Raw genomic sequence first — 55,160 nt, 5'->3', positions numbered from 1 at the left:
GCCTTCATGGTCGTGCACGCGCAGATCGTCGGCGACCTTGCCGCACAGCCAGATGCCGAACAGCATGCTCACACCCAGCATCAGCCAGTAGCCCCAATCGGGGAGCATCTGCCACAACGGAATGAACGGCACGGCGACCATCGAACCCCAGGTGCCCGGCGCCTTGGGCAAGGTTCCGGAGCCGAAACCGAAGGCCAGGAAATGCCATGGATTACGCCACACCGAGGGGGGCACGAACTCCGCTGGAACCTGGTTGGGATGGTCTGTCACGGTGTCTCCGCAAAATGTTGGTAGCCCCGGATGGTCGGGGTGATGTCCTGGCCGTGATGATCGACCAGCGTGACGCCTTCGCCAATACTCGCTTGGCCGATGACGAAAAACACCTCGCCCTGCGCGCGCAGGCTGGCTTCTTCTTCAGGAGGCAGGGTGAACGCCAGTACATAGTCGTCACCGCCACTCAGGGCTGCCGACCAGGCACCTTCCAGTCCCAGCAGCGCCTGCAGGGCATTGGACACCGGTAGCCGCTCGCGTTCCACCAGCAGGGCGACTTTCGAGGCCCTGGCGATGTGGCCGCAGTCGGCCAACAAGCCATCGGAGATGTCCAGCGCTGCACTGGCCCGGCTACGCAATGCCTGGCCCAGTACGAACTGCGGCATCGGCGACCAGTAGTGCGCCAGCAACGGCCCGGCCACCTCTGGCTCGGCGCGACGCTGGCCGAGCACCAGTGGCAGGGCACCTGCGGCATTGCCCAGCTTGCCACCCACGCACAGCAGATCACCCGGTCGGGCGCCGCTGCGGGTCAGGGCCTGACCTCGGGGAATGCTGCCGAAGACCGTCAGGGTCAAACTCAGCGGGCCACGGGTCGTGTCGCCGCCGACCAGGCGCAGGGCGCAGCGTTCGGCCATGGCATCCAGGCCGCTGGCGAACTCTTCCAGCCATTGCGCCGAAACGCTGGGCAAGGTCAGGGCCAGGGTAAAGCCCAAGGGGCTGGCGCCCATGGCGGCCAGGTCGCTGGCCGCAACGGCCAGGGCGCGCTGGCCCAGCAGGAAAGGATCGGCACCGTCGGGAAAATGCACGCCCGCCACCAAGGTATCGGTGGAAACCGCCATCTGCTCACCCGGCGCCAGTGCCAGCAAGGCGCAGTCGTCGCCGATCCCCAAGGCGACACCCTCGCCGGCCCGCGCACAGGACGCCGCGGCGAAATAGTGTCGGATCAGCTCGAATTCGCCCATGGGCTGCATGTCCGCGATCAGCGCTTGTGCGCTGCTACTTCCGGGCCACGCAGGCTCGGCGCCAGCTTGTCGAGCACGCCATTGACGAACTTGTGGCCGTCGGTGGAACCGAACACCTTGGCCAGCTCGATGCCTTCGTTGATGACCACGCGGTACGGCACGTCGACACGCTTGAGCAGTTCCCAGGTGGACAGGCGCAGCACGGCCAACTCGACCGGATCGAGCTCCTCGATGGTGATGTCCAGGCAGGGCGCCAGCGCGCTGTCGATTTCATCGCGGCTGGCCGGCACACCGTGCAGGATTTCGCGGAAGTACGCGCCATCTATGTCGCTGAAGTCGTTGTCGACGCGAAACTGCGCTTCGATCTCGTTCAACGAGTGCTTGGCCATGTGCCACTGGTACAGGGCCTGGGTCGCCAACTGGCGGGCTTCACGGCGCTTGGCGCTGCGCGAAGGCTTGCCGGCGTCTGCAGGCTTGGGATCGCGCGGGTTGAAGCGATCGCTTTCGTCGTTGATCACTTGGCCTCCAACTGCGCCAGCAGGCTGACCATTTCCAGAGCCGAAAGCGCGGCTTCAGCGCCCTTGTTGCCGGCCTTGGTGCCGGAACGCTCGATGGCCTGTTCGATGGTGTCCACGGTCAGTACGCCGAAGGCGACCGGCACGCCGAACTCCATCGACACTTGGGACAGGCCCTTGGTGCATTCACCGGCGACGTATTCGAAGTGCGGCGTACCGCCCCGAATGACCGCACCCAGGGCGATGATCGCGGCGTATTCACTTTGCTGGGCGACCTTCTGTGCGACCAGCGGAATCTCGAACGCACCGGGGGCGCGAATGATGGTGATGTCGCTTTCGCTGACGCCATGGCGAACCAGGGCATCGATGGCACCGCTCACCAGGCTTTCGACGACAAAGCTGTTGAAGCGGCCGACCACCAGGGCGTAGCGACCTTTGGGGGCGATGAAGGTACCTTCGATGGTCTTCAGGGTCATTCGGGTTTGTCTCATCTTAAAGAGCCAGGCCGCCTGTGGGCGGCCTTTGCGGATAATGGATCACGAATATCGACGCTGCGGTTCGAGCACACCGCCATCTGGGCGGCACTGCGGCGAACCTTGCAGCCAGTCTTTATTCGGAGGGCACGTATTCTACAACTTCCAGATCGAATCCGGATATCGCATTGAACTTCATCGGCGAACTGAGCAGGCGCATCTTGCGCACGCCCAAGTCCCGCAGGATCTGTGAACCGGCGCCAACGATGCTGTAGGTGGTCGGTGTTTTTGCCGTGGCCTGCCCGGCGCTTTCGCGCAGGTGTGCCAGCAACACATCACCGTCCTGCTGATGACCGAGCAGCAGGACCACGCCGCTGCCGGCCTCGGCCACCGCGCTCATCGCGGCCCGCAGGCTCCAGCGGCCAGGCTGCTTGACCATCAGCAGGTCGCGCAACGGGTCCATGTTGTGCACCCGCACCAGGGTCGGCTGGTCCGCCAGCACGGTGCCCAGGGTCAGCGCCATGTGCACGTCGCCTTCCACCGAATCGCGGTAGGTCACCAGGTTGAACTGGCCCAGCTCACTGTCCAGCGGCTGCTCGGCAATCCGCTGAACGGTACGTTCATGGATCATCCGGTAATGGATCAGATCGGCGATGGTGCCGATCTTGATGTCATGCTCGGCGGCGAACACTTCCAGCTCGGCGCGACGCGACATGGTGCCATCGTCGTTCATCACCTCGCAGATCACCCCGGCCGGCTCGAAGCCGGCCATGCGCGCCAGGTCGCAGGCCGCTTCGGTATGACCGGCGCGGGCCAGGGTGCCGCCCGCCTGCGCCATCAGCGGAAAGATGTGCCCGGGGCTGACGATGTCTTCGGCGCGGGCCTCGCGAGCGGCCGCAGCCTGAACCGTGCGTGCGCGGTCGGCGGCAGAGATGCCCGTGGTGACGCCGGTAGCTGCTTCGATGGACACGGTGAACTTGGTACCAAAGCCCGACCCATTGCGCGGTGCCATCAGCGGCAGCTTGAGCGTCTCGCAGCGCTCGCGGGTCATCGGCATGCAGATCAGACCGCGCGCATGGCGGGCCATGAAGTTGATGTGCTCGGCCTTGCAGCATTCGGCGGCCATGATCAGGTCGCCTTCGTTTTCGCGGTCTTCGTCATCCATAAGGATGACCATCTTGCCCTGGCGGATGTCTTCCACCAGTTCCTCGATCGTGTTGAGCGCCACGCGGCACCCCCTTGTGTTCAGAACAGCAGACTGTTCAGGATTTCAGGTAGCCGTTGGCGGCCAGAAAGCTTTCGCTGATCCCGCCATGACTCGACTCGCTGGCCTTGTCGCCCAGCAGCAGTCGCTCCAGGTAGCGCGCCAGCAGATCGACCTCGAGGTTGACCAGGCGACCGGGACGGTAGTCGTCCATGATGGTTTCGCTCAGCGTGTGCGGAATGATCGTCAACTCGAACTCGGCGCCGTCCACGGCGTTCACGGTCAGGCTGGTGCCGTCGACGGTGATCGAACCCTTGTGGGCGATGTACTTGGCCAGTTCCTTGGGCGCGCGGATACGGAATTCCACGGCTCGGGCATTTTCCTGGCGCGAAACCACTTCGCCGACACCGTCGACATGGCCGCTGACCAGGTGCCCACCCAGACGCGTGGTGGGGGTCAGGGCCTTTTCCAGGTTGACCCGGCTGCCGTTCTTGAGCTGGTGGAAGGCGGTGCAGTCCAGGGTTTCGCGGCTGACGTCGGCAACGAAACCATGGCCTGGCAGTTCGACGGCCGTGAGGCAGACGCCATTGATGGCGATGCTGTCGCCCAGCTTGACGTCACCCAGGTCGAGCTTGCCGGTGTCCACGTGGACGCGCACGTCACCGCCCTTGGGGGTCAACGCACGGATGCTGCCGATGGATTCGATGATACCGGTGAACATGAGTTCTCCTCCAGAACTGGGCTGGCGCCAGGCGCAAGCCGAAAATTATACGCGCTTTGTCGGCGCCGTAGCGGGCTGTGGCGCGAGGTTCGGGGCCGGGACGGCAATCACCCGCCAGTCGTCGCCCACCGCGGTCATTTCGATGATCTGCAAAGGCGCCGCCTCGCTCATGCGCTCAAGCGGCCAGTCGAGCAACGGTCGCGCCGTGGAGCCCATGAACTTGGCGGCGATGAACAGCTGGTATTCATCCACCAGGCCTTGCCGCGCGAAGGCACCGGCCAGGCTCGCCCCGGCTTCCACCAGCACTTCATTGATGCCTCGCCGTGCCAGCTCGATGGACAGCTTCGGCAGATCGACCTGCCCCTCGTCACCACGCAAGCTCAGCAACTCATGGCCGCCTTGGGCGTATTGCGGATGCGCTGCCGCGTCTGCGCAGGTCACCACCAGCGCGGGCCCTGCCTGGAAGAACGGTGCATCCAGCGGCACTCGCAGGCGGCCGTCGATCAGGATGCGCAGCGGGGTGCGGCGGGTCGCCAGTTCGACGGTCTCGGCATCCAGCCCCAGCTCGGCAGCGCGTACGGTCATGCGGGCGCCGTCGGCGATCACACTGTCGGCGCCGGTCAGCACGGCACTGGATTGCGCCCGCAGGCGCTGCACCGCCGAGCGCGCAGCGGGCCCGGTGATCCATTGACTCTCGCCGCTGGCCATGGCCGTGCGCCCGTCCAGGCTCATGGCCAGTTTCACCCGAATGTATGGCTGGCCGTGCTCCATGCGTTTGAGAAAACCGAGGTTCAGCGCACGCGCCTCGGTCGCGAGCAGCGGACAGGTAACGGCGATGCCCGCTTGCCGCAGACGTTCCAGGCCCTGCCCCGCCACCTGCGGATTGGGGTCTTGCATCGCCACCACCACCCGCGCCACCCCTGCTTCGACCAACGCCTCGGCGCACGGCGGTGTACGTCCATGGTGGCTGCACGGCTCCAGCGTTACATAGGCCGTAGCACCGCGGGCGCGATCACCGGCCTGACGCAGTGCATGAACTTCGGCATGAGGGCCTCCGGCCTGGACATGCCAGCCTTCGCCAACCGTTTCGCCGTCCCGCACGATCACGCACCCCACGCGCGGGTTGGGGTGCGTGGAATACACCCCCTTGCGTGCCAGTTCCAGGGCACGGGCCATGTGCCGGGCGTCGTTGGCTGCCAGATCGGACATGCAGGTCACTCCTTGGCCGGCTCACGGGCGAGGCGGTCGATTTCCTCACGGAATTCGTCCAGATCCTGGAAGCGCCGGTAGACCGAAGCGAAACGGATGTAGGCCACTTCATCGAGCTTCTGCAGCTCGGTCATGACCCACTCGCCCACGACCAGCGACTTGACCTCGCGCTCGCCCGTGGCGCGCAACTGATGCTTGATGTGCACCAACGCCGCCTCAAGACGCTCGACGCTGACCGGGCGTTTTTCCAGGGCCCGCTGCATGCCGGCGCGCAGCTTTTCCTCGTCGAAGGGCTGGCGGCTGCCGTCTTGCTTGATCAGCCGTGGCAGCACCAGTTCGGCGGTTTCGAAGGTGGTGAAACGCTCACCACAGGCCAGGCACTCACGGCGCCGGCGAACTTGCTCGCCCTCGGCGACCAGGCGTGAATCGATGACCTTGGTGTCGTTGGCACCGCAGAAGGGACAGTGCATGGTGGCAGGCAACAAAAAAAGGGAGGGCCATGGTAGCGCATCCCACTGGCAAGACAAGCCCGAGCCTTTGCGGTATACAGACGGATCTACTTTTGTTGGATCTCGAAATGCCGTCCAAGTCGCTCGTTCTGCTCGCTCTTTTCAGCCTGCTCGCCGCCTGCAGCAGTGATGCGCCCAAGCCTGCGGCCAGCGCCACACCGCCCGCAGCCGCGCCTGCGCCGGTCATCAAGGCCCCCGTCGAACTCGGCCCGTTGCCTGCCTACCAGCGTCAGCTCAGCGGCAACCTGCTCGGCGTGCCTGCCGGTGCCGAGGTTGAAATGGCCTTGCTGGTGATCGATTCGAAGGGCCGCCCGCAAAAGCTGCTGGCCAGCGCCAAGCAACGCGGCACCAATCAGCCACTGCCCTTCCAACTGCGCTTTGCCGCCGAGGCTTTCCCGGCAGGCTCGCGGGTCGAGTTGCGGGCCCGTGCCAGTCAGTCGGGGCAGTTGATCCTGCACCTGCCTGCGGTGCAGATCAGCCAACCGACCACCCAACTGCTGGGCAACCTGGAAATGATCAAAGCCCCCTGAAACGGCCTGACAGCGCCCGCCACCTGGCCATCCGAGCGGCGGTGGTGGGCCTGATTCGAATCCCTTATAGTCCACCGAACCGCTGATCCTCGAGATTCACATGAGTCAAGAAACCCCCTACATCTTCGACGTGACCACTGCCGATTTCGATCAGGCCGTCATCCAGAATTCCTACATCAAGCCCGTGCTGGTGGACTTCTGGGCCGAGTGGTGCGCCCCCTGCAAGGTGCTGATGCCCTTGCTGCAACAGATCGCCGAAAGCTATGCCGGCGAATTGGTTCTGGCCAAGGTCGACTGCGACGCCGAGCCCGACATCGTCGGCCGCTTCGGCATTCGCAGCCTGCCCACCGTAGTGTTGTTCAAGGATGGTCAACCCGTGGATGGCTTCGCAGGCGCCCAGCCCGAATCGGCCATCCGCGCGCTGCTCGAACCTCACGTACAGATGCCGCCACCGCCAGCAGCCGATCCGCTGGAACTGGCGCAGGCGCTGTTCAGCGAGAGCCGTTTCGGCGAAGCCGAGCAGACCTTGAAGGGGCTGCTGGCCGAAGACAATGCCAACCCTGGGGCGTTGATCCTGTTCGCCCGCTGCCTAGCCGAACGCGGCGAGCTGGACGAAGCGCAGCAGGTGCTCGACGCCGTCAGCGGCGACGAGCACAAGGCTGCGCTGGCCGGTGCCAAGGCGCAGCTGACGTTCCTGCGCCAGGCGAAGGCCCTGCCCGACGTGGCCGATCTCAAGGCCCGCCTGGCTCGCGACGCGGGCGACGACGAAGCGGCGTACCAGTTGTGCATCCAGCAGCTGTCGCGCCAGCACTACGAAGCCGCCCTCGATGGCTTGCTCCACCTGTTCATGCGCAATCGCAGCTACAGCGAAGGGCTGCCGCACAAGACCTTGCTGCAAGTGTTCGAATTGCTCGGCAACGATCACCCGCTGGTGACCACCTACCGCCGCAAGTTGTTCGCCGCCCTGTACTGATGGGTTGCGCAGGGCCTGCCAGGCGAGCGGTCCGTCCCGCTAGCCGACCCAGCAATAGACCGGCGCATCCGCGCCGGCTTCCACCTTTACCTGCGGGCAATGGCGCAAGCGCACCAGCATTCGCTTGCCGGCCGCCACGTCACCCACCAACCCCTGGACCTGATCCAGCAACGCCGGACCCTCGATACGCCCTGCCTGCTCCAGCAGCAACAGCACGCTGCGCCAGGCGCCGTCGTCCTGCGCCTTGCCCTTGCCCGGCGCGGGCGCCACTGCAGACGTCGGCGCAGCTTCGGCGGCTGTCGCGAATGGGCCGGTGAGGTGCGCCCAGTCCTGGGCGTCTATTTCTATGGCCAGGTCCACCGGCAGATTGCCAACGGTGCCTTTGATTCTGATCATGCGAATGCCCTTTCATAGCGAGGCCTCGTTGTAGCAGCGCCCCGCCAGTGAAGCAATCCCGCCTTCGACATCACGCCGTCCGCGCCCGCTGCCTGAAGCGAACATGAATCTTTCCCCAGGCATGGTCACAAAATGTAAATTTGTTATAACATTGCGTTTCCATACCGCTCACGAGATTCCCTTATGCGCCGTCTCATGCTTGCCCTGCCCTTTGCCCTTCTGCCCCTCGTCGTCCACGCCCACGAAGAGGGCCACGATCACGAGCATGAACACGAGCACGAGCACGAGCACGGCAGCCTCGGCGCCCATGAACATGGCGTGGCCCGCCTCGACGCTGCCCTGGATGGGCAGACGCTGGAACTGGAACTGCAAAGCCCGGCCATGAACCTGGTGGGTTTCGAACACGCCGCCAGCAGCGATGCCGACAAAGCCAAGGTCGCCGCAGCCCGCAAGACCCTGGAGCAACCCCTGGCGCTGTTCAGCCTGCCCGCCGCAGCGGGCTGCAAGGTCACCGACCAGGAACTGGAAAGCCCGCTGTTCGGCGACAAGCCGGATCACGAGCACGGCGCCACCGAAGCCAAGCAAGGCGATGAGCACCATCACGAGCACAGCGAGATTCACGCCCACTACCACTTCACCTGCGCGTCGCCGAAGGCCCTCGACCACCTGGACCTTGCGCGCCTGTTCAGTACCTTCCCCGCCACCCAGAAAATTCAGGTACAACTGATCGGCCCGTCCGGCCAACAGGGCACGGACCTCACTCCCACGCAAAGCAGCCTGAAATTCTGACCCATGAGCGATGCATTGATCGAGCTGGCCGAACTGGGCTTTGCCTGGCCCGGCCAAGCGATGTTGCTGGATATCCCTGCGTTCCGCCTGGAGCGTGGGGAAACCCTCTTTCTCAAAGGCCCCAGCGGCAGCGGCAAAACCACCCTGCTCGGCTTGCTCGGTGGCGTGCACACTCCGCAACGCGGCAGCGTCCACCTGCTCGGTCAGAACCTGAGCGAGCTCAGCTTCGCCGCCCGTGACCGGTTTCGCGTCGAGCACACCGGCTACATCTTCCAGCAATTCAACCTGCTGCCGTTCCTGTCGGTGCGCGAAAACGTGGAACTGCCCTGCCGCTTCTCCCGACGCCGCGCCGATCGCGCCGGGCAGCGCCATGGCAGTGTTGCCCAGGCGGCTACCCAACTGCTGGCTCACCTGGGACTGCGCGACCCGGACCTGCTCCAGCGTCGCGCCGACACCCTGTCCATCGGTCAGCAGCAAAGGGTCGCCGCCGCCCGCGCGCTGATCGGCCAGCCCGAACTGGTGATCGCCGACGAGCCGACTTCGGCCCTGGACAGCGATGCCCGCGAAGCCTTCATCCAACTGCTGTTCGCCGAATGCCGCGCAGCGGGCTCGAGCCTGCTGTTCGTCAGTCACGATCAAAGCCTGGCCCCCTTGTTCGACCGTCATCTATCCCTGGCCGAGCTCAATCGCGCAGCGCGCCCTGCCTCATCCGAGGTGTCTTGATGTACCTGCTTCGTCTTGCCCTGGCCAGCCTGGCCAATCGCCGCTTCACCGCATTTCTGACCGCCTTCGCCATTGCCCTGTCGGTATGCCTGCTGCTGGCTGTGGAACGTGTGCGCCACGAAGCCCGCGCCAGCTTCGCCAGCACCGTCAGCGGTACCGACCTGATCGTCGGCGCCCGCTCCGGCTCGGTGAATCTGCTGCTCTACTCGGTGTTTCGCATCGGCAACGCCACCAACAACATCCGCTGGGACAGCTTCGAGCATTACGCCAGCAACCCGCAGGTCAAATGGGCCATCCCCATCTCGCTGGGTGACTCCCACCGCGGCTACCGGGTCATGGGCACCAACCAGAGTTATTTCGAGCACTATCAATACGGCCGTCACCAGTCCCTGCAACTTGCCCAGGGCCGTGCCTTCCAGACCGACCCTTTCGAAGTCGTGCTCGGCGCGGAGGTGGCCGACGCCTTGCACTACAAACTCGGCGACAAACTGGTGCTGGCCCACGGCGTGGCGGCCATCAGCCTGGTCAAGCACGACGACAAGCCGTTCACCGTCGTCGGCATCCTGGCGCGCACCGGCACGCCGGTCGATCGCACGCTGCACATCAGCCTGGGTGGCATGGAAGCCATCCACATCGACTGGAAAAACGGCGTACCGGCCCGCGGCGCCGGACGAATCAGCGCCGACCAGGCGCGCAACATGGACCTGACGCCCAGCGCCATCACCGCTTTCATGGTCGGCCTCAATAGCAAGATCGCCACCTTCGCCTTACAGCGCGACATCAACGACTTTCGTGGCGAACCGCTGATGGCGATTCTTCCCGGCGTCGCCCTGCAAGAGCTGTGGAGTCTGATGGGCACGGCGGAACAAGCCCTGTTCGTCATTTCGGTGTTCGTCGTGCTCACCGGTCTGATCGGCATGCTCACGGCGATCGTCACCAGCCTCAACGAGCGCCGCCGCGAGATGGCCATTCTGCGCTCGGTCGGCGCCCGTCCCTGGCACATTGCCGGTTTGCTGATTCTTGAAGCCTTCGCCCTGGCGCTGGTGGGGATCCTGGCCGGCATGGCATTGTTGTACCTGAGCATTGCCTGCGCCCAAGGCTACGTGCAGTCCAACTACGGCCTGTACCTGCCCTTGAGCCTGCCCAGTGTCTATGAGTGGTCGTTGCTGGGCATCATCCTCGCAGCCGCCGTGGTCATGGGCGCGATACCGGCCTGGCGCGCCTACCGACAATCCCTGGCCGACGGCCTGTCGATCCACCTGTGAGGATTCAACCTATGTTGCGCGCGGTAATGGCCTTGTTACTGCTGACCAGCCTGTCGCTGTCCGCGGCCGAGCTCAAGGAAGTCAGCTGGGAGGCACTGATCCCGCCGGATGCGCCCAAGCTGGTACCGCAGATGACACCCATGCACGACCTAGCGCAGATGGGCACCGCGCTGGCCGAAGCCGGGCCCGCCGCCCATCAGCAGGCGCCGGACGCACCGGTGGTCCAAGCACTGGACGGTCAGCAGCTGCGCATCCCCGGCTACATCGTGCCGCTGGAGGTCAACGAGTCGGGACGGACCACCGAGTTTCTGCTGGTGCCTTACTTCGGCGCCTGCATCCATGTGCCGCCCCCGCCGTCGAACCAGATCGTGCATGTGACCAGCGCCGTCGGGGTGAAGGTCGAAGAGCTCTACCAGCCTTACTGGATCGAAGGGCCGATGCAGGTCAAGGCCAGCACCAGCGAGCTGGCGCAGGCCGGCTACCAGATGGCTGCTGCGAAGATCTACCCCTACGAGCTGCCGGACTGAGCCATTGGCCTTTTATTGAGCCAGATCAAAAAACCGAGCCGGTGCACTGACTACCATTGGGCGAATTTCCTTCGCATTGCCCAATGGAGCTCCCATGAACAAGTCCTTGCTCGGCGCCTCACTGATTGCCATGGCGCTGGCAACCCCCCTGGCCCAGGCACACCAGGCCGGCGATCTGATCATCCGTGCCGGCGCCGCCACCACTGCCCCCAATGAAGACAGCGGCCAACTCAAGCTGGACGGCGCCAAGGTCGCGGGCACCAAGGCCACCCTGGACAGCGACACCCAACTGGGCCTGGCCTTCGCCTACATGCTCACCGACCACGTCGGCATCGAGCTGCTGGCAGCCACGCCGTTCCAGCACACCGTGGGTGTACGCGGAGTCAGCGCTGCCACCGGCATCGCCGGGCTGGACGGGAAACTGGCGGACGTCAAGCAACTGCCTCCCACCCTGTCCCTGCAGTACTACCCACTGGCGCCGACATCGCGCTTCCAGCCGTACGCGGGCGTGGGCATCAACTACACCCTGTTCTACGACGAAGACCTGAGCGGTGCGCGCAAGCAACAGGGCTTCAACAACCTGAAGATTCAGGATTCGGTGGGCTTCGCCGGGCAACTGGGGTTCGACTACATGCTCAGCGAGCACATGATGGTCAACGCGTCGGTCTGGTACGTCGACATCGACACCAAGGCCAGCGTCGACGGTCCTACGGCGCTGGGCGTAGGCCGCACCAAGGTCGACCTGGAAGTCGACCCGTGGGTGTACATGGTCGGTGTAGGCTACAAGTTCTAGACGCGCTTGCCGTCGCCCGCCCTTCGCCCGTTGCGGGCGTGGGCTGGCACGTGAAAGTGAAAAGCCTACAACCCGAGCAGGCGCCGCAGCCCTTCTTCCAGTGGGGTCACCGGCCCCAGCTCGAAGCGTTCCAGCAGTCGGGTATTGTCGGCCCGCGAATGACGGATATCGCCCCCCCTCGCCGGCCCATGGCTCACCGCCGGCAAACCACCCAGCACCGCCCCCAGCCCCGCCAGCAACTGGTTCAATGAAGTCGCCTGATTCAGCCCGACGTTCACCGGCCCCGCCTGCACATTCGGCTGCTGCAACCCCTGCATCAGCAAGGTCACCAGATCGCCCACATAGAAGAAATCGCGGGTCTGCTCGCCATCGCCGAACAGGCTGATCGGTTGCCCACGCTGCGCCCGCTCGCTGAAAATACTGATGACGCCCGAGTACGGCGAGGAAGGATCCTGCCGCGGCCCGTAGATATTGAAGAAGCGAAACACCACCGGCTCCAGCCCATGCTCGCGACGGTAGAAGTCCAGGTAGTACTCACTGGCCAGCTTGTCCGAGGCATAGGGCGTCAGGGGTGCCTTGGTGGTGTCTTCGCCAACCGCTTCGCCCTCGCCATTGTTGCCATACACCGCGGCGCTGGAAGCGAACAGCACACGCTTGACTCCTGCCAGGCGCATGGCCTCGCACAGGTTCAAGGTGCCGATGAAGTTGCTCTGATGGGTTTTCACCGGATCGTCCACCGAGGCCTGCACCGAAGCGACCGCTGCCAGGTGCACCACCGCCTTGCAGCCGCGCACCACCTGGGTCATCAGCGCGGCGTCGGCGACATCGCCCTCGATCAGTTCCAGCCGGGGGTTTTCCATCGGCAGGTTGCTGCGCTTGCCCGTGGACAAGTCATCGAGCACCCGCACCGAGTGACCGGCGCCCAACAACGCATCGACCAGGTGGGAGCCAATGAAACCGGCGCCGCCGGTGATCAGAATGGGTGTATCAACCATGTCGGTAGTATCTGTCCAGAAGGCTCGGCAACCCCGAACGCCAGGCGCGCGGCTTGATGCCGAAAGTGTGCAAAATTTTCTTGCAGGCCAGTACCGCGTGTTGCGGTTCTTCCCCTGCATCAGGTCGCGCGGCGTGGGCCTGCGCGGTGGGCGCATCGATCGCCAGCGAATGCAGCGTCTTGGCTTCGCTGATGATCGCCTGGCCCAGGGCCAGGGCGGTGGTCGCCTCGTTGCCGGCGTAGTGGTAGGTGCCCCACAGCGGCGCTTCACAGTCCAGCTGCTTGAGCACCGAGAGGATCACCCGTGCAGCATCGTCTACGGGGGTCGGATTACCACGTCGGTCATCGGCCAGAGGCAAGGGTTGCGGCAACTCGGCACGCCGCAGGTAACGGCCCAGTACGCCGTCGGCGCTGTCGTCCAGCAGCCAGCCGAAACGCAATAGCACATGTCGCGGGCAAGCCGCACGCACGCTCTGCTCGATTCGCCACAGTGCCTGACCGCGCAGGCCCAGAGGCACCGGCTCGTCCTTTTCGCTATAGGCAGTGGCCCGCGAGCCATCGAACACACGATAGCTGGAAGGCTGCAGCAGCACAATCTGATGCTCCTGGCATCGCTCGGCCAGACGCTCCACCGCGAGCTCCTGCTGGTCCAGGCGCGCCTGACTCACGGCATCGGCCTGAAACCAGTCGAAGTAGTACGCCAGGTTGATCAGCGCATCGGGGCGGGTTTCATCGAGCAGGTCGGTGAGGCTGGCTGCATCCCAACCAGTGTCCGGTGGACGTGGAGCCAGGAAGCCGATGCCCTCTTCCGCTCCAAGGCGAATCAGCGCATGCCCCAGGGCATTCCCACCGCCCAACAGCATAAGGCGCATTCGCATAGAGTCAGCAGGTCCGTTCAAATTGACAGTTCAGATTAACCGCAGGCGCGTGGTCGACGATCAAACCTTCGCCCGCACTCGAATCGAACAGCCATTTTGCGTTTTTCTGACGCTGACGTCACGCGCTATCAAAAAGAGGGTTTCGTGGCAGCGCCGCAGCCTCAGCCCGGCACGGCCCGCGCAGGCAATCGCTGCCCCAGTAAACGACGCCCCCACTTCTGTCCGTTGACCTCGATCAGGTGGTAGGTGACGAAGGAAATTCCGATCACGGCCAGCAATACCAGGCCCACGAGCAGGTTGTTGAGCCACGGATAACCGCTATCCAGGTAACGGAAATCTCCGAACACCGGCGCCAGTGGCAACCCGGTCTTCTTCTCCAGCACCATGAACAGCAGGATCAACACACTCAAAATGATCACATGGGTCAGGTAGATCGAGTATGACAGCCGCCCCAGCAACTCGAACAGACGCGCCTTGAGCAGGCTGGAAACAATGCCGGCATCGAACGCATACAAGGTCACAGTCACGCAGAACAGCACGCTAGCCAGCACGGCCTTGTTCGGGCTGTCGCTGCTCAAGGTCCACACAATCAAAGCGCCCGCCAGCATTTCCAGCAGCGATGCCACGCCAAACCCCAGCTGCACCCGTTGGCGCAGCGCTTCGAACACCTTGTAGCACAAGGCACCAGCGAAGAAGCAGGTCAGCCCCTTGTAGGCCAGCGCGGTAAACGGCCCCGACCCGCTGTACAGCATCGCCACGGCGACGATGACGATCCCCGCCCACACCAGCACCCGCCGCGCCGACGTGCACAGCACCACCGCGGCGAAAATCAGATACATGTAGTACTCGATGCTGATGCTCCAGGAGGGGTAGTTGAACGACATGTTCTCGGTCAACGGCGTCCATGCCTGGATCAGCAACAGGTTTGGCAGGATCTGCGAAGGCGCATACATGCCGGTGAACGGCTCCTTGTTGAAGCTGACCCCCTGCTGCGCCGCGCCCCACTTCACGAACTCGAAGACGATGAACACTCCCAGCAGGCACACATGCAGTGGCGCCAGACGAAACGTACGCAGAATGAAGAACCGCCGCAGGTCCAGATCGCGCCGCGCACCATAGGCATGAGTGATCACGAACCCGCTGAGCACGAAGAAGAAGTCGACGAAAAGATCGGCACTGCGAAAGAACGCCAGCTCGGTCAGGCTGCCCACCACATGCAGGTGGTACAACACCACCGCCAATGCGCAGATGCCGCGAAGACTGTCGAGCGCATGAAAGCGATGACCTGATGCCATGGAATGATTCCGTTCGATGGGGTGTATCGGCTGCAGGCATTGCGCTGTGAGCAACAGCACGCGGGCAACAGGACGCGAAGTTTCGAAAAAGCTTAGTGAAGCGACGGGGCCGCGGCAAGAGAATACGCGATGCATATATTTATATTTTGCCGCTGCAAAAACAGCTGAAAAACTGACGCCAAATCAGGCTGCGAAGGCCGATTGCAAGCCGCGACCTCGCCTGCTTTTTGGCGAGCAACAAAAAGCCCCGCTGCCGGGTGGCAGCGGGGCTTTTTCGGTTCAGGCGGGCAGCTTAGAACGGAATATCATCATCAAAGCTGTCAAAGTCCGGAGCCGGTTGCTGCGCCGGCTGCTGCTGGGCAGGCGGAGCCGAACGCTGCTGCGGTGCCGACTGCTGCGGACGCGGGGCCTGCTGACGGGGAGCCGGTGCCGACTGCTGGTAGTTGTTGCCACCGCCACCCTGCTGGTCGTTGTTCTGCGGACGGCCGCCCAGCAGCTGCATGGTGCCCTGCATGTCGACGATGATCTCGGTGGTGTACCGCTTGATACCGTCCTTTTCCCACTCGCGGGTCTGCAGCTTGCCTTCGATGTACACCTGCGAGCCTTTGCGCAGGTACTCACCGGCGATCTCCGCGACCTTGCCGAACATCGACACACGGTGCCACTCGGTACGCTCGACCTTCTGGCCGCTCTGCTTGTCGGTCCACTGCTCGCTGGTGGCCAGGCTCAGGTTGGTGACCGCGTTGCCGTTGGGCAGGTAGCGAACTTCCGGATCCTGACCACAGGTGCCGACCAAAATGACTTTGTTAACCCCACGGGCCATATCGTTCTCCTAGGCTTCGCACGCTGTCGGCGCTGGGTTGACCAGGCGCTCGAGGGCGGTGCGATCCAAAATTTCTTTGTCCAATTTGATATAGATGGCAGCTTCTTCTGCTACCACCACCGCATCTGTTACACCGGGCACGGTTTTCAACCGCTCGGCCAATCCCGTCTCGCGCATCGCTTGGGGCGAAAGCGGCAAGCGCAGACTGGTCACGTAGGGTGGTTCGCGCATAGTAACAGCTATGGCCAGCCACAGGGCGCACAGCGCCGCGCATCCGATGAAGACCACACCCAGGCCACCGTGCTGGAACAGCCAGCCACCCAGGATGCCGCCCATGGCCGACCCCATGAACTGACTGGTGGAATACACCCCCATGGCCGTCCCCTTGCCACCGGCCGGCGAAACCTTGCTGATCAACGAAGGCAGCGACGCCTCGAGCAGGTTGAACGCGGTGAAGAACACCACCGTACCGATCACCAGCGCCTTGAGACCGTCGCCGAACGCCCAGAAGAACAGCTCCACCAGCATCAGGGTTGCCACCGCGCCCAGCAGAACACGCTTCATCTTGCGCTTCTTTTCGCCGTAGATGATGAACGGAATCATTGCGAAAAAAGATACGACCAGCGCCGTCAGGTAAACCCACCAATGCTGTTCCTTGGGCAACCCGGCGCGCTCCACCAGCGCCAGCGGCAAGGCGACGAAGCTGGCCATCAGGATCGAGTGGAGGACGAAGATGCCCAGGTCCAGGCGCAGCAGGTCGGGGTGCTTGAGCGTGGCCAGCATCTCGCCCCGGGCCACGCCGGACTCGCGATGCCGAGTGTGGGCCGTTGCCTTGGGCACGACGAAGGCTACCAGCACGATGCCGACCAGAGCCAGCACACCGGTCGCCAGGAACAGCCCATGCAGGCCGAAGGCGCGGGTCAGCAGCGGCCCGACCACCATCGCCACGGCGAAGGACACACCGATGCTCATGCCAATCATGGCCATCGCCTTGGTACGGTTCTGCTCGCGAGTCAGGTCCGAGAGCAGAGCCATGACCGCCGCCGATATCGCCCCGGCACCCTGCAGGATGCGTCCTGCGATTACGCCCCAGATGGAATCGGCCTGGGCCGCGACCACACTGCCGATGGCGAAGATCACCAGGCCGCCGTAGATCACCGGGCGACGGCCGATGCGGTCGGAAATGACCCCGAAAGGGATTTGCAGAAAGGCTTGGGTCAAGCCATAGGCGCCGATCGCCAGACCGATCAAGGCCGGGGTGGCACCTGCCAGGTCCATGCCATAGGTCGCCAGTACCGGCAAGACCATGAACATGCCCAGCATGCGGAAAGCGAACACCAGGGCCAACCCGCTGGCTGCGCGGGTTTCACCGCTGCTCATGCGTTCGCTGTGGGGATCGTGCATGGATAAACCTCGTGTGAACCGGTGACGATTCTACCAGTCCCACCCATTAACGGCACAGATGGCGACGCTATGACGCGCCTTCTTCATCTTTGCGCGCACGCACCGTGCGGTGCCATTGACAAGCCCCGTATACTCACCTGTTTACGCCCGCCGCGCGAGGCCGCCTTGGACAAGATTCTGGTACGTGGGGCTCGAACCCACAATTTGAAAAACATCGACCTGACCCTGCCCCGTGACAAATTGATCGTCATTACTGGGCTGTCGGGTTCAGGCAAATCCTCCCTGGCTTTCGACACCCTCTACGCCGAAGGCCAACGCCGCTACGTCGAATCGCTGTCGGCCTATGCCCGGCAGTTCCTGTCGATGATGGAAAAGCCCGACGTCGACACCATCGAAGGTCTGTCGCCGGCCATTTCCATCGAACAGAAGTCGACGTCGCACAACCCCCGCTCCACCGTCGGCACCATCACCGAGATCTACGACTACCTACGCCTGCTCTACGCCCGCGTAGGGACGCCGCGCTGCCCGGATCACGACATCCCGCTGGAAGCCCAGACCGTCAGCCAGATGGTCGACCTGGTCCTGGCCCAGCCCGAAGGCGCGCGGCTGATGCTGCTGGCCCCGGTCATCCGTGAGCGCAAAGGCGAACACCTGGCCATTTTCGAAGAGCTGCGCGCCCAGGGCTTCGTCCGCGCGCGCATCAACGGCAAGCTCTACGAGATGGACGAACTGCCCAAGCTCGACAAGCAGAAGAAGCACACCATCGAAGTCGTCGTGGACCGCTTCAAGGTCCGTTCCGACTTGCAGCAACGCCTGGCCGAATCCTTCGAGACGGCCCTGAAGCTGGCCGATGGCATCGCTCTGATCGCCTCGATGGATGACGACGCGTTCGAAGAGATCATCTTCTCCGCACGTTTCGCCTGCCCGATCTGCGGACATGCGATCAGCGAGCTGGAGCCCAAGCTGTTCTCCTTCAACAACCCGGCCGGTGCCTGCCCGACCTGCGATGGCCTGGGTGTGAAGCAGTTCTTCGACAACAAGCGCCTGGTAAACGGCGAGCTGACCCTGGCCGAGGGCGCGATCCGCGGCTGGGACAGGCGCAACGTCTATTACTTCCAGATGCTCGGCTCGCTCGCCAGCCACTACCAGTTCAGCCTGGACGTGCCGTTCAATGAACTGCCTGCCGACCAGCAGAAAGTCATCCTCACCGGCAGCGGCACCCATAATGTCGACTTCCGCTACCTGAATGACCGGGGCGATATCGTCAAGCGCTCGCACCCCTTCGAGGGCATCGTGCCCAACCTCGAGCGCCGCTACCGCGAAACCGAATCGGCCAGCGTGCGTGAGGAACTCGCCAAATTCCTCAGCACCCAGCCATGCCCAGACTGCCGCGGCACTCGCCTGCGCCGCGAGGCACGTCACGTATGGGTGGGCGAAAAAACCCTGCCTGCCGTCACGGGTCTGCCGATCGGCGATGCCACGGATTATTTCGGCAGCCTCAGTCTGACCGGTCGCAAGGGTGAAATCGCCGACAAGATCCTCAAGGAAATCCGCGAGCGCCTGCAGTTCCTCGTCAACGTAGGCCTGGACTACCTGACCCTGGACCGCAGCGCCGACACCCTGTCCGGCGGCGAGGCCCAGCGCATCCGCCTGGCCAGCCAGATCGGCGCGGGCCTGGTGGGCGTCATGTACATCCTCGACGAGCCATCCATTGGTCTGCACCAACGCGACAACGACCGCCTGCTGGGTACCCTCAAGCACCTGCGCGACATCGGTAATACCGTCATTGTCGTCGAGCATGACGAAGATGCCATTCGCCTCGCCGACTACGTGGTCGACATCGGCCCCGGCGCCGGCGTCCACGGTGGCCACATCGTCGCCCAGGGTACCGCACAGGAGGTCATGGACCATCCTGACTCACTGACGGGCAAGTACCTGTCCGGCCGCGTGAAGATCGCCGTACCTGCCAAGCGCACACCACGCAACAAGAAGCTTGCCCTGACCCTGAAGGGCGCCCGCGGCAACAACCTGCGCAACGTCGATCTGGAGATCCCGATCGGCCTGCTCACCTGCGTGACCGGCGTGTCAGGCTCGGGCAAGTCGACGCTGATCAACAACACTCTGTTCCCCCTCAGTGCAACTGCCCTGAACGGCGCAACCACGCTGGAAGCGTCTGCACACGACAGCATCAATGGCCTGCAGCACCTGGACAAGGTCGTGGACATCGATCAAAGCCCGATCGGACGTACGCCACGCTCCAACCCGGCCACCTACACCGGGCTGTTCACGCCGATCCGTGAACTGTTCGCCGGGGTTCCTGAGTCGCGTTCACGCGGCTATGGCCCGGGCCGATTCTCCTTCAACGTCAAGGGCGGACGCTGTGAAGCCTGTCAGGGCGACGGCTTGATCAAGGTCGAAATGCACTTCCTGCCTGACATCTACGTGCCGTGCGACGTCTGCAAGAGCAAGCGCTACAACCGCGAAACCCTGGAGATCAAGTACAAGGGCAAGAACATCCACGAAACACTCGAGATGACCATCGAGGAAGCTCGTGAATTCTTCGACGCGGTACCGGCGCTTGCCCGCAAATTGCAGACGCTGATGGACGTGGGCCTTTCCTACATCAAGCTGGGCCAGTCGGCGACTACGCTGTCTGGTGGCGAAGCGCAGCGGGTCAAGCTGTCGCGCGAACTGTCCAAGCGCGACACGGGCAAAACCCTCTACATCCTCGACGAACCCACAACAGGCCTGCATTTTGCCGACATCCAGCAATTGCTCGACGTGCTGCATCGTCTGCGCGATCACGGCAACACCGTGGTGGTGATCGAGCACAATCTGGACGTCATCAAGACGGCCGACTGGCTGGTCGACCTGGGTCCGGAAGGCGGATCCAAAGGTGGCCAGATCATCGCCGTCGGCACCCCGGAGCAGGTCGCCGAGATGAAGCAGTCCTATACCGGCCACTACCTCAAGCCCCTGCTGGAACGCGACAAAGCCTGAAAACAAAAAGCCCCGCGCAAGCGGGGCTTTTCTCAACACAATCCCTGTATCAGCAGCGCGACCCTGTAGAAGCGGCGCAAGCCGCGTCAGCGATCTCTACATTCCACCGGCCGAATCAAACCACAGCCTGCCATCGATCAGAACTGCGACTGCAGATAATTCTCCAGCCCAATCGACTTGATCAGCCCCTGCTGCTTTTCCAACCAATACGTATGGTCTTCCTCGGTATCCGCCAACTGCACGCGCAGAATGTCGCGGGTCACGTAGTCATTGTGCTGTTCGCACAACTCGATCCCCTTGCACAGCGCAGCGCGCACCTTGTATTCCAAACGCAGATCGGCGGCGATCATGCTCGGCACATCGGTCCCGACCTCGAGATCGTCCGGGCGCATGCGCGGCGTGCCTTCGAGCATCAGGATGCGGCGCATCAAGGCGTCGGCATGACCCGCCTCTTCTTCCATTTCGTGATTGATGCGCTCGAAGAGCTTGGCGAAGCCCCAGTCCTCGTACATCCGCGAGTGGATGAAATACTGGTCACGGGCAGCCAGCTCGCCAGTGAGCAAAGTATTGAGGTAATCGATTACGTCCGGGTGGCCTTGCATCGCCGTAGATCTCCTAGCAGAAAGGCATAGTTTGAACCAAGGTTGCGGATACGTCACGGCCTGCGGTGCAGAAATACGCTAAAAAGCAGAGAAAAAGTGACGAAATAAAGCGAAAAACCGCCCAAATGAGGGCGGTTCTTTTTATCACTTAGGTTCAGCCGAGCTGGATGCCCAAGGCTTTGGCGATGCCATTACCGTAGGCTTCATCGGCATGGTAGAAGTGCTGCAGCTGGCGCTCCACCACGTCCGCGCTCACACCCATCATCGCACCGGTGATGTTGTCGATCAGCAGCGCCTGCTGCTCGGCACTCATCAAACGGAACAGAGCACCAGCCTGGCTGTAGTAGTCCGCGTCCACGCGATGATCGAAGCGATCCGCATCGCCATGCAAGGCCAAGGCAGGTTCGCGGTACTGAGGCGCTTGCTTGGGCGCATCTGCATAGCTGTTCGGCTCGTAGTTGGGTGCTGCCCCGCCATTGCTGCCAAACGCCATGGAGCCGTCTCGCTGGTACGAATGAACCGGGCTGCGCGGCGCGTTCACCGGCAGTTGCTGGTGATTGGTTCCGACGCGATAGCGGTGAGCATCGGCGTAAGCGAACACACGACCCTGCAGCATGCGGTCAGGTGACAGCCCTACACCGGGCACCATGTTGCTCGGGCCAAAGGTCGCTTGCTCGACTTCGGCAAAGTAGTTCAGCGGATTACGGTTCAGTTCCAGCATGCCCACTTCGATCAACGGGAACTCCTTCTGCGACCAGGTCTTGGTCACGTCGAAGGGATTCTCGTGATGACGGTTCGCCTGGTCCTCGCTCATGATCTGCATGCATACGCGCCACTTGGGGTAATCCCCACGCTCGATCGCATCGAACAGATCGCGCTGAGCGTAATCCGGATCGGTGCCGGCAATACGAGCCGCGTCGGCAGGTGCCAGGTTCTTGATCCCCTGAGCCGTCTTGTAGTGCCACTTGACCCAGTGCCGCTCGCCCTTGGCGTTGATCAGGCTGTAAGTATGGCTACCAAAGCCGTGCATGTGACGATAGCCATCAGGAATACCCCGATCCGAGAACAGGATGGTGACCTGATGCAATGACTCAGGCGAATGCGACCAGAAGTCCCACATCATCTGCGCACTTTTCAGGTTGCTCTGAGGCAAGCGCTTCTGTGTGTGGATAAAGTCTGGAAACTTCATCGGATCGCGAATGAAGAACACAGGCGTGTTATTGCCTACGATGTCCCAGTTGCCTTCCTCGGTGTAGAACTTGAGCGCGAAACCACGCGGGTCGCGCTCGGTATCTGCCGAACCACGCTCGCCACCCACGGTGGAGAACCGCAAGAAGGTTTCGGTCTGCTTGCCTACCGCGCTGAACAGCTTGGCGCTGGAGTATTCAGTGATGTCCCGAGTGACGGTAAAGGTACCGTATGCGCCCGAACCTTTGGCATGCACGCGACGTTCTGGAATGTTCTCGCGGTTGAAGTGCGCGAGTTTTTCAATCAGATGGAAATCGTCCAGCAACAAGGGACCACGAGGTCCCGCCGAGCGGGAATTCTGGTTGTCGGCGACAGGTGCGCCGCTGGCAGTGGTGAGGATCTTGCTCTGGCTCATGGACGATGTTCCTTGGTCTGGCTTGCTGTGTAGGTGCCGACTTGAGCGGCTTGAAGCAAGTATCCGAGAATCCTATCCATAGCACTAATCGAGAAATTATCTTTAGCCGATAGATTTTGGCTAACGAGCAGGCATAAAAAAACCGGGCCAGGGCCCGGTTTTTCAGAACAGACTTTTCGTCTTATTCGGCAGCTTCAACCGAGCCACCGACAGGACGATCAACCAGCTCGACGTACGCCATAGGTGCGTTATCGCCAGCGCGGAAGCCGCACTTGAGGATACGCAGGTAGCCGCCCTGACGGGTTGCATAGCGCTTGCCCAGATCGTTGAACAGCTTACCAACCATTTCTTTCGAGCGAGTACGGTCGAAAGCGAGACGGCGGTTTGCAACGCTGTCCACCTTGGCCAGAGTGATCAGCGGCTCGGCAACGCGGCGCAGTTCCTTGGCTTTTGGCAGGGTAGTCTTGATCAGCTCGTGCTCGAACAGCGACACCGCCATGTTCTGAAACATGGCCTTGCGGTGCGAGCTGGTACGGCTCAGGTGACGTCCACTTTTACGATGACGCATGGTTCATTCCTTACCAAACACTACGTTCGGTGATTACGACGATCAGGCAGTCGCCTTGTCGTCCTTCTTAAGACTTGCAGGCGGCCAGTTGTCGAGGCGCATGCCGAGGGACAGACCGCGGGAGGCCAGAACGTCCTTGATTTCAGTCAAGGATTTCTTGCCCAGGTTCGGAGTCTTCAACAGTTCTACTTCGGTACGCTGAATCAGGTCGCCGATGTAGTAAATGTTTTCCGCCTTAAGGCAGTTAGCCGAACGTACAGTCAGTTCCAGATCGTCAACCGGGCGAAGCAGGATCGGATCGATCTCGTCTTCTTGCTCGATTACCACAGGCTCGCTGTCACCTTTGAGATCGACGAACGCAGCCAGCTGCTGTTGCAGGATGGTTGCAGCGCGACGGATAGCCTCTTCAGGATCCAGGGTACCGTTGGTTTCCAGATCAATAACCAGCTTGTCCAGGTTGGTGCGCTGCTCGACACGGGCGTTTTCCACCACGTATGCGATACGACGTACCGGGCTGAACGAAGAATCGAGCTGCAAGCGACCAATGCTGCGGCTTTCGTCTTCATCGCTTTGACGCGAGTCGGCCGGTTCATAACCACGACCACGAGCTACGACGAGCTTCATGTTCAGGGCGCCGTTAGACGCCAGGTTAGCGATTACGTGATCGGGATTAACGATCTCGACATCATGATCCAGCTGAATATCGGCAGCGGTAACCACCCCCGAACCCTTTTTCGACAAGGTCAGCGTAACTTCGTCACGACCGTGCAGCTTGATAGCCAGGCCTTTCAGGTTCAACAGGATTTCAATGACGTCTTCCTGTACACCTTCGATGGCGCTGTACTCGTGGAGTACACCGTCAATCTCGGCCTCGACTACTGCGCAGCCGGGCATTGAGGACAACAGGATGCGTCGCAGCGCGTTGCCCAGGGTATGGCCGAAACCACGCTCGAGAGGCTCGAGAGTGATTTTGGCGCGGGTTGGACTGACGACCTGCACATCAATGTGGCGGGGCGTCAGGAACTCATTTACCGAAATCTGCATGGATGCACCTATTTTCTAGCCCTTACTTGGAGTAGAGCTCGACAATCAGGCTTTCGTTGATGTCGGCGGACAGATCACTGCGAGCAGGAACGTTCTTGAAAACGCCCGACTTCTTCTCAGTGTCTACTTCTACCCATTCTACGCGGCCACGTTGGGCACACAGATCGAGAGCTTGGACAATGCGAAGCTGGTTTTTTGCTTTCTCGCGAATCGCGACCACGTCACCAGCACGAACCTGGTAGGACGGAACGTTAACGGTCTTGCCGTTGACGCTGACGGACTTGTGCGATACCAACTGACGGGATTCGGCACGAGTCGAGCCGAAGCCCATACGGTATACAACGTTGTCCAGACGGCATTCGAGCAGTTGCAGCAGGTTCTCACCGGTTGCGCCTTTCTTGCCGGCAGCTTCCTTGTAGTAACCGCTGAACTGACGCTCGAGAACGCCATAGATACGACGGACTTTCTGCTTTTCACGCAGCTGGGTGCCGTAGTCGGACTGGCGGCCACGGCGCTGACCGTGGATACCTGGGGCTGCTTCGATATTGCACTTCGATTCCAGGGCGCGAACGCCGCTTTTCAGGAACAGGTCAGTGCCTTCACGACGAGCCAGTTTGCATTTTGGACCAATGTAACGAGCCATTATCTATCGTCTCCTGAATTACACGCGGCGCTTCTTCGGCGGACGGCACCCGTTATGCGGGATTGGCGTCACGTCGGTGATGCTGGCGATCTTATAGCCACAGCCGTTCAATGCACGGACAGCGGACTCACGACCTGGACCTGGACCCTTGACGTTGACGTCGAGGTTCTTCAGGCCATATTCCAGCGCAGCTTGACCAGCACGCTCAGCAGCCACCTGGGCAGCGAACGGGGTGGACTTGCGAGAACCGCGGAAACCCGAACCGCCGGAAGTAGCCCAGGACAGGGCGTTACCTTGACGATCGGTAATGGTCACGATGGTGTTGTTGAAAGACGCGTGGATGTGGGCGATGCCATCAACCACTGTCTTTTTGACTTTCTTACGAGGACGAGCAGCAGGTTTTGCCATGACTAGATTCCTGTCGATTCGCTGGTGCGATTACTTGCGGATCGGCTTACGCGGACCTTTACGGGTACGCGCGTTGGTCTTGGTACGCTGACCGCGTACTGGCAGACCACGACGATGACGAAGACCGCGGTAGCAGCCCAGATCCATCAAGCGCTTGATTTTCATGTTGATTTCGCGGCGCAGATCACCTTCGGTGGTGAACTTCGCCACTTCGCCACGCAGCTGTTCAATCTGCTCGTCGCTCAGATCCTTGATCTTTGCGGCTGGGTTGACCCCAGTGTCTGCACAGATTTTCTGTGCAGTAGTGCGACCAACACCATAGATGTAGGTCAGCGAGATAACAGTGTGCTTGTTATCTGGAATGTTGACGCCTGCAATACGGGCCATTCAGTGGGACTCCAATTGACAGCTACCTACGCCCCGGAAGCCAAGAAATAGGGCGCGAGATAATATCGCTGTAATAACAAATAATCAACCCGGCAGCGCACTAGCTGCCGGGCTTGTAGCACATCACAGTCAGCCTTGGCGCTGTTTGTGACGCGGCTCTGCGCTGCAAATGACTCGAACGACGCCTTCGCGACGAATGATTTTGCAGTTACGGCACAGCTTTTTCACCGATGCACGAACTTTCATTGCCAACTCCTCGAACCTTAAGGGACTGTCAGCGCAGCAGACCGCTGCCACCGTAGCCTTTCAGGTTGGCTTTCTTCATCAGGGATTCGTACTGGTGCGAAACGAGGTGCGATTGTACTTGGGACATAAAGTCCATCACAACCACTACCACAATCAGCAACGAGGTCCCGCCAAGGTAGAACGGAACGTTTGCAGCCACCACCAGAAACTGTGGAAGCAAGCAGACGCACATCATGTACAGGGCACCGAACATGGTCAAACGAGTCAAAACGCCATCAATGTAGCGCGCCGACTGTTCGCCCGGACGAATACCCGGAATAAAGGCACCGGACTTCTTCAGGTTTTCCGCTACGTCTTTCGGATTGAACATCAACGCCGTATAGAAGAAGCAGAAGAAAATGATCCCTGCACTAAACAGCAGAATGTTCAACGGCTGACCAGGAGCGATCGACTGCGAGACGTCCTGCAACCAGCCCATACCTTCGGACTGACCGAACCAGGAGCCCAGCGAAGCCGGGAACAGCAAGATGCTGCTCGCGAAAATGGCAGGAATCACACCGGCCATGTTCACTTTCAGCGGCAAGTGGCTCGTCTGCGCAGCGAAGACCTTGCGGCCCTGCTGACGCTTGGCATAGTGAACGGCGATTCGCCGCTGACCACGCTCGATGAACACCACGAAACCGATAATCGCCACCGCCAGCAGACCGATTGCAACCAGCGCGAAGATGTTGATGTCGCCCTGACGTGCAGACTCGAAAGACTGCCCTATCGCTCTCGGAAGACCAGCAACGATACCCGCGAAGATCAACATCGAGATACCGTTACCCACACCACGCTCAGTAATCTGCTCACCCAGCCACATCATGAACATGGCGCCCGCCACGAACGTGGAGACCGCCACGAAGTAGAAGCTGAAGCTTGCAGTGAACGCCACACCCTGGTTGGCCAGGCCGATCGACATGCCGATCGCCTGCACCAAGGCCAGGATGACGGTGCCATAGCGGGTGTACTGGCTGATCTTGCGACGGCCAGCTTCACCTTCCTTCTTCAACTGCTCCAGCTGCGGGCTCACGGCGGTCATCAGCTGCATGATGATCGATGCCGAAATGTACGGCATGATCCCCAGTGCAAAGATGCTCATCCGTTCCAGCGCGCCACCGGAAAACATGTTGAACAAGCTAAGAATGGTCCCCTCATTCTGTCGAAACAGGTCTGCGAGTCGGTCCGGGTTGATACCTGGAACCGGGATGTGTGCGCCAATTCTGTAGACGATGATCGCCAGGAACAGAAAACGCAGACGAGCCCAGAGTTCAGACATACCGCCCTTGCCTAGCGCTGAGAGAGCACCTTGCTTAGCCATTTATTCCTCGAACTTGCCGCCAGCTGCTTCGATAGCCGCACGCGCACCTTTGGTGGCGGCGATACCCTGGATGGTTACAGCGCGAGTCACTTCGCCCGACAGCATGATTTTCACACGCTGAACGTTCTGGTTGATCACGTTGGCATCCTTCAGGGACTGCACGGAGACGATGTCGCCTTCCACTTTGGCCAGCTCGGACAGACGCACTTCTGCGCGGTCCATGGCTTTCAGGGAAACGAAACCGAACTTCGGCAGGCGACGATGCAGCGGCTGTTGACCGCCTTCAAAGCCTGGAGCGATGGTGCCACCGGAGCGGGAGGTCTGACCTTTGTGGCCGCGGCCACCGGTCTTGCCCAAACCACTACCGATACCACGACCCGGACGGTGCTTTTCGCGACGCGAACCGGGAGCTGGACTCAGATCATTGAGTTTCATCGATTAACCCTCTACGCGAAGCATGTAGTAGGCCTTGTTGATCATCCCGCGATTCTCGGGAGTATCCTGGACTTCTACAGTGTGACCGATGCGACGCAGACCCAGACCCTTAACGCACAGTTTGTGGTTAGGGATACGGCCGGTCATGCTTTTGATCAGCGTAACTTTTACGGTAGCCATGATCAGATGATCTCCTCAACGTTCAGACCGCGCTTGGCGGCGATGGACGACGGGGACTGCATGGCTTTCAGACCCTTGAACGTAGCGTGAACCACGTTGACGGGGTTGGTGGAGCCGTAGCACTTGGCCAGAACGTTCTGGACACCAGCGACTTCGAGAACGGCACGCATTGCGCCGCCAGCGATGATACCGGTACCTTCCGAAGCAGGCTGCATGTACACCTTCGAAGCGCCGTGGGCAGACTTCATGGCGTACTGCAAGGTGGTCCCGTTCAGGTCCACTTGAATCATGTTGCGACGAGCTGCTTCCATAGCTTTCTGGATGGCAGCAGGCACTTCACGAGACTTGCCACGGCCGAAGCCAACACGGCCCTTGCCATCACCTACCACGGTCAACGCGGTGAAGGTGAAGATACGGCCGCCTTTGACGGTCTTGGCAACGCGGTTAACTTGAACCAGCTTCTCGATGTAGCCTTCGTCGCGCTTTTGGTCGTTATTTGACATAACTTAGAACTCCAGCCCAGCTTCACGAGCGCCATCGGCCAGCGCTTTGACGCGACCGTGGTACTTGAAGCCAGAGCGGTCGAAAGCCACCTGCGAGACGCCAGCGGCCTTAGCACGCGAAGCGACCAGCTGGCCAACCTTAGTGGCCGCGTCAATGTTGCCAGTGGCACCATCACGCAATTCTTTGTCCAAAGTCGAGGCACTTGCCAGGACCTTGCTGCCGTCGGCCGAGATGACCTGGGCATAGATGTGCTGCGAAGAGCGGAACACGCAGAGACGCACGACTTCGAGTTCGTGCATTTTCAGGCGTGCTTTGCGAGCGCGACGCAGTCGAGTAACTTTTTTGTCGGTCATTTGCTATGCCCTACTTCTTCTTGGCTTCTTTACGGCGGACGACTTCGTCTGCGTAACGTACACCTTTGCCTTTGTAAGGCTCTGGCGGACGGAAATCGCGGATTTCAGCGGCCACTTGACCCACCAGCTGCTTGTCGATGCCCTTGATCAGGATATCGGTCTGGCTAGGAGTCTCAGCGGTGATGCCTTGCGGCAACTCGTAATCCACCGGATGAGAGAAGCCCAGCGACAGGTTCAGCACTGTGCCTTTTGCTTGTGCCTTGTAGCCAACACCGACCAGCTGGAGCTTGCGCTCGAAGCCTTGGCTTACGCCCTGGACCATGTTGTTGACCAAAGCGCGAGTGGTACCGGCCATTGCACGGGTCTGCTGATCGCCATTCTTGGCAGCGAAACGCAGTTCGCCAGCCTCTTCAACGATTTCAACCGACGAGTGAACGTTCAGTTCCAGAGTGCCCTTGGCACCCTTCACCGAAAGCTGTTGGCCGGCGAATTTGACTTCGACACCAGCTGGCAGCTTAACGGGGTTCTTAGCGACGCGAGACATGCTTATCCCCCCTTAGAACACTGTGCAAAGTACTTCGCCGCCGACACCGGCAGCGCGCGCAGCACGATCCGTCATCACACCTTTGTTGGTGGAGACGATGGATACGCCGAGACCGCCACGAACTTTTGGCAGATCTTCAACGGATTTGTACTGACGCAGGCCTGGACGACTTACGCGCTTGACTTCCTCGATGACCGGACGGCCTTCGAAGTATTTCAGCTCGATGGAAAGCGACGGTTTTGCTTCGCTGCTTACCTGAAAACCCGCGATGTAACCTTCGTCCTTCAGAACTTTGGCCACAGCTACCTTCAACGTGGAAGATGGCATGCTTACGACGGACTTTTCAGCCATCTGGGCATTACGGATTCGAGTTAGCATGTCCGCTAACGGGTCCTGCATACTCATGGGCTAGACGCTCCTGATACAAAAATAATTAGCCTTGCGGCTACAACGTCGCCGAGCGTGTGATCCGGTCCAAAAACCCGGGCTCAGGCGAGCCGGCAATTCTAGACGTACGCCAGAAATGAATCAAGCCCCATAAGGGGCTTGATTCAATCGCCATGACACCGGCGGTCGGTTGATTGCTCAATTTTCCGCCGGCACCAGGCCGGTCCGACTTACCAGCTGGCTTTTACCAGACCTGGTACGTCACCGCGCATGGCGGCCTGGCGCAGCATGTTACGGCCGAGGCCGAACTTGCGGTATACGCCATGTGGACGACCAGTCAGGCGGCAGCGGTTACGCATGCGCGAGGCGCTTGCGTCACGTGGCTGCTTCTGCAGAGCTACGGAAGCATTCCAGCGTTCTTCTTCACTTGCGTTCAGATCGACGATGATAGCTTTCAGCTCAGCACGCTTCTTGGCGTATTTAGCTACCGTCAGCTGACGCTTCAGCTCACGGTTCTTCATGCTCTTCTTGGCCATTTTCCTACTCCAATCAGTTGCGGAACGGGAAGTTGAAAGCACGCAGCAAGGCGCGACCTTCTTCATCCGAACGAGCAGTGGTGGTCAGGGTAATGTCCAGACCGCGCAGAGCATCGATCTTGTCGTAATCGATTTCCGGGAAAATGATCTGCTCTTTCACGCCCATGCTGTAGTTGCCACGACCATCGAAGGACTTGGCATTCAGGCCGCGGAAGTCGCGTACCCGAGGCAGGGAGATCGCCAGCAGGCGGTCCAGGAATTCGTACATCTTTTCGCGACGCAAGGTCACCTTGACACCGATCGGCCAGCCTTCACGGACTTTGAAGCCCGCGATGGATTTACGAGCGAAGGTCACAACGGCTTTCTGGCCGGTGATCTTCTCGATGTCGGCTACAGCGTGCTCGATGACTTTCTTGTCGCCGATCGCTTCGCCCAGACCCATGTTCAGGGTGATCTTGGTAACGCGCGGAACTTCCATCACGTTCGCCAGCTTAAGTTCTTCCTTAAGCTTGGGAGCGATTTCCTTCCGGTAAATCTCTTTCAGTCGTGCCATGGTCTTCTACCTAGCAGTGTTCAAGCATCAACCGCTTTTTGGGTCGACTTGAAGACACGAATTTTTTTGCCTTCTTCTACTTTGAAACCAACGCGGTCAGCCTTGTTGGTTTCGCCGTTGAAAATGGCGACGTTGGAAGCGTGCAGAGGCGCTTCTTTCTCGACGATACCGCCCTGTACGCCCGACATCGGGTTAGGCTTGGTATGACGCTTCACCAGGTTGACCCCACCAACGACCAGACGGTCGTCAGCGAGAACCTTGAGCACCTTACCGCGCTTGCCTTTGTCTTTGCCGGCGATCACGATGATCTCGTCGTCACGACGAATCTTTTGCATGTCGGATCTCCTTACAGCACTTCTGGGGCGAGCGAGACGATCTTCATGAACTTCTCAGAACGAAGTTCACGGGTCACTGGCCCAAAGATACGGGTGCCGATTGGCTCTTGCTTGTTGTTCAACAGAACAGCAGCGTTGCCATCGAAGCGGATGATGGAGCCGTCAGCACGACGTACGCCGTGGCGAGTGCGGACTACAACAGCAGTCATCACTTGACCCTTCTTCACCTTGCCACGAGGAATTGCTTCCTTCACGGTCACCTTGATGATGTCGCCGATGCCAGCGTACCGGCGGTGCGAGCCGCCCAGTACCTTGATGCACATGACGCGACGAGCGCCGCTGTTATCGGCCACATCGAGCATGGATTGAGTCTGAATCATAGAATTTCTCCGACCCCTAGCCCTTAGACTTCAACAGCGCGTTCGAGAACGTCAACCAGTGCCCAGGACTTGGTCTTGGCCAGCGGACGGGTTTCACGAATAGTGACCTTGTCGCCGATCTTGCACTGATTGGTTTCGTCGTGAGCGTGCAGCTTAGTCGAACGCTTAACGTATTTACCGTAGATCGGGTGCTTTACGCGACGCTCGATCAATACGGTGATGGTTTTGTCCATCTTGTCGCTGACCACACGGCCAGTCAGCGTACGGACGGTTTTTTCGGCTTCAGCCATGATCACTTACCTGCCTGCTGGTTGAGCACAGTTTTCACGCGAGCGATGTCGCGCTTCACTTGCGAGAGCAGGTGAGACTGCCCCAACTGGCCAGTTGCTTTCTGCATGCGCAGATTGAACTGGTCGCGCAGCAAGCCGAGCAGTTGCTCGTTCAGTTGCTGTGCTGATTTTTCACGAAGTTCATTCGCTTTCATCACATCACCGTCCGCTTAACAAAGGAGGTGGCGAGAGGCAGCTTTGCAGCCGCCAAGGCGAAAGCCTCACGCGCCAGCTCTTCGGAAACACCCTCGATTTCATACAGGACTTTGCCTGGCTGAATCTGGGCAACCCAATATTCCACGTTACCCTTACCTTTACCCATACGAACTTCGAGGGGCTTTTTGGAGATAGGCTTGTCCGGGAATACACGGATCCAGATCTTGCCGCCACGTTTTACGTGACGGGTCAGTGCACGACGCGCTGACTCGATCTGACGAGCGGTGAGACGACCACGAGCTACAGACTTCAGCGCGAACTCGCCGAAGCTGACTTTGCTACCGCGCTGAGCCAGACCACGGTTGTGGCCAGTCATCTGCTTGCGGAACTTCGTACGCTTAGGTTGCAACATTTGGCGTACCCCTTACTTAGCAGCTTTTTTACGAGGCGCAGGTGCTTGTGGTTTCAGTTCTTCTTGGCGACCACCGATTACTTCGCCTTTGAAAATCCAAACCTTCACACCGATCACACCGTAGGTGGTGTGAGCTTCGTAGTTGGCATAGTCGATGTCGGCACGCAGGGTGTGCAATGGCACACGACCTTCGCGATACCATTCAGTACGTGCGATTTCAGCACCGCCGAGACGACCGCTCACTTGGATCTTGATGCCTTTGGCACCAATGCGCATGGCGTTCTGTACGGCGCGCTTCATGGCGCGACGGAACATCACACGACGCTCCAGCTGCTGAGCTACGCTCTGCGCAACCAGCATACCGTCGAGCTCCGGCTTGCGGATCTCTTCGATATTGATGTGCACAGGCACACCCATTTGCTTGGTCAGGTCCTGACGCAGCTTCTCAACGTCCTCACCTTTCTTCCCGATAACGATACCAGGACGAGCGGTGTGAATGGTGATGCGTGCAGTTTGGGCCGGACGATGGATATCGATACGGCTTACGGACGCGCTTTTTAGTTTGTCTTGGAGATACTCACGCACCTTCAGATCTGCGAACAAGTAGTCCGCATAAGTCCGACCGTCTGCGTACCAGACGGAGGTGTGCTCCTTGACGATTCCCAGGCGAATGCCAATGGGATGTACTTTCTGACCCATCTGATCGACTCCGTTACTTGTCAGCAACCTTGACAGTGATATGGCAAGACCGCTTGACGATGCGATCAGCCCGGCCTTTGGCACGAGGCATGATGCGCTTCAGCGAACGCCCTTCGTTGACGAAAACGGTGCTGACCTTCAGGTCATCAACGTCTGCGCCTTCGTTGTGCTCGGCGTTGGCTACGGCCGACTCCAGCACTTTCTTCATGATTTCCGCGGCTTTTTTACTGCTAAAAGCCAGCAGGTTGAGCGCTTCGCCCACCTTCTTCCCGCGGATCTGGTCGGCGACCAAGCGGGCTTTCTGGGCGGAGATTCGAGCGCCCGACAACTTAGCGGCTACTTCCATTTCCTTACCCCTTAACGCTTGGCTTTCTTGTCAGCCACGTGCCCGCGATATGTACGGGTACCGGCGAACTCGCCCAGTTTGTGGCCGACCATGTCTTCGTTCACGAGAACGGGGACGTGCTGACGACCGTTGTGTACTGCGATGGTCAGACCGACCATTTGTGGCAGGATCATCGAACGACGCGACCAGGTCTTAACTGGTTTGCGATCGTTCTTTTCCGCCGCCACTTCGATCTTCTTCAGTAGGTGAAGATCAATAAAAGGACCTTTTTTCAGAGAACGTGGCACTGTCGTATCCCTCTATTTACTTGCGACGACGGACGATCATTTTGTCGGTACGCTTATTACCACGTGTCTTCGCGCCCTTAGTCGGGAAGCCCCATGGCGATACCGGATGACGACCACCGGAGGTACGACCTTCACCACCACCATGTGGGTGGTCGACCGGGTTCATGGCAACACCACGAACGGTTGGGCGAACGCCACGCCAGCGTTTGGCACCGGCTTTACCCAGCGAGCGCAGGCTGTGCTCGGAGTTCGAAACCTCACCCAGCGTTGCACGGCACTCGGACAGCACTTTGCGCATTTCGCCCGAACGCAGGCGCAGGGTCACATAGACACCTTCACGAGCGATCAGCTGAGCCGAAGCACCAGCAGAGCGAGCGATCTGAGCACCTTTACCCGGCTTCAGTTCGATGCCGTGGATGGTGCTACCAACCGGGATGTTGCGCAGCTGCAGCGAGTTGCCTGGCTTGATTGGTGCCAGAGCACCTGCAATCAGCTGGTCGCCAGCGCTCACGCCTTTCGGTGCGAGGATGTAGCGACGCTCGCCGTCTGCGTACAGAACCAGAGCGATGTGAGCAGTACGGTTAGGATCGTATTCGATACGCTCGACAGTGGCGGTGATGCCATCTTTGTCGTTGCGACGGAAGTCGATCATGCGGTAATGCTGCTTGTGACCACCACCGATGTGACGGGTGGTAATACGGCCATTGTTGTTACGACCACCAGACTTCGATTTTTTCTCGAGCAGCGGTGCGTGAGGAGCGCCTTTATGCAGCTCCTGGTTGACCACCTTGACCACGAAACGGCGGCCAGGGGAAGTCGGTTTGCATTTAACGATTGCCATGATGCACCCCTTCCTTACTCAGCACTGCTGCTGAAATCGAGATCTTGGCCTGGCTGAAGGGAGATAACTGCCTTCTTCCAGTCATTACGCTTGCCCAGACCGCGAGCAGTGCGCTTGCTTTTACCCAGTACGTTCAGGGTAGTAACACGCTCTACTTTCACGCTGAACAGGCTTTCGACGGCCTTCTTGATTTCCAGCTTGGTTGCGTCGGTAGCAACCTTGAAAACGAACTGACCTTTCTTGTCTGCCAGAACCGTAGCCTTCTCGGAAACGTGCGGGCCAAGCAGAACTTTAAATACGCGTTCCTGGTTCATCCCAGCAGCTCCTCGAATTTCTTCACGGCCGACACGGTGATCAACACCTTGTCGTATGCGATCAGACTAACTGGGTCGGAACCTTGAACGTCACGTACATCGACGTGCGGAAGGTTGCGAGCAGCCAGGTACAGGTTCTCGTCGACGGAGTCCGATACGATCAGAACGTCGGTGAGGCCCATGCCATTCAGCTTGCCCAGCAGGTCTTTGGTTTTCGGTGCTTCGACAGCGAAGTCCTGAACCACGACCAGACGATCGGTACGCACCAGCTCAGCAAGGATGGAGCGCAGTGCTGCGCGATACATCTTCTTGTTCAGCTTCTGGGTGTGATCCTGAGGACGAGCTGCGAAAGTGGTACCACCGCCACGCCAGATTGGGCTACGGATAGTACCGGCACGCGCGCGGCCAGTACCCTTTTGACGCCAAGGGCGCTTACCGCCACCACGAACGTCGGAACGGGTCTTCTGCTGCTTGCTGCCCTGACGACCGCCAGCCATGTAGGCCACGACTGCCTGGTGCACCAGTGTCTCGTTGAACTCGCCGCCGAAAGTCAGTTCGGAAACTTCGATCGCCTGAGCGTCATTTACATTTAATTGCATTTTCGCTTCCCCTTAACCGCGAGCCTTGGCTGCCGGACGCACAACCAGGTTGCCGCCGGTTGCGCCAGGAACAGCACCCTTGACGAGCAGCAGATTGCGTTCAGCGTCGACGCGCACAACTTCCAGGGACTGCACGGTCACGCGCTCAGCGCCCATATGACCGGACATTTTTTTGCCCTTGAATACACGGCCAGGAGTCTGGCACTGGCCGATGGAGCCAGGGACGCGGTGGGAAACGGAGTTACCGTGGGTGTTGTCTTGACCGCGGAAGTTCCAACGCTTGATGGTACCGGCAAAGCCTTTACCTTTGGACTGACCGGTAACGTCTACCAGTTGGCCCGCTGCGAAGAGTTCAGCATTGATCAAGTCGCCAGCCTGGTACTCGCCTTCTGCAAGGCGGAATTCCCAGACGCCACGACCGGCAGCAACGTTCGCCTTGGCGAAGTGACCTGCCTGAGCAGCAGTCACGCGCGAAGCACGACGCTCGCCGACAGTGACTTGCACTGCACGATAGCCATCAGTTTCTTCAGTTTTGAACTGGGTGACGCGATTCGGCTCGATCTCAATGACCGTGACCGGAATGGAGACACCTTCTTCGGTGAAAATACGGGTCATACCGCATTTACGACCGACTACACCAATAGTCATGTTGTAAACCTCATGAGTGTACGGGGCTTTCACCCGCTATGGCCGCCCATTTCAGAGCGTTACACGACTAAGACCCAAGTCTTAGCCGAGGCTGATCTGCACTTCCACACCTGCCGCAAGATCAAGCTTCATCAGCGCGTCAACGGTTTTGTCCGTTGGCTGGACGATGTCCAGAACACGCTTATGAGTACGGATCTCGTACTGGTCACGCGCGTCTTTGTTGACGTGCGGGGAAACCAGAACAGTGAACCGCTCTTTACGGGTAGGGAGTGGAATTGGACCACGCACCTGAGCACCAGTACGTTTCGCGGTTTCCACGATTTCCTGGGTGGATTGGTCGATCAGGCGATGGTCGAAAGCCTTCAACCTGATACGGATTTGCTGATTTTGCATTGGATTTCAGACTCCGGCTGCTGTTCCCACCGGGCGCAATGCACCCGTTAAAAGGAGGCGCAATTCTATAGACGCGCCTATCGAGTGTCAACCCAATAAAAAAGCCCCCGCTAAGCGGGGGCCCTTTCAAGCGATCAACGATTACTCGATGATTTTGGCTACGACGCCGGCGCCGACGGTACGACCGCCTTCACGGATAGCGAAACGCAGGCCGTCTTCCATTGCGATGGTCTTGATCAGAGTGACAGTCATCTGGATGTTGTCACCTGGCATTACCATTTCAACGCCTTCTGGCAGTTCGCAGTTACCAGTCACGTCAGTTGTACGGAAGTAGAACTGTGGACGGTAGCCTTTGAAGAACGGAGTGTGACGGCCGCCTTCTTCTTTGCTCAGAACGTAGACTTCTGCGGTGAACTTGGTGTGCGGCTTGACCGAACCTGGCTTGACCAGAACCTGGCCACGCTCAACGTCGTCACGCTTGGTGCCGCGCAGCAGCACGCCGCAGTTCTCGCCAGCACGACCTTCGTCGAGCAGCTTGCGGAACATTTCAACACCGGTGCAGGTGGTGACGGTGGTGTCACGCAGACCAACGATTTCCAGCGAATCCTGAACGCGAACGATACCGCGCTCGATACGACCGGTAACAACAGTACCGCGACCGGAGATCGAGAACACGTCTTCGATTGGCATCAGGAACGGCTTGTCGGTCAGACGAACTGGTTCTGGGATGTAGCTGTCCAGAGTTTCAACCAGTTTACGAACGGCAGTGGTGCCCATTTCGTTTTCGTCGTTGCCTTCCAGAGCCATACGAGCCGAACCGATGATGATCGGAGTGTCGTCGCCTGGGAAGTCGTAGGTGGACAGCAGGTCACGAACTTCCATCTCGACCAGTTCCAGCAGCTCAGCGTCGTCTACCAGGTCAGCCTTGTTCAGGAAGACCACGATGTACGGAACGCCTACCTGACGGGACAGCAGGATGTGCTCACGGGTTTGTGGCATCGGACCATCAGCGGCCGAGCAGACCAGGATAGCGCCGTCCATCTGGGCAGCACCGGTGATCATGTTCTTCACGTAGTCAGCGTGACCTGGGCAGTCAACGTGAGCGTAGTGACGAATGGTCGAGTTGTATTCGACGTGCGCGGTGTTGATGGTGATACCACGAGCTTTTTCTTCTGGTGCGCTGTCGATCTTGTCGAAGTCAACACGAGCCGAACCGAAAACTTCGGAGCAGACGCGAGTCAGAGCAGCGGTCAGAGTGGTTTTACCGTGGTCAACGTGACCGATGGTGCCGACGTTGACGTGAGGTAGGGAACGATCAAATTTTTCTTTAGCCACGACAATAAACTCCTAGCCTAAGGGGCTGAATCAGCCTTGTTTTTTAACGATAGCTTCGACGACGTTCGACGGAGCCTCGGAGTATTTGGAGAATTCCATAGAGTAGCTCGCGCGACCCTGGGACATGGAACGAACATCGGTCGCATAACCGAACATTTCGCCCAACGGAACCTCGGCACGGATAACCTTGCCGGACACCGTATCTTCCATACCCTGGATCAGACCACGACGACGGTTCAGGTCTCCCATCACGTCACCCATGTAGTCCTCAGGTGTTACAACTTCCACCTTCATGATCGGTTCAAGCACAACACCGCCGCCTTTGGAGGCCAGCTGCTTGGTCGCCATGGAGGCAGCCACCTTGAACGCCATCTCGTTGGAGTCGACGTCGTGGTAAGAGCCATCGAAAACGGTCGCCTTCAGGCCGATCAGCGGATAGCCGGCAACGACGCCGTTCTTCATCTGCTCTTCGATACCCTTCTGGATCGCCGGGATGTATTCCTTCGGAACAACACCACCTACGACTTCGTTCACGAACTGCAGACCTTCCTGACCTTCGTCAGCAGGAGCAAAACGGATCCAGCAATGGCCAAACTGACCACGACCGCCGGACTGACGAACGAACTTGCCTTCGATCTCACAGGCCTTCGTGATCTTCTCACGGTAGGAAACCTGCGGTTTACCGATGTTGGCTTCTACGTTGAACTCGCGGCGCATGCGGTCAACCAGAATGTCCAGGTGCAACTCACCCATACCCGAGATGATCGTTTGACCAGTCTCTTCATCGGTCTTGACGCGGAAAGACGGGTCTTCCTGAGCAAGCTTGCCCAATGCGATACCCATTTTTTCCTGGTCATCCTTGGTCTTGGGCTCAACGGCAACCGAGATTACCGGCTCCGGGAAGTCCATGCGAACCAGGATGATCGGCTTGTCGGCCGAGCACAGGGTGTCACCGGTGGTGACGTCCTTCATGCCGATCAAGGCCGCGATGTCACCAGCGCGTACTTCCTTGATCTCTTCGCGGGTGTTTGCGTGCATCTGCACCATACGACCCACGCGCTCTTTCTTGCCCTTGACCGAGTTAATCACGCCGTCGCCGGAGCTCAACACACCCGAGTAGACACGGGCGAAGGTCAGGGTACCCACGAATGGGTCGGTAGCGATCTTGAACGCCAGAGCCGAGAACGGCTCGCTGTCGTCTGCATGACGCTCCATGGCCACAGTCTCGTCATCCGGGTCGGAACCCTTGATGGCAGGAATGTCGACAGGGGCCGGCAGGTAGTCGATGACCGCATCCAGAACCAGGGGAACGCCCTTGTTCTTGAACGAGGAACCGCAAACAGCCAGGACGATTTCACCAGCGATGGTACGCTGACGCAGAGCGGCCTTGATTTCGTCGTTGGTGAGTTCTTCACCTTCGAGGTACTTGTTCATCAGCTCTTCGCTGGCTTCGGCCGCAGCCTCGACCATGTTGCTGCGCCATTCGTCAGCCAGTTCCTGCAGCTCGGCAGGGATCGGCTCACGGCGTGCAGCCATGCCTTTGTCAGCGTCGTTCCAGTAGACCGCTTCCATGGACATCAGATCGATCTGGCCCTGGAAGTTGTCTTCTGCACCGATGGCCAGCTGAATCGGCACCGGGGTGTGACCCAGGCGCTGTTTGATCTGACCGATCACGCGCAGGAAGTTGGCACCGGCACGGTCCATCTTGTTCACGTAGACGAGACGTGGAACACCGTACTTGTTGGCTTGACGCCATACGGTTTCGGACTGAGGCTCGACACCGGAGGTACCGCAGAACACCACGACCGCACCGTCGAGTACACGCAGCGAACGCTCTACTTCGATAGTGAAGTCAACGTGGCCGGGGGTATCGATGATGTTGAAGCGGTGGCGTGGGAACTGCTTGTTGGAGCCTTCCCAGAACGCGGTAGTAGCAGCGGAAGTAATGGTAATACCCCGCTCCTGCTCCTGCACCATCCAGTCCATGGTCGCGGCGCCATCATGCACCTCGCCCATCTTGTGGTTCACGCCCGTATAGAACAGGACGCGCTCGGTGGTGGTGGTTTTACCCGCATCCACGTGAGCGACGATACCGATGTTACGGTAGCGATTGATATCAGTTGTACGAGCCATAAAGCCCTCGCAAAATAAGTGACGCCGAATTTAGAAGCGGTAGTGCGAGAACGCTTTGTTGGCTTCAGCCATACGGTGAACGTCTTCACGCTTCTTAACTGCAGCACCTTTGCCTTCGGCAGCGTCCAGCAGTTCGCCGGCCAAGCGCAGAGCCATGGACTTTTCACCGCGCTTGCGCGCGAAGTCTACCAGCCAGCGCATTGCCAGAGCGTTACGACGGGACGGACGAACTTCGACCGGAACCTGGTAAGTAGCACCGCCTACACGGCGCGACTTCACTTCGACCAGCGGAGCGATGGCGTCGAGAGCTTTCTCGAAGATTTCCAGGGGGTCGCTGTTCTTGCGTTCTTTAACCTTGTCCAGCGCGCCATAAACGATACGCTCGGCAACGGCTTTCTTGCCGCTTTCCATCACGTGGTTCATGAACTTGGCCAGGATCTGGCTGCCGTATTTTGGATCGTCAAGCACTTCGCGCTTGGCTGCTACGCGTCTTCTTGGCATGGATAAGCCCTCAAACGGTCTTCAGGTTAGCTCGGGACAGGCCCGACCTTACTCTTATCGACTCAGAAAAATAGATAACTGCAGTATTCCGCAAACGCCGATTACTTCGGACGCTTGGTACCGTACTTCGAACGACCTTGGTTACGACCTTTGACGCCGGAGGTATCCAGGGAGCCGCGAACGGTGTGGTAACGAACACCTGGCAAGTCTTTTACACGACCGCCGCGGATCAGTACCACGCTGTGCTCTTGCAGGTTGTGGCCTTCACCGCCGATGTACGAGGAAACCTCGAAACCGTTGGTCAGACGCACACGGCATACTTTACGCAGTGCCGAGTTAGGTTTTTTCGGCGTGGTGGTGTACACACGGGTGCACACACCACGACGTTGCGGGCAGTTCTGCAGCGCAGGTACGTCGGATTTCTCGACGATACGCTTACGCGGCTGACGTACCAGCTGGTTGATAGTTGCCATCTACTAGCTCCACTGTTGTCTTGCGACGCTATTGTCTTGCAAGAAAAGCAAAAATGGCAGGAATCAATCCCGCCAAATTTAGGGGTACAAGAGTCTAAAGAGGATCTCGTCCCCAGTCAAGACAAGGCCCCGGCCTCCCCTGCTCACTCCGCCGCGACTTTCGTGTCGTTGCGGAGCCTGCAAGGGCTACCGAGGCCCTGTCATCACTACCGCTGGTCTCAATTACCGCTTGAGTTCAGCGCTTCGGTCAACGCAGCTTCAACTTCACTGGCGCTGACGCGGGTTGGTTTGTCGAGTTCACGACGACGCTTGCGCTCGCTGTGATACGCCAGACCGGTACCGGCCGGGATCAGACGACCCACGACCACGTTTTCCTTCAGGCCGCGCAGGTAGTCGCGCTTGCCGGTAACCGCCGCTTCGGTCAGCACTCGAGTGGTTTCCTGGAAGGAAGCCGCCGAGATGAACGATTCGGTGGACAACGACGCCTTGGTGATACCCAGCAGAACACGGGTGAACTTGGAAACGAACTTGTCGTCACCGCTCAAACGCTCGTTCTCGCCCAGTACCTGGGTCAGTTCCATCTGGTCGCCCTTGATGAAGCTGCTGTCGCCCGACTCGGAGATCTCAACCTTGCGCAGCATCTGACGCAGGATCGTCTCGATGTGCTTGTCGTTGATCTTCACGCCTTGCAGACGGTATACGTCCTGAATCTCGTTGACGATGTACTTGGCCAGCGCACTCACACCCAGCAGACGCAGGATGTCGTGTGGATCGCTTGGACCGTCGGAGATCACTTCGCCGCGGTTCACTTGTTCGCCCTCGAAGACGTTCAGGTGACGCCACTTCGGAATCAGCTCTTCGTACGGATCGGTACCGTCGTTCGGAGTGATGACCAGACGGCGCTTGCCCTTGGTCTCTTTACCGAACGCGATGGTGCCGCTGACTTCCGCCAGAATCGAAGCTTCCTTCGGACGACGCGCTTCGAACAGGTCGGCAACACGCGGCAGACCACCGGTGATGTCACGCGTCTTCGAAGTTTCCTGCGGGATACGGGCGATAACGTCACCCACACCCACTTGCGCACCATCCGCCACGCCGACCAGGGCGTTGGCTGGCAGGAAGTACTGGGCCGGTACGTCGGTACCCGGCAGCAGCAGATCCTTGCCATCGACGCCGACCATCTTCACAGCTGGACGAATTTCCTTGCCCGCCGCTGGACGATCCTTGGCATCGAGTACTTCGATGTTGGTCAGGCCGGTCAATTCGTCTGTCTGACGCTTGATCGTGATGCCTTCTTCCATGCCCACGTAGGTCACGGTACCTTTCATCTCGGTGACGATTGGGTGAGTGTGCGGATCCCACTTGGCCACGATGGCACCAGCGTCGACCTTGTCGCCTTCCTTCACCGAAATCACTGCACCGTACGGCAGTTTGTAACGCTCACGCTCACGACCGAATTCGTCGGCAATCGCCAACTCACCGGAACGCGACACGGCTACCAGGTTGCCGTCGGCACGCTCTACGTGCTTCAGGTTGTGCAGACGGACGGTGCCGCCATTCTTCACCTGGACGCTGTCTGCAGCCGAGGTCCGGCTTGCCGCACCACCGATGTGGAACGTACGCATGGTCAGCTGGGTGCCCGGCTCACCGATGGACTGGGCAGCGATAACGCCGACCGCTTCACCGATGTTCACCTGATGCCCGCGAGCCAGGTCACGACCGTAGCACTTGGCGCAGATACCGTAGCGGGTTTCGCAGCTGATCGGCGAGCGCACGATGACTTCGTCGATGCTGTTCAGCTCGATGAATTCAACCCACTTCTCGTCTACCAGCGTACCGCCTGGAACGATGACTTCGTCGGTGCCTGGCTTGAACACGTCACGGGCGATCACTCGACCCAGTACGCGCTCGCCCAGAGGCTCGACGACGTCGCCGCCTTCGATGTGCGGGGTCATCAGCAGGCCGTGTTCGGTACCGCAATCGACCTCGGTCACCACCAGATCCTGCGCCACGTCTACCAGACGACGAGTCAGGTAACCGGAGTTCGCAGTCTTCAAGGCGGTATCCGCCAGACCCTTACGAGCACCGTGAGTGGAGATGAAGTACTGAAGTACGCTCAGACCTTCACGGAAGTTCGCGGTGATCGGCGTCTCGATGATCGAGCCGTCCGGCTTGGCCATAAGGCCACGCATACCGGCCAACTGACGAATCTGAGCAGCCGAACCCCGGGCACCGGAGTCAGCCATCATGTACATCGAGTTGAACGATTCCTGGTCGACTTCGTTGCCATGACGATCGATGACCTTCTCTTTCGAGAGGTTCGACATCATTGCCTTGGACACTTCGTCGTTGGCCTTGGACCAGAGGTCGATCACCTTGTTGTACTTCTCGCCCTGGGTTACCAGGCCGGACGCATACTGGCTTTCGATCTCTTTCACTTCGTCGGTCGCAGTACCGATGATGCGAGCTTTCTCATCCGGGATAACGAAGTCGTTAACGCCGATGGAAACACCCGAAATCGTCGAGTAGGCAAAACCGGTGTACATCAACTGGTCAGCGAAGATCACGGTCTCTTTCAGACCCACCACGCGGTAGCACTGGTTGATCAGCTTGGAGATCGCCTTCTTCTTCATCGGCAGGTTGACGACGTCGAAGGACAGGCCTTTAGGCACGACCTGGAACAGCAGCGCACGGCCGACAGTGGTGTCGACGATACGGGTGCCGCTCACGCTGCCGCCATCACGATCGTTGACGGTTTCGTTGATACGAACCTTGATCTTGGCGTGCAGAGCAGCTTCGCCGGCGCGGAAAACGCGGTCGACTTCCTGCAGGTCGGCAAAGATGCGGCCTTCGCCCTTCGCGTTGATCGCTTCGCGGGTCATGTAGTACAGACCCAGTACAACGTCCTGCGAAGGAACGATGATCGGCTCACCGTTGGCTGGCGACAGGATGTTGTTGGTCGACATCATCAGCGCACGAGCTTCGAGCTGGGCTTCCAGGGTCAGCGGTACGTGAACCGCCATCTGGTCGCCGTCGAAGTCGGCGTTGTACGCGGCGCAGACCAGCGGGTGCAGCTGGATGGCCTTGCCTTCGATCAATACCGGCTCGAACGCCTGGATACCCAGACGGTGAAGGGTTGGTGCACGGTTGAGCAGCACGGGGTGTTCGCGAATCACTTCGGCGAGTACGTCCCACACTTCTGGCAGCTCGCGCTCGACCATCTTCTTGGCGGCCTTGATGGTGGTCGCCAGACCACGCATTTCCAGCTTGCCGAAGATGAACGGCTTGAACAGCTCCAGAGCCATCTTCTTCGGAAGACCGCACTGATGCAGGCGCAGGGTCGGGCCTACGGTAATTACCGAACGACCCGAGTAGTCAACGCGCTTGCCGAGCAGGTTCTGACGGAAACGACCCTGCTTACCCTTGATCATGTCAGCCAGGGATTTCAGAGGACGCTTGTTCGAACCAGTGATGGCACGACCGCGACGACCGTTGTCGAGCAGCGCATCCACAGCTTCCTGCAGCATGCGCTTTTCGTTGCGCACGATGATGTCGGGAGCCGACAGATCCAGCAGGCGCTTCAGACGATTGTTACGGTTGATCACTCGACGATACAGATCGTTGAGGTCGGACGTTGCGAAACGACCGCCATCCAGTGGAACCAGTGGACGCAGATCTGGCGGCAGAACCGGCAGAACGGTCAACACCATCCACTCAGGCAGGTTGCCGGAGCCCTGGAAAGCTTCCATCAGCTTCAGGCGCTTGGACAGCTTCTTGATCTTGGTTTCCGAGTTGGTCTGCGGAATCTCTTCGCGCAGGCGACCGATCTCGTGCTCCAGGTCAATGGCGTGCAGCAGCTCGCGAACGGCCTCGGCACCCATGCGGGCGTCGAAGTCGTCACCGAACTCTTCGAGTGCTTCGAAGTACTGCTCGTCGTTCAGCAACTGGCCCTTTTCAAGGGTGGTCATGCCCGGATCGATAACAACGTAGCTCTCGAAGTAGAGAACGCGTTCGATATCACGCAGGGTCATATCCATCAGCAGACCGATACGGGACGGCAGCGATTTCAGGAACCAGATGTGAGCGACCGGCGAAGCCAGTTCGATGTGAGCCATGCGCTCGCGACGAACCTTGGCCAGCGCGACTTCGACGCCGCACTTCTCGCAGATCACGCCACGGTGCTTCAAGCGCTTGTACTTACCGCACAGGCACTCGTAGTCCTTTACCGGGCCAAAGATCTTGGCGCAGAACAGGCCGTCACGCTCAGGCTTGAACGTACGGTAGTTGATGGTTTCCGGCTTTTTAACTTCACCGAACGACCACGAACGGATCATCTCAGGCGACGCGAGGCCGATGCGGATCGCATCGAACTCTTCGACTTGACCCTGGTTTTTCAGCAAATTCAGTAGGTCTTTCAAGGCCTTTCCTCCTGGCGGAGCAGGGAGTGGACGGTAGCCGTCCACTCCCGATTCGCGTCACGTGTTATTCGGTTTCCAGATCGATATCGATACCCAGAGAACGGATCTCTTTGATCAACACGTTGAAGGACTCGGGCATGCCCGGCTCCATACGGTGATCGCCGTCCACGATGTTCTTGTACATCTTGGTACGACCGTTCACATCGTCCGACTTCACTGTGAGCATTTCTTGCAGGGTGTATGCCGCGCCGTATGCTTCCAGCGCCCACACCTCCATCTCCCCGAAACGCTGACCACCGAACTGCGCCTTACCACCCAGCGGCTGCTGGGTAACCAGGCTGTAAGAACCAGTGGAACGCGCGTGCATCTTGTCGTCCACCAAGTGGTTCAGCTTCAGCATGTACATGTAGCCAACGGTAACCGGACGCTCGAACTTGTTGCCGGTACGACCGTCGAAAAGCTGCATCTGGCCGCTTTCCGGCATGTCGGCCAATTTCAGCATGGCCTTGATTTCGCTTTCCTTGGCACCGTCGAACACCGGGGTAGCCATTGGAACGCCACCCTTGAGGTTCTTCGCCAGATCCAGGATTTCCTGGTCGGAGAAGGTTTCCAGCTGTTCTTGACGGCCACCGATCTCGTTGTAGATCTCGGTCAGGAACTTGCGCAGATCAGCTACCTTACGCTGCTCTTCGAGCATGGTGTTGATCTTCTCGCCCAGACCCTTGGCCGCGAGGCCCAGGTGGGTTTCAAGAATCTGACCAACGTTCATACGCGAAGGTACACCCAGCGGGTTGAGTACCACGTCCACCGGCGTACCGTTGGCGTCGTGCGGCATGTCCTCGACAGGCATGATCACGGAAACCACACCCTTGTTACCGTGACGACCGGCCATCTTGTCACCCGGCTGGATGCGACGGCGGATGGCCAGGTAGACCTTGACGATCTTCAGCACGCCCGGAGCCAGGTCATCGCCTTGCTGCAGCTTGCGCTTCTTGTCTTCGAACTTGTCATCCAGCAGACGGCGACGATCGACGATATAGGCCTGAGCCTTCTCGAGCTGTTCGTTCAGCGCGTCTTCGGCCATGCGCAGCTTGAACCACTGACCATGCTCCAGACCGTCGAGGACCTCGTGGGTCACCTCGGTACCTTTCTTCAGGCCAGCGCCGCCTTCGATGATCTGACCCATCAGGGCCGAGCGCAGACGTTCGAAGGTCGCGCCTTCAACGATACGGAACTCTTCGTTCAGGTCCTTGCGGATCTCGTCCAGTTGGCTCTTCTCGATCGACAGAGCACGAGCATCACGCTCGACACCGTCGCGGGTGAAGACCTGTACGTCGATGACAGTACCCTTGGTGCCGGTAGGCACGCGCAGGGAGGTGTCCTTAACGTCGCTGGCCTTCTCGCCGAAGATCGCGCGCAGCAGTTTCTCTTCCGGCGTGAGCTGGGTTTCGCCTTTAGGCGTTACCTTGCCGACCAGAATGTCGCCGGCGCCGACTTCGGCACCTACGTAGACGATACCGGCTTCGTCCAGCTTGTTCAGCGCCGCTTCACCCACGTTCGGGATGTCGGCAGTGATTTCCTCTGGGCCAAGCTTGGTGTCACGGGCCACACAGGTCAGTTCCTGGATGTGGATCGTGGTGAAGCGATCTTCCTGAACCACACGCTCGGACAGGCAGATGGAGTCTTCGAAGTTGAAGCCGTTCCACGCCATGAACGCGATGCGCATGTTCTGACCCAGCGCCAGTTCACCCATGTCGGTGGACGGGCCATCGGCCATGATGTCGCTGCGCTGAACCACGTCACCCTTGTTGACCAGCGGACGCTGGTTGATGCAGGTGTTCTGGTTCGAGCGGGTGTACTTGGTCAGGTTGTAGATGTCGACACCGGCTTCGCCAGTCTCGACTTCGTCATCGGCAACCCGGACCACGATACGGCTGGCATCGACGGAGTCGATCACGCCGCCACGACGAGCCACGACGCAAACGCCGGAGTCACGGGCAACGTTACGCTCCATGCCGGTACCGACCAGCGGCTTGTCGGCACGCAGGGTAGGTACAGCCTGACGCTGCATGTTCGAACCCATCAACGCACGGTTGGCGTCGTCGTGCTCGAGGAACGGAATCAGCGATGCGGCTACCGACACGACCTGCTTGGGCGAAACGTCCATCAGGGTGACGTCTTCCGGCGCCTTGACGGTGAATTCGTTCAAGTGACGTACGGCCACCAGCTCGTCGATCAGGACCTTCTTGTCGTTCATCGTGGCCGAAGCCTGAGCGATCACGTGATCGGCTTCTTCGATGGCAGACAGGAACACGATCTCATCGGTGACCAGAGCGTCTTTCACCACACGGTACGGGCTTTCCAGGAAGCCGTACTGGTTGGTGCGCGCATAGGCCGCCAGGGAGTTGATCAGACCGATGTTCGGGCCTTCCGGCGTTTCGATCGGGCACACGCGACCATAGTGCGTCGGGTGAACGTCACGCACTTCGAAGCCTGCACGTTCGCGGGTCAGACCACCAGGGCCGAGCGCGGAGACGCGACGCTTGTGGGTGATCTCGGACAGCGGGTTGTTCTGGTCCATGAACTGCGACAGCTGGCTGGAACCAAAGAACTCCTTGACCGCGGCAGCCACTGGCTTGGCGTTGATCAGGTCCTGCGGCATCAGGCCTTCGCTTTCGGCCATCGACAGACGTTCCTTGACCGCGCGTTCTACACGCACCAGGCCAACACGGAACTGGTTCTCGGCCATTTCGCCCACGCAGCGAACACGACGGTTACCCAGGTGGTCGATGTCATCGACGATGCCTTTGCCGTTGCGGATGTCGACCAGGGTCTTCAATACGGCAACGATGTCTTCCTTGCTCAATACGCCCGAACCTTCGATCTCGGTACGACCGATACGACGGTTGAACTTCATCCGGCCGACCGCAGACAGGTCATAGCGCTCAGGGCTGAAGAACAGGTTGTTGAACAGGGTCTCGGCAGCATCCTTGGTTGGCGGCTCGCCGGGACGCATCATGCGATAGATCTCCACCAGGGCTTCAAGCTGATTGCCGGTGGAATCAATCTTCAGGGTGTCGGAGATGAACGGACCGCAATCGATGTCATTGGTGTACAACGTCTCGATGCGAACGACCTGCGCCTTGGCGATCTTGAGCAGCAGTTCGGTGGTCAGCTCGGTGTTGCACTCGCACAGGATCTCGCCGGTAGCCGGGTGCACGATGGCCTTGGCCGTGGTGCGACCCAGGACGTAGTCCAGTGGCACTTCCAGCTGCTTGATGCCGGCCTTTTCGATCTGGTTGATGTGCCGGGCAGTGATACGGCGGCCCTGCTCGACAATGACCTTGCCCTTGTCGTCGACGATGTCGAGAACGGCGATTTCACCGCGCAGGCGCTGGGGCACCAGTTCCAGGCTGAGCTGCTCGCCCTGCACGTGGAATACGTTGGTGGTGTAGAACGCATCGAGGACTTCCTCGGTGCTGTAACCCAATGCGCGCAGCAGCACCGAGGCAGGCAGCTTGCGACGACGGTCGATACGGACGAATACACAGTCTTTCGGATCGAACTCGAAGTCCAGCCAGGAGCCACGGTAAGGAATGATACGGGCCGAGTAGAGCAGCTTGCCCGAGCTGTGCGTCTTGCCACGGTCGTGGTCGAAGAACACACCTGGCGAACGGTGCAGCTGGGAAACGATGACGCGCTCGGTGCCGTTGATTACGAAGGTACCGTTCTCGGTCATCAGGGGGATTTCCCCCATGTAGACTTCCTGCTCTTTGATGTCCTTGATCGCTTTGTTCGACGATTCTTTGTCGAAAATGATCAGGCGCACTTTTACACGCAGCGGCACGGCGTAGGTCACGCCACGCAGTACGCACTCTTTGACGTCAAAGGCCGGTTCGCCCAGACGATAACCAACGTACTCCAGAGCAGCGTTGCCGGAGTAGCTGATGATCGGGAAAACGGATTTGAAGGCCGCATGCAGACCGACATCACGGAACTGGTCCTTGGTCGCGCCCGCCTGCAAGAATTCGCGATACGAATCCAGCTGGATAGCCAAGAGGTACGGTACGTCCATGACGTCCGGCAACTTGCTAAAGTCCTTGCGGATACGTTTTTTCTCAGTATATGAGTAAGCCATCAGCGTTCCCCAGCTTGGTCACCTGCTTGTGGCTTCTCCCGACGGGAGCAGCCAGAAAATCGTGCAAACCCCGTGGTTTGCGCCACCCTCGGGTGGTTACAGCGCGTTGCCGGCGTCGACCTGATCGACTGCCAGTAACGGAAAAAGGCCGGTGGCATGAGCCACCAGCCATCAGCCTTTCGCTTGACGCTCGGGCTGGAGACGCAAGGTCGATGCTTACTTGAGCTCGACTTTGGCGCCTGCTTCTTCCAGCGTTGCTTTGGCTTTGTCGGCTGCGTCTTTGGCAACAGCTTCCAGAACCATGGCAGGAGCGCCGTCAACAACAGCCTTGGCTTCTTTCAGGCCCAGACCGGTCAGTTCACGAACTGCCTTGATGACGTTTACTTTCTTCTCGCCAGCTTCCAGCAGCATGACGTTGAATTCAGTTTGCTCTTCAACAACGGCAGCTGGACCAGCAGCTGGACCGGCGGAAGCGGCAGCAGCCGAAACGCCGAACTTTTCTTCCATCGCTTTGATCAGCTCAACGATTTCCAGAACGGATTTCTCGCCGATTGCTTCGATGATTTGGTCGTTAGTCAGAGACATGACTATAAATTCCTGTATTGGGGTGACGGCCTAGGCGGCCATCGAAATAAACAATAAACGTAGAGAGAAGTCGCTCAGCCTCAGGCTGCTGCAGCTTCTTTCTGGTCGCGAAGGGCCGCCAGAGTACGAGCCAGTTTGCTGGTAGCGCCTTGAATCACGCTCATCAGCTGGGAAATGGCTTCGTCACGGGTCGGCAAGCTTGCCAGCACGTCGATTTGGTTAGCTGCGAGGTAGTTACCCTCGAACGCAGCTGCCTTGATCTCGAACTTGTCCTGACCTTTAGCGAACTCCTTGAACAAACGGGCAGCAGCACCTGGATGTTCGTTGGAGAAGGCGATCAAGGTCGGGCCAGTGAACACGTCGTTCAGAACACTGTAAGGAGTGTCTGCAACAGCGCGCTTGAGCAGGGTGTTACGTACGACACGTACGTATACGCCAGCTTCACGAGCCTCTTTACGGAGTCCGGTCATAGCGCCTACTGTTACGCCACGGGCATCAGCCACGACAGCGGACAGAGCAACTTGGGCAGCCTTGTTGACTTCAGCGACGATGGCCTTCTTGTCTTCAAGTTTAATTGCCACGGGTTCAACTCCTGCTTGTTACCGTTTCATCCAACCGAGGCCGGATGTCGTTTTGGTGTCTGATTCGGTAAGGAACCGGGAGCACCATCTGCGTAGGCTTGTGGTTTAAGACTTGCGCCGCCTACGGTCTTGGATAGCCCCCGCCAGGCAGGGACCCCAATTTTTTCAGCCACCGGCCCGGTTACCCAGGCCGGTGGCAAAGTCTTACGCGTCCAGCGAGCCTTGGTCGATGACCAGACCTGGGCCCATGGTGGTGCTCAGGGTAACGCGCTTGACGTAGATACCTTTCGAGGAAGCTGGCTTGATACGCTTCAGATCAGCGATCAGGGCTTCAACGTTTTCCTTCAGCTTGACGGCGTCGAAGCCGACCTTGCCAACGGAAGTGTGGATGATGCCGTTCTTGTCGGTGCGGTAGCGAACCTGACCAGCCTTGGCATTCTTGACGGCGTTGGCGACGTCTGGCGTCACGGTGCCGACTTTCGGGTTAGGCATCAGGCCACGTGGACCGAGGATCTGACCCAACTGACCTACTACGCGCATGGCATCCGGGGATGCAATGACGACGTCATAGTTCAGATCGCCGCCTTTCATTTCGGCAGCCAGGTCGTCCATGCCAACGCGGTCTGCACCGGCAGCCAGAGCAGCTTCGGCAGCAGGACCCTGGGTGAACACGGCAACACGTACGGTCTTGCCAGTGCCGTGTGGCAGCACGGTAGCGCTACGTACGACCTGGTCGGATTTACGTGGGTCAACACCCAGGTTCACAGCCACGTCAACGGATTCGCTGAACTTGACGGTGGACAGTTCGGTCAGCAGCGCAGCTGCATCTTCGAAGTTGTACAGCTTGCCTGCTTCGATCTTGGAAGCAATAGCTTTTTGGCGCTTGGTCAGCTTAGCCATTACACACCCTCCACGTTGAGGCCCATGGAGCGAGCAGAACCGGCGATGGTACGCACGGCTGCTTCCATGTCAGCGGCAGTCAGGTCCGCATTCTTGGCTTTAGCGATTTCTTCGAGCTGAGCGCGAGTCACGGTACCGACTTTGACGGTGTTCGGACGGGCGGAACCGCTGGTCAGGCCAGCAGCTTTCTTCAGCAGTACCGAAGCAGGGGTGCTTTTGGTCTCGAAGGTGAAGCTACGGTCACTGTAGACAGTGATGATTACAGGAGTCGGCAAGCCGGCTTCTTGACCCTGAGTACGGGCGTTGAAGGCCTTGCAGAATTCCATGATGTTCACGCCATGCTGGCCCAAGGCCGGGCCGACGGGCGGGCTAGGGTTGGCCTGGCCGGCCTTTACTTGCAGCTTGATGTAAGCCGTGATTTTCTTAGCCATGAGCTACTCCACTATTGGGTACGAGCGCCTTGCGGCTCCCCAGTTGCTTGCGTTTTATCCCAGTGACGACAAAACCCCGCAGCTTACGCCTGCGGGGTATGGGATCCGTTTCCAATCAGACTTTTTCGACCTGACTGAACTCGAGCTCTACCGGAGTAGAGCGACCGAAAATGAGCACCGCGACCTGGATCCGGCTCTTTTCGTAGTTGACTTCTTCGACGGTACCGTTGAAATCCGCGAACGGACCATCGGTGACGCGAACCACTTCGCCTGGCTCGAACAACGTCTTGGGCTTGGGCTTGTCGCTACCATCAGCAACACGACGCAGGATAGCTTCAGCTTCCTTGTCGGTGATCGGAGCCGGCTTGTCCGCCGTGCCGCCGATGAAACCCATGACCCGAGGCGTGTCCTTGACCAAGTGCCAAGTGCCTTCGTTCATGTCCATCTGCACCAGCACATAGCCTGGAAAGAACTTGCGTTCACTTTTACGCTTTTGGCCATTTCGCATCTCGACCACTTCTTCAGTGGGGACGAGAATTTCGCCAAAACCGTCTTCCATACCAGCCAGCTTTACACGCTCGATCAAAGAGCGCATAACATGCTTCTCGTAACCCGAGTAAGCATGCACAACGTACCAACGCTTAGCCACGGGACACCCTTAGCCAACAATCAAGGAAACAAGCCAGCCGAGCAGGGAATCTAGCCCCCACAACAGCAACGCCATGACCAGAACGACCGCAACTACGATCAGCGTGGTCTGTGTGGTCTCTTGGCGAGTCGGCCAAACGACTTTACGGATTTCGGTGCGTGCTTCCTTTGCCAGGACGAAGAACGATTTGCCTTTGGCGGTCTGCAGAGCCACGTAGGCAGCCACAGCGGCAATGGCAAGAAGTGCAAGCACCCGGTACAGGATCGGCGACGCGGAGTAGTACTGATTACCAACCACGCCAACCACGACCAAAGCGACAACAACGAGCCACTTCAGCAGATCGAAACGAGATTCTGGGGCTTCAGCCTTGGGAGTCATCTAGGAGGATCCTGTGAAAAGAAAGCCAGACACACCAAGTGAATCTGGCAGGTCAGGAGGGAATCGAACCCCCAACCTACGGTTTTGGAGACCGTCGCTCTGCCAATTGAGCTACTGACCTAAAACAAATCAGGCCGAACATTATGCCGACCCTGGAAAGCTATTTCAACACCTGATTGGACCGCCGCACTGCTCAAGAGAAGATAACTCCTCGCTCGGCACAGACCTCACAACCCAAGATGTCAACAGCAGAGACCTGTAATGCCCACAGGAGCAAGACACGCCTACCATTAAAACAAAGGCAGATATTTTCATATCTGCCTTGCAAAAATGGAGCTCTTGAGCGGATTTGAACCGCTGACCTCACCCTTACCAAGGGTGTGCTCTACCAACTGAGCTACAAGAGCTTGAAACCATGCACAAACAGCAAACTTGGAGCGGGTAGCGGGAATCGAACCCGCATCATCAGCTTGGAAGGCTGAGGTTCTACCACTAAACTATACCCGCGGAGCTTGCGGCTCACGCTAAAAATGGTGGAGGGAGAAGGATTCGAACCTTCGAAGTCGTAGACGTCAGATTTACAGTCTGATCCCTTTGGCCGCTCGGGAACCCCTCCTTAACGTGGCGGCATTTTACGCTATGCCACCTTGCTGTCAAGCTTTTTCTCATTAAAATCTTGAGGTTAGCTACATTGACAGCCGTTTCACATCGCCGGGCATTCGCACCATCGCTGTGAAGCGGGCGCCATTCTATGCAAACCATTACACCCTTGCAATACCCTGGATACGATTATTTTACGTTTTAAGTTATTGAATTCATTGAGTCCCTGCTGGGCCCTCGATACACGAGTCATTGCAAGTCGTGCCTTGGGCATTCAGACCTGCAGGCACACGCCGCGCAAGTCAGTCAGTGCTCACTCGCAGGCTTTTCGTTGAGCAGCTGGATGTTATGCCGCTCACCTTTGTAGGTAGAGAGCGGTTCGAATTCCTTTGGTCGTACCGGCAACTCCTGGTTGTGCCACCCGGCGTAAAACACATTGAGCACCAATAGAAGCAGTACAAGCCAGCGCATCATCGCTCCTCGCATTGGTCACAAGCCGCTAAAGCCTGGTTGCCGTCTGCCAGCCGCAGACTCAGCTCTCCACCATTGAATACCTGCTCCGCTCCGTCCACCGCGAGCCGCAGGCCACCTTGTCTGTCTATTCCAAGTACTTGGCCCTCGATGGCTTTCAAACCAGCACTGAGTACCACCGACCTGCCCTGCCAAGCATGAAGGGCTTCCCATTCCTCGCGCAACTGCTCGAAGCCGGACACTGCATGACGCTCTAGGTAACACTGCAATTGGTCATTGAGCTCGGTAACCAGAACATTGCGGTCCACCAGACTCATGCGCTGCAGACGCATGGACGTCCAAGGTCGATCCACCTCGGTATTCAGCTTCATGTTCACGTTGATACCGATACCGATCACCACGTGACACACGTCACTGGGGTCACCGACCAGCTCCAGCAGTATCCCTGCCAGCTTCTTGTCTCCCACCAGGATATCGTTGGGCCACTTGAGTCTTGCCTCGCTCACGCCTTGCGCATGCAGGGCTCGTACCACGGCAAGACCGACAACCAGACTCAATCCTTCCAAACGCGTCATACCGCCCTCTATGCGCAGCGCCAGGCTGTAATAGAGGTTTTGTGCATACGGGCTCACCCACGGCCTGCCTCGTCGCCCTCTGCCTGCAGTCTGACGCTCTGCCAGCACCAGCAGCGGCAGTGGGCATCCCTTGGCTATGGCGTGCAGTGCCTGGGCATTGGTGGAATCAGCGCTTTGCATGATACGTACGTCCCAGCCAGCAGGTGCTCCTGCCCTCACTGCCTCCAGGCCCAACGAAGAGATCGGGTCAGCCAGACGATAACCTTTGCCACGAACCTTGTGCACCTCGATGCCAAGCTCTGCCTGCAATTGCTGAAGCTGTTTCCACACAGCGCTACGGCTAACCCCCAGGACTTCACCAAGTACTTCGCCCGAGTGAAACTGACCGTCTTTAAGCAAATCCAGTAATGGTGACATAGCCAACTCGGCGCCTGTGGTAAGGCCGCAATGATAGCCATGCCCGTAAGCTTCGAACACTGGCAAAAAATGAAGGATAACGATTGGAAACGCGAGATGCGGAAAAGACAAAACCCCTACCTGCTCACGCAGATAGGGGTTTCGGAATTGAATCTTGACGATGACCTACTCTCACATGGGGAAACCCCACACTACCATCGGCGATGCATCGTTTCACTGCTGAGTTCGGG

The 55,160-nt window shown here is 59.3% G+C and carries 66 protein-coding genes and 4 tRNA genes (1 of these 70 running past the window's edge); 8 read left to right on the top strand and 62 right to left on the bottom strand.

Features of this window, described 5'->3' with window-relative positions:
* From QMX89_RS13790 to nrdR, 8 genes are all read right to left on the bottom strand, one after another.
* Window positions 1-270: the 5' portion of a phosphatidylglycerophosphatase A gene (locus QMX89_RS13790; protein WP_049860803.1), read on the bottom strand. The gene continues 240 nt to the left of window position 1, outside the view; only the first 270 of its 510 coding nucleotides appear in the window; it begins with the start codon at window positions 268-270; the stop codon falls past the left edge of the window.
* A complete protein-coding gene (gene thiL, locus QMX89_RS13785) occupies window positions 267-1,232 on the bottom strand; it encodes a thiamine-phosphate kinase (protein ID WP_282348618.1) in 966 nt (321 codons plus the stop codon). The genes QMX89_RS13790 and thiL overlap by 4 nt, the downstream gene beginning before the upstream one ends.
* Before the next feature lie 17 nt (window positions 1,233-1,249).
* Entirely contained in the window at window positions 1,250-1,750 is a 501-nt protein-coding gene (nusB, locus tag QMX89_RS13780) for a transcription antitermination factor NusB (protein WP_049860802.1), read from the bottom strand.
* Entirely contained in the window at window positions 1,747-2,223 is a 477-nt protein-coding gene (ribE, locus tag QMX89_RS13775; RefSeq protein WP_049860801.1) for a 6,7-dimethyl-8-ribityllumazine synthase, read from the bottom strand. Before ribE ends, nusB begins: the two co-directional genes overlap by 4 nt.
* Window positions 2,224-2,356: 133 nt before the next feature.
* A complete protein-coding gene (gene ribBA / locus QMX89_RS13770; RefSeq protein ID WP_056843970.1) occupies window positions 2,357-3,448 on the bottom strand; it encodes a bifunctional 3,4-dihydroxy-2-butanone-4-phosphate synthase/GTP cyclohydrolase II in 1,092 nt (363 codons plus the stop codon).
* A 34-nt stretch (window positions 3,449-3,482) separates the two neighbouring features.
* On the bottom strand, window positions 3,483-4,145 hold the full coding sequence (locus QMX89_RS13765) for a riboflavin synthase (RefSeq protein WP_049860799.1): 663 nt from the start codon (window positions 4,143-4,145) through the stop codon (window positions 3,483-3,485).
* Between the two features lie 45 nt (window positions 4,146-4,190).
* Window positions 4,191-5,354: a bifunctional diaminohydroxyphosphoribosylaminopyrimidine deaminase/5-amino-6-(5-phosphoribosylamino)uracil reductase RibD gene (gene ribD, locus QMX89_RS13760; protein ID WP_282348615.1), complete on the bottom strand. Its 1,164-nt coding sequence runs from the start codon at window positions 5,352-5,354 to the stop codon at window positions 4,191-4,193.
* 5 nt (window positions 5,355-5,359) lie between these two features.
* The gene (gene nrdR, locus QMX89_RS13755) at window positions 5,360-5,824 is read right to left on the bottom strand and encodes a transcriptional regulator NrdR (RefSeq protein WP_161804299.1); all 465 of its coding nucleotides are present in this window, start codon (window positions 5,822-5,824) and stop codon (window positions 5,360-5,362) included.
* Window positions 5,825-5,931: 107 nt separating this feature from the next.
* Between nrdR and QMX89_RS13750 the strand changes: the two genes are divergently transcribed.
* Both QMX89_RS13750 and trxA read left to right on the top strand, forming a co-directional pair.
* Window positions 5,932-6,393, top strand: a complete 462-nt coding sequence (locus tag QMX89_RS13750) for a YbaY family lipoprotein (RefSeq protein ID WP_049860941.1) — start codon at window positions 5,932-5,934, stop codon at window positions 6,391-6,393.
* Window positions 6,394-6,493: 100 nt separating this feature from the next.
* Window positions 6,494-7,366 (top strand): thioredoxin, encoded by an 873-nt coding sequence (gene trxA, locus QMX89_RS13745; RefSeq protein WP_282348614.1) that lies wholly within the window; start codon window positions 6,494-6,496, stop codon window positions 7,364-7,366.
* Between the two features lie 39 nt (window positions 7,367-7,405).
* Here the strand turns inward: trxA and QMX89_RS13740 are convergent, their stop codons facing one another.
* Window positions 7,406-7,762: a hypothetical protein gene (locus QMX89_RS13740; RefSeq protein ID WP_056843966.1), complete on the bottom strand. Its 357-nt coding sequence runs from the start codon at window positions 7,760-7,762 to the stop codon at window positions 7,406-7,408.
* 183 nt (window positions 7,763-7,945) lie between these two features.
* Here QMX89_RS13740 and QMX89_RS13735 point away from each other — a divergent pair, with 183 nt between their 5' ends.
* From QMX89_RS13735 to QMX89_RS13715, 5 genes are all read left to right on the top strand, one after another.
* On the top strand, window positions 7,946-8,551 hold the full coding sequence (locus tag QMX89_RS13735) for a DUF2796 domain-containing protein (RefSeq protein ID WP_282348612.1): 606 nt from the start codon (window positions 7,946-7,948) through the stop codon (window positions 8,549-8,551).
* A gap of 3 nt (window positions 8,552-8,554) precedes the next feature.
* Window positions 8,555-9,274 carry an ABC transporter ATP-binding protein gene (locus QMX89_RS13730; protein WP_049860794.1) on the top strand — a complete coding sequence of 240 codons (720 nt, stop codon included), beginning with the start codon at window positions 8,555-8,557 and terminating at the stop codon, window positions 9,272-9,274.
* On the top strand, window positions 9,274-10,539 hold the full coding sequence (locus tag QMX89_RS13725; RefSeq protein WP_049860793.1) for an ABC transporter permease: 1,266 nt from the start codon (window positions 9,274-9,276) through the stop codon (window positions 10,537-10,539). The genes QMX89_RS13730 and QMX89_RS13725 overlap by 1 nt, the downstream gene beginning before the upstream one ends.
* Window positions 10,540-10,550: 11 nt before the next feature.
* Window positions 10,551-11,066 (top strand): DUF3299 domain-containing protein, encoded by a 516-nt coding sequence (locus QMX89_RS13720; protein ID WP_049860792.1) that lies wholly within the window; start codon window positions 10,551-10,553, stop codon window positions 11,064-11,066.
* A 94-nt stretch (window positions 11,067-11,160) separates the two neighbouring features.
* A complete protein-coding gene (locus QMX89_RS13715; RefSeq protein ID WP_122742706.1) occupies window positions 11,161-11,859 on the top strand; it encodes an OmpW family outer membrane protein in 699 nt (232 codons plus the stop codon).
* A 65-nt stretch (window positions 11,860-11,924) separates the two neighbouring features.
* On the opposite strand, the gene QMX89_RS13710 is transcribed toward QMX89_RS13715, so the two are convergent.
* From QMX89_RS13710 to QMX89_RS13690, 5 genes are all read right to left on the bottom strand, one after another.
* The gene (locus tag QMX89_RS13710) at window positions 11,925-12,854 is read right to left on the bottom strand and encodes an NAD-dependent epimerase/dehydratase family protein (RefSeq protein WP_282348611.1); all 930 of its coding nucleotides are present in this window, start codon (window positions 12,852-12,854) and stop codon (window positions 11,925-11,927) included.
* Window positions 12,847-13,731: a sugar nucleotide-binding protein gene (locus QMX89_RS13705; RefSeq protein ID WP_282348609.1), complete on the bottom strand. Its 885-nt coding sequence runs from the start codon at window positions 13,729-13,731 to the stop codon at window positions 12,847-12,849. The genes QMX89_RS13710 and QMX89_RS13705 overlap by 8 nt, the downstream gene beginning before the upstream one ends.
* A gap of 161 nt (window positions 13,732-13,892) precedes the next feature.
* Window positions 13,893-15,026, bottom strand: a complete 1,134-nt coding sequence (locus QMX89_RS13700; protein ID WP_282348608.1) for an acyltransferase — start codon at window positions 15,024-15,026, stop codon at window positions 13,893-13,895.
* Between the two features lie 292 nt (window positions 15,027-15,318).
* Entirely contained in the window at window positions 15,319-15,849 is a 531-nt protein-coding gene (locus tag QMX89_RS13695) for a single-stranded DNA-binding protein (RefSeq protein WP_043192553.1), read from the bottom strand.
* Between the two features lie 9 nt (window positions 15,850-15,858).
* Window positions 15,859-17,253, bottom strand: coding sequence for an MFS transporter (locus QMX89_RS13690; protein ID WP_282348607.1), 1,395 nt, complete (start codon window positions 17,251-17,253; stop codon window positions 15,859-15,861).
* A gap of 165 nt (window positions 17,254-17,418) precedes the next feature.
* Here QMX89_RS13690 and uvrA point away from each other — a divergent pair, with 165 nt between their 5' ends.
* Window positions 17,419-20,253: an excinuclease ABC subunit UvrA gene (gene uvrA / locus QMX89_RS13685; protein WP_282348606.1), complete on the top strand. Its 2,835-nt coding sequence runs from the start codon at window positions 17,419-17,421 to the stop codon at window positions 20,251-20,253.
* Between the two features lie 137 nt (window positions 20,254-20,390).
* Here uvrA and bfr read toward each other — a convergent pair whose 3' ends face one another.
* The 48 genes from bfr to birA form a co-directional block, all read right to left on the bottom strand.
* A complete protein-coding gene (gene bfr / locus QMX89_RS13680) occupies window positions 20,391-20,855 on the bottom strand; it encodes a bacterioferritin (RefSeq protein ID WP_049860778.1) in 465 nt (154 codons plus the stop codon).
* Between the two features lie 154 nt (window positions 20,856-21,009).
* A complete protein-coding gene (locus QMX89_RS13675; protein WP_282348604.1) occupies window positions 21,010-22,458 on the bottom strand; it encodes a catalase in 1,449 nt (482 codons plus the stop codon).
* Window positions 22,459-22,639: 181 nt separating this feature from the next.
* Window positions 22,640-23,026 carry a 50S ribosomal protein L17 gene (rplQ, locus tag QMX89_RS13670; RefSeq protein WP_043192543.1) on the bottom strand — a complete coding sequence of 129 codons (387 nt, stop codon included), beginning with the start codon at window positions 23,024-23,026 and terminating at the stop codon, window positions 22,640-22,642.
* A gap of 42 nt (window positions 23,027-23,068) precedes the next feature.
* Window positions 23,069-24,070, bottom strand: a complete 1,002-nt coding sequence (rpoA, locus tag QMX89_RS13665; RefSeq protein ID WP_007924176.1) for a DNA-directed RNA polymerase subunit alpha — start codon at window positions 24,068-24,070, stop codon at window positions 23,069-23,071.
* Between the two features lie 22 nt (window positions 24,071-24,092).
* Window positions 24,093-24,713, bottom strand: coding sequence for a 30S ribosomal protein S4 (rpsD, locus tag QMX89_RS13660; RefSeq protein WP_043192542.1), 621 nt, complete (start codon window positions 24,711-24,713; stop codon window positions 24,093-24,095).
* A gap of 18 nt (window positions 24,714-24,731) precedes the next feature.
* Window positions 24,732-25,121, bottom strand: a complete 390-nt coding sequence (rpsK, locus tag QMX89_RS13655; protein ID WP_002555466.1) for a 30S ribosomal protein S11 — start codon at window positions 25,119-25,121, stop codon at window positions 24,732-24,734.
* Window positions 25,122-25,151: 30 nt separating this feature from the next.
* Window positions 25,152-25,508 (bottom strand): 30S ribosomal protein S13, encoded by a 357-nt coding sequence (gene rpsM, locus QMX89_RS13650; RefSeq protein WP_008374135.1) that lies wholly within the window; start codon window positions 25,506-25,508, stop codon window positions 25,152-25,154.
* A gap of 129 nt (window positions 25,509-25,637) precedes the next feature.
* The gene (rpmJ, locus tag QMX89_RS13645) at window positions 25,638-25,754 is read right to left on the bottom strand and encodes a 50S ribosomal protein L36 (protein ID WP_002555468.1); all 117 of its coding nucleotides are present in this window, start codon (window positions 25,752-25,754) and stop codon (window positions 25,638-25,640) included.
* Between the two features lie 28 nt (window positions 25,755-25,782).
* Window positions 25,783-27,114, bottom strand: coding sequence for a preprotein translocase subunit SecY (gene secY / locus QMX89_RS13640; protein WP_043192540.1), 1,332 nt, complete (start codon window positions 27,112-27,114; stop codon window positions 25,783-25,785).
* On the bottom strand, window positions 27,115-27,549 hold the full coding sequence (gene rplO, locus QMX89_RS13635; protein WP_049860776.1) for a 50S ribosomal protein L15: 435 nt from the start codon (window positions 27,547-27,549) through the stop codon (window positions 27,115-27,117).
* A 3-nt stretch (window positions 27,550-27,552) separates the two neighbouring features.
* The gene (rpmD, locus tag QMX89_RS13630; RefSeq protein WP_003176408.1) at window positions 27,553-27,729 is read right to left on the bottom strand and encodes a 50S ribosomal protein L30; all 177 of its coding nucleotides are present in this window, start codon (window positions 27,727-27,729) and stop codon (window positions 27,553-27,555) included.
* Between the two features lie 2 nt (window positions 27,730-27,731).
* Entirely contained in the window at window positions 27,732-28,232 is a 501-nt protein-coding gene (gene rpsE / locus QMX89_RS13625; RefSeq protein ID WP_043192537.1) for a 30S ribosomal protein S5, read from the bottom strand.
* Between the two features lie 3 nt (window positions 28,233-28,235).
* The gene (gene rplR, locus QMX89_RS13620; RefSeq protein ID WP_043192536.1) at window positions 28,236-28,586 is read right to left on the bottom strand and encodes a 50S ribosomal protein L18; all 351 of its coding nucleotides are present in this window, start codon (window positions 28,584-28,586) and stop codon (window positions 28,236-28,238) included.
* Between the two features lie 10 nt (window positions 28,587-28,596).
* A complete protein-coding gene (rplF, locus tag QMX89_RS13615; protein WP_043192535.1) occupies window positions 28,597-29,130 on the bottom strand; it encodes a 50S ribosomal protein L6 in 534 nt (177 codons plus the stop codon).
* A 12-nt stretch (window positions 29,131-29,142) separates the two neighbouring features.
* Window positions 29,143-29,535, bottom strand: a complete 393-nt coding sequence (gene rpsH, locus QMX89_RS13610) for a 30S ribosomal protein S8 (protein ID WP_043192534.1) — start codon at window positions 29,533-29,535, stop codon at window positions 29,143-29,145.
* Between the two features lie 212 nt (window positions 29,536-29,747).
* On the bottom strand, window positions 29,748-30,053 hold the full coding sequence (gene rpsN, locus QMX89_RS13605) for a 30S ribosomal protein S14 (protein WP_049860775.1): 306 nt from the start codon (window positions 30,051-30,053) through the stop codon (window positions 29,748-29,750).
* 13 nt (window positions 30,054-30,066) lie between these two features.
* A complete protein-coding gene (gene rplE / locus QMX89_RS13600) occupies window positions 30,067-30,606 on the bottom strand; it encodes a 50S ribosomal protein L5 (protein ID WP_049860774.1) in 540 nt (179 codons plus the stop codon).
* Window positions 30,607-30,626: 20 nt separating this feature from the next.
* Window positions 30,627-30,941, bottom strand: coding sequence for a 50S ribosomal protein L24 (gene rplX / locus QMX89_RS13595; RefSeq protein WP_049860773.1), 315 nt, complete (start codon window positions 30,939-30,941; stop codon window positions 30,627-30,629).
* 11 nt (window positions 30,942-30,952) lie between these two features.
* Entirely contained in the window at window positions 30,953-31,321 is a 369-nt protein-coding gene (gene rplN / locus QMX89_RS13590; RefSeq protein WP_003243907.1) for a 50S ribosomal protein L14, read from the bottom strand.
* A gap of 23 nt (window positions 31,322-31,344) precedes the next feature.
* Window positions 31,345-31,611: a 30S ribosomal protein S17 gene (gene rpsQ / locus QMX89_RS13585; protein WP_043192528.1), complete on the bottom strand. Its 267-nt coding sequence runs from the start codon at window positions 31,609-31,611 to the stop codon at window positions 31,345-31,347.
* A 2-nt stretch (window positions 31,612-31,613) separates the two neighbouring features.
* Entirely contained in the window at window positions 31,614-31,805 is a 192-nt protein-coding gene (gene rpmC / locus QMX89_RS13580; RefSeq protein ID WP_002555481.1) for a 50S ribosomal protein L29, read from the bottom strand.
* Window positions 31,805-32,218 carry a 50S ribosomal protein L16 gene (gene rplP / locus QMX89_RS13575; RefSeq protein ID WP_003176421.1) on the bottom strand — a complete coding sequence of 138 codons (414 nt, stop codon included), beginning with the start codon at window positions 32,216-32,218 and terminating at the stop codon, window positions 31,805-31,807. The genes rpmC and rplP overlap by 1 nt, the downstream gene beginning before the upstream one ends.
* Before the next feature lie 12 nt (window positions 32,219-32,230).
* Window positions 32,231-32,917, bottom strand: coding sequence for a 30S ribosomal protein S3 (gene rpsC / locus QMX89_RS13570; protein ID WP_003176422.1), 687 nt, complete (start codon window positions 32,915-32,917; stop codon window positions 32,231-32,233).
* A 13-nt stretch (window positions 32,918-32,930) separates the two neighbouring features.
* Entirely contained in the window at window positions 32,931-33,263 is a 333-nt protein-coding gene (rplV, locus tag QMX89_RS13565; protein ID WP_003103908.1) for a 50S ribosomal protein L22, read from the bottom strand.
* A gap of 11 nt (window positions 33,264-33,274) precedes the next feature.
* The gene (gene rpsS, locus QMX89_RS13560; RefSeq protein ID WP_002555486.1) at window positions 33,275-33,550 is read right to left on the bottom strand and encodes a 30S ribosomal protein S19; all 276 of its coding nucleotides are present in this window, start codon (window positions 33,548-33,550) and stop codon (window positions 33,275-33,277) included.
* Window positions 33,551-33,566: 16 nt separating this feature from the next.
* A complete protein-coding gene (gene rplB, locus QMX89_RS13555) occupies window positions 33,567-34,391 on the bottom strand; it encodes a 50S ribosomal protein L2 (RefSeq protein WP_043192523.1) in 825 nt (274 codons plus the stop codon).
* A 14-nt stretch (window positions 34,392-34,405) separates the two neighbouring features.
* Window positions 34,406-34,705, bottom strand: a complete 300-nt coding sequence (rplW, locus tag QMX89_RS13550; protein ID WP_002555488.1) for a 50S ribosomal protein L23 — start codon at window positions 34,703-34,705, stop codon at window positions 34,406-34,408.
* A complete protein-coding gene (rplD, locus tag QMX89_RS13545) occupies window positions 34,702-35,304 on the bottom strand; it encodes a 50S ribosomal protein L4 (protein ID WP_043192522.1) in 603 nt (200 codons plus the stop codon). Before rplD ends, rplW begins: the two co-directional genes overlap by 4 nt.
* A 12-nt stretch (window positions 35,305-35,316) precedes the next feature.
* Complete coding sequence (rplC, locus tag QMX89_RS13540; protein WP_043192521.1) at window positions 35,317-35,952, bottom strand: 50S ribosomal protein L3; 636 nt, start codon at window positions 35,950-35,952, stop codon at window positions 35,317-35,319.
* 81 nt (window positions 35,953-36,033) lie between these two features.
* The gene (rpsJ, locus tag QMX89_RS13535; protein ID WP_003186070.1) at window positions 36,034-36,345 is read right to left on the bottom strand and encodes a 30S ribosomal protein S10; all 312 of its coding nucleotides are present in this window, start codon (window positions 36,343-36,345) and stop codon (window positions 36,034-36,036) included.
* 141 nt (window positions 36,346-36,486) lie between these two features.
* Window positions 36,487-37,680 carry an elongation factor Tu gene (gene tuf / locus QMX89_RS13530; protein ID WP_049860772.1) on the bottom strand — a complete coding sequence of 398 codons (1,194 nt, stop codon included), beginning with the start codon at window positions 37,678-37,680 and terminating at the stop codon, window positions 36,487-36,489.
* Between the two features lie 30 nt (window positions 37,681-37,710).
* On the bottom strand, window positions 37,711-39,813 hold the full coding sequence (gene fusA, locus QMX89_RS13525; protein ID WP_049860771.1) for an elongation factor G: 2,103 nt from the start codon (window positions 39,811-39,813) through the stop codon (window positions 37,711-37,713).
* Window positions 39,814-39,843: 30 nt separating this feature from the next.
* Entirely contained in the window at window positions 39,844-40,314 is a 471-nt protein-coding gene (rpsG, locus tag QMX89_RS13520) for a 30S ribosomal protein S7 (protein ID WP_010490886.1), read from the bottom strand.
* 101 nt (window positions 40,315-40,415) lie between these two features.
* Entirely contained in the window at window positions 40,416-40,787 is a 372-nt protein-coding gene (rpsL, locus tag QMX89_RS13515) for a 30S ribosomal protein S12 (protein WP_003186084.1), read from the bottom strand.
* A gap of 218 nt (window positions 40,788-41,005) precedes the next feature.
* The gene (gene rpoC, locus QMX89_RS13510; RefSeq protein WP_043192517.1) at window positions 41,006-45,205 is read right to left on the bottom strand and encodes a DNA-directed RNA polymerase subunit beta'; all 4,200 of its coding nucleotides are present in this window, start codon (window positions 45,203-45,205) and stop codon (window positions 41,006-41,008) included.
* Between the two features lie 64 nt (window positions 45,206-45,269).
* Window positions 45,270-49,343 (bottom strand): DNA-directed RNA polymerase subunit beta, encoded by a 4,074-nt coding sequence (rpoB, locus tag QMX89_RS13505; RefSeq protein ID WP_049860770.1) that lies wholly within the window; start codon window positions 49,341-49,343, stop codon window positions 45,270-45,272.
* A 216-nt stretch (window positions 49,344-49,559) separates the two neighbouring features.
* Window positions 49,560-49,928, bottom strand: a complete 369-nt coding sequence (gene rplL / locus QMX89_RS13500) for a 50S ribosomal protein L7/L12 (protein WP_043192515.1) — start codon at window positions 49,926-49,928, stop codon at window positions 49,560-49,562.
* 80 nt (window positions 49,929-50,008) lie between these two features.
* A complete protein-coding gene (gene rplJ / locus QMX89_RS13495) occupies window positions 50,009-50,509 on the bottom strand; it encodes a 50S ribosomal protein L10 (RefSeq protein ID WP_049860769.1) in 501 nt (166 codons plus the stop codon).
* Window positions 50,510-50,713: 204 nt separating this feature from the next.
* The gene (gene rplA / locus QMX89_RS13490; RefSeq protein WP_043192511.1) at window positions 50,714-51,409 is read right to left on the bottom strand and encodes a 50S ribosomal protein L1; all 696 of its coding nucleotides are present in this window, start codon (window positions 51,407-51,409) and stop codon (window positions 50,714-50,716) included.
* Window positions 51,409-51,840: a 50S ribosomal protein L11 gene (gene rplK / locus QMX89_RS13485; protein ID WP_049860768.1), complete on the bottom strand. Its 432-nt coding sequence runs from the start codon at window positions 51,838-51,840 to the stop codon at window positions 51,409-51,411. The genes rplA and rplK overlap by 1 nt, the downstream gene beginning before the upstream one ends.
* Window positions 51,841-51,955: 115 nt before the next feature.
* Window positions 51,956-52,489 (bottom strand): transcription termination/antitermination protein NusG, encoded by a 534-nt coding sequence (gene nusG, locus QMX89_RS13480; protein ID WP_010443972.1) that lies wholly within the window; start codon window positions 52,487-52,489, stop codon window positions 51,956-51,958.
* Between the two features lie 9 nt (window positions 52,490-52,498).
* Window positions 52,499-52,867: a preprotein translocase subunit SecE gene (gene secE, locus QMX89_RS13475; protein WP_043192508.1), complete on the bottom strand. Its 369-nt coding sequence runs from the start codon at window positions 52,865-52,867 to the stop codon at window positions 52,499-52,501.
* Window positions 52,868-52,912: 45 nt separating this feature from the next.
* Window positions 52,913-52,988: transfer RNA gene (locus tag QMX89_RS13470), tRNA-Trp, on the bottom strand.
* A 210-nt stretch (window positions 52,989-53,198) separates the two neighbouring features.
* Window positions 53,199-53,274: transfer RNA gene (locus tag QMX89_RS13465), tRNA-Thr, on the bottom strand.
* Window positions 53,275-53,300: 26 nt separating this feature from the next.
* Window positions 53,301-53,374: transfer RNA gene (locus QMX89_RS13460), tRNA-Gly, on the bottom strand.
* Window positions 53,375-53,398: 24 nt separating this feature from the next.
* Window positions 53,399-53,483: transfer RNA gene (locus QMX89_RS13455), tRNA-Tyr, on the bottom strand.
* A 290-nt stretch (window positions 53,484-53,773) separates the two neighbouring features.
* A complete protein-coding gene (locus tag QMX89_RS13450) occupies window positions 53,774-53,938 on the bottom strand; it encodes a hypothetical protein (protein WP_282348635.1) in 165 nt (54 codons plus the stop codon).
* Window positions 53,938-54,930 (bottom strand): bifunctional biotin--[acetyl-CoA-carboxylase] ligase/biotin operon repressor BirA, encoded by a 993-nt coding sequence (gene birA, locus QMX89_RS13445; RefSeq protein ID WP_282348634.1) that lies wholly within the window; start codon window positions 54,928-54,930, stop codon window positions 53,938-53,940. The genes QMX89_RS13450 and birA overlap by 1 nt, the downstream gene beginning before the upstream one ends.
* Window positions 54,931-55,160 lie beyond the last annotated feature (230 nt).

Origin of the sequence: Pseudomonas sp. PS01301 (assembly GCF_029960215.1) — a bacterium.
GTDB classification, from domain to species: Bacteria; Pseudomonadota; Gammaproteobacteria; order Pseudomonadales; family Pseudomonadaceae; genus Aquipseudomonas; species Aquipseudomonas coleopterorum.
The sequence above is the reverse complement of the archived record's forward strand: the minus strand, read 5'-3'. Positions and strand labels throughout refer to the sequence as shown.

Bases quoted from the DNA above. Each gene is read 5' to 3' on its own strand.
- birA (WP_282348634.1), bottom strand. From the start codon at position 54,930: ATGTCACCATTACTGGATTTGCTTAAAGACGGTCAGTTTCACTCGGGC.
- QMX89_RS13705 (WP_282348609.1), bottom strand. From the start codon at position 13,731: ATGCGAATGCGCCTTATGCTGTTGGGCGGTGGGAATGCCCTGGGGCAT.
- QMX89_RS13690 (WP_282348607.1), bottom strand. From the start codon at position 17,253: ATGCACGATCCCCACAGCGAACGCATGAGCAGCGGTGAAACCCGCGCA.
- QMX89_RS13730 (WP_049860794.1), top strand. From the start codon at position 8,555: ATGAGCGATGCATTGATCGAGCTGGCCGAACTGGGCTTTGCCTGGCCC.
- rpsQ (WP_043192528.1), bottom strand. From the start codon at position 31,611: ATGGCTGAAGCCGAAAAAACCGTCCGTACGCTGACTGGCCGTGTGGTC.
- rpsD (WP_043192542.1), bottom strand. From the start codon at position 24,713: ATGGCTCGTTACATTGGTCCAAAATGCAAACTGGCTCGTCGTGAAGGC.
- rplK (WP_049860768.1), bottom strand. From the start codon at position 51,840: ATGGCTAAGAAAATCACGGCTTACATCAAGCTGCAAGTAAAGGCCGGC.
- thiL (WP_282348618.1), bottom strand. From the start codon at position 1,232: ATGGGCGAATTCGAGCTGATCCGACACTATTTCGCCGCGGCGTCCTGT.
- QMX89_RS13725 (WP_049860793.1), top strand. From the start codon at position 9,274: ATGTACCTGCTTCGTCTTGCCCTGGCCAGCCTGGCCAATCGCCGCTTC.
- rplC (WP_043192521.1), bottom strand. From the start codon at position 35,952: ATGACTATTGGTGTAGTCGGTCGTAAATGCGGTATGACCCGTATTTTC.
- ribD (WP_282348615.1), bottom strand. From the start codon at position 5,354: ATGTCCGATCTGGCAGCCAACGACGCCCGGCACATGGCCCGTGCCCTG.
- rpsE (WP_043192537.1), bottom strand. From the start codon at position 28,232: ATGTCAAATAACGACCAAAAGCGCGACGAAGGCTACATCGAGAAGCTG.
- QMX89_RS13735 (WP_282348612.1), top strand. From the start codon at position 7,946: ATGCGCCGTCTCATGCTTGCCCTGCCCTTTGCCCTTCTGCCCCTCGTC.
- ribE (WP_049860801.1), bottom strand. From the start codon at position 2,223: ATGACCCTGAAGACCATCGAAGGTACCTTCATCGCCCCCAAAGGTCGC.
- QMX89_RS13740 (WP_056843966.1), bottom strand. From the start codon at position 7,762: ATGATCAGAATCAAAGGCACCGTTGGCAATCTGCCGGTGGACCTGGCC.
- QMX89_RS13675 (WP_282348604.1), bottom strand. From the start codon at position 22,458: ATGAGCCAGAGCAAGATCCTCACCACTGCCAGCGGCGCACCTGTCGCC.
- rpsJ (WP_003186070.1), bottom strand. From the start codon at position 36,345: ATGCAAAATCAGCAAATCCGTATCAGGTTGAAGGCTTTCGACCATCGC.
- rplE (WP_049860774.1), bottom strand. From the start codon at position 30,606: ATGGCACGACTGAAAGAGATTTACCGGAAGGAAATCGCTCCCAAGCTT.
- rplL (WP_043192515.1), bottom strand. From the start codon at position 49,928: ATGTCTCTGACTAACGACCAAATCATCGAAGCAATCGGCGAGAAATCC.
- secE (WP_043192508.1), bottom strand. From the start codon at position 52,867: ATGACTCCCAAGGCTGAAGCCCCAGAATCTCGTTTCGATCTGCTGAAG.
- rplX (WP_049860773.1), bottom strand. From the start codon at position 30,941: ATGCAAAAGATTCGTCGTGACGACGAGATCATCGTGATCGCCGGCAAA.
- secY (WP_043192540.1), bottom strand. From the start codon at position 27,114: ATGGCTAAGCAAGGTGCTCTCTCAGCGCTAGGCAAGGGCGGTATGTCT.
- rplP (WP_003176421.1), bottom strand. From the start codon at position 32,218: ATGTTGCAACCTAAGCGTACGAAGTTCCGCAAGCAGATGACTGGCCAC.
- QMX89_RS13720 (WP_049860792.1), top strand. From the start codon at position 10,551: ATGTTGCGCGCGGTAATGGCCTTGTTACTGCTGACCAGCCTGTCGCTG.
- rpmC (WP_002555481.1), bottom strand. From the start codon at position 31,805: ATGAAAGCGAATGAACTTCGTGAAAAATCAGCACAGCAACTGAACGAG.
- rpmD (WP_003176408.1), bottom strand. From the start codon at position 27,729: ATGGCTACCGTAAAAGTTACGCTGATCAAAAGCATGACCGGCCGTATC.
- QMX89_RS13715 (WP_122742706.1), top strand. From the start codon at position 11,161: ATGAACAAGTCCTTGCTCGGCGCCTCACTGATTGCCATGGCGCTGGCA.
- rplR (WP_043192536.1), bottom strand. From the start codon at position 28,586: ATGACCGACAAAAAAGTTACTCGACTGCGTCGCGCTCGCAAAGCACGC.
- rpsH (WP_043192534.1), bottom strand. From the start codon at position 29,535: ATGAGTATGCAGGACCCGTTAGCGGACATGCTAACTCGAATCCGTAAT.
- rplW (WP_002555488.1), bottom strand. From the start codon at position 34,705: ATGAACCAGGAACGCGTATTTAAAGTTCTGCTTGGCCCGCACGTTTCC.
- rplF (WP_043192535.1), bottom strand. From the start codon at position 29,130: ATGTCTCGCGTCGCTAAGAACCCCGTTAAGCTGCCAGCTGGTGTCGAA.
- rplB (WP_043192523.1), bottom strand. From the start codon at position 34,391: ATGGCAATCGTTAAATGCAAACCGACTTCCCCTGGCCGCCGTTTCGTG.
- rplD (WP_043192522.1), bottom strand. From the start codon at position 35,304: ATGCAATTAAATGTAAATGACGCTCAGGCGATCGAAGTTTCCGAACTG.
- rpsK (WP_002555466.1), bottom strand. From the start codon at position 25,121: ATGGCAAAACCTGCTGCTCGTCCTCGTAAGAAAGTCAAAAAGACAGTG.
- rplO (WP_049860776.1), bottom strand. From the start codon at position 27,549: ATGAAACTCAATGATCTGAGTCCAGCTCCCGGTTCGCGTCGCGAAAAG.
- rpmJ (WP_002555468.1), bottom strand. From the start codon at position 25,754: ATGAAAGTTCGTGCATCGGTGAAAAAGCTGTGCCGTAACTGCAAAATC.
- rpsC (WP_003176422.1), bottom strand. From the start codon at position 32,917: ATGGGTCAGAAAGTACATCCCATTGGCATTCGCCTGGGAATCGTCAAG.
- rpsL (WP_003186084.1), bottom strand. From the start codon at position 40,787: ATGGCAACTATCAACCAGCTGGTACGTCAGCCGCGTAAGCGTATCGTC.
- nrdR (WP_161804299.1), bottom strand. From the start codon at position 5,824: ATGCACTGTCCCTTCTGCGGTGCCAACGACACCAAGGTCATCGATTCA.
- fusA (WP_049860771.1), bottom strand. From the start codon at position 39,813: ATGGCTCGTACAACTGATATCAATCGCTACCGTAACATCGGTATCGTC.
- QMX89_RS13765 (WP_049860799.1), bottom strand. From the start codon at position 4,145: ATGTTCACCGGTATCATCGAATCCATCGGCAGCATCCGTGCGTTGACC.
- rpsM (WP_008374135.1), bottom strand. From the start codon at position 25,508: ATGGCCCGTATTGCAGGCGTCAACATTCCAGATAACAAGCACACTGTT.
- rpsN (WP_049860775.1), bottom strand. From the start codon at position 30,053: ATGGCCAAGAAGAGCATGAAGAACCGTGAGCTGAAGCGTCAGCTGACG.
- rplA (WP_043192511.1), bottom strand. From the start codon at position 51,409: ATGGCTAAGCTGACCAAGCGCCAAAAAGCTATTGCTTCCAAGATCGAA.
- rpoB (WP_049860770.1), bottom strand. From the start codon at position 49,343: ATGGCTTACTCATATACTGAGAAAAAACGTATCCGCAAGGACTTTAGC.
- QMX89_RS13750 (WP_049860941.1), top strand. From the start codon at position 5,932: ATGCCGTCCAAGTCGCTCGTTCTGCTCGCTCTTTTCAGCCTGCTCGCC.
- rplQ (WP_043192543.1), bottom strand. From the start codon at position 23,026: ATGCGTCATCGTAAAAGTGGACGTCACCTGAGCCGTACCAGCTCGCAC.
- bfr (WP_049860778.1), bottom strand. From the start codon at position 20,855: ATGCAAGGCCACCCGGACGTAATCGATTACCTCAATACTTTGCTCACT.
- rpsG (WP_010490886.1), bottom strand. From the start codon at position 40,314: ATGCCAAGAAGACGCGTAGCAGCCAAGCGCGAAGTGCTTGACGATCCA.
- QMX89_RS13710 (WP_282348611.1), bottom strand. From the start codon at position 12,854: ATGGTTGATACACCCATTCTGATCACCGGCGGCGCCGGTTTCATTGGC.
- QMX89_RS13450 (WP_282348635.1), bottom strand. From the start codon at position 53,938: ATGCGCTGGCTTGTACTGCTTCTATTGGTGCTCAATGTGTTTTACGCC.
- trxA (WP_282348614.1), top strand. From the start codon at position 6,494: ATGAGTCAAGAAACCCCCTACATCTTCGACGTGACCACTGCCGATTTC.
- rplN (WP_003243907.1), bottom strand. From the start codon at position 31,321: ATGATTCAGACTCAATCCATGCTCGATGTGGCCGATAACAGCGGCGCT.
- QMX89_RS13695 (WP_043192553.1), bottom strand. From the start codon at position 15,849: ATGGCCCGTGGGGTTAACAAAGTCATTTTGGTCGGCACCTGTGGTCAG.
- QMX89_RS13700 (WP_282348608.1), bottom strand. From the start codon at position 15,026: ATGGCATCAGGTCATCGCTTTCATGCGCTCGACAGTCTTCGCGGCATC.
- rplV (WP_003103908.1), bottom strand. From the start codon at position 33,263: ATGGAAGTAGCCGCTAAGTTGTCGGGCGCTCGAATCTCCGCCCAGAAA.
- rpoA (WP_007924176.1), bottom strand. From the start codon at position 24,070: ATGCAGATTTCGGTAAATGAGTTCCTGACGCCCCGCCACATTGATGTG.